Annotated in this window: 48 protein-coding genes; 21 read left to right on the forward strand and 27 right to left on the reverse strand. The window is 72.8% G+C overall.

Annotation, left to right across the window (positions count from 1 at the left end; genetic code table 11):
- Positions 1 to 152: 152 nt before the first annotated feature.
- From ACIQFU_RS32040 to ACIQFU_RS32050, 3 genes are all read right to left on the reverse strand, one after another.
- Entirely contained in the window at positions 153 to 1,100 is a 948-nt protein-coding gene (locus tag ACIQFU_RS32040) for an SCO1860 family LAETG-anchored protein (protein ID WP_402556230.1), read from the reverse strand.
- A gap of 197 nt (positions 1,101 to 1,297) precedes the next feature.
- Positions 1,298 to 2,389, reverse strand: a complete 1,092-nt coding sequence (locus ACIQFU_RS32045; RefSeq protein ID WP_402556232.1) for an amidohydrolase family protein — start codon at positions 2,387 to 2,389, stop codon at positions 1,298 to 1,300.
- A gap of 43 nt (positions 2,390 to 2,432) precedes the next feature.
- Positions 2,433 to 2,936, reverse strand: coding sequence for a hypothetical protein (locus tag ACIQFU_RS32050; RefSeq protein WP_402556233.1), 504 nt, complete (start codon positions 2,934 to 2,936; stop codon positions 2,433 to 2,435).
- Positions 2,937 to 3,148: 212 nt separating this feature from the next.
- Here ACIQFU_RS32050 and ACIQFU_RS32055 point away from each other — a divergent pair, with 212 nt between their 5' ends.
- The 5 genes from ACIQFU_RS32055 to thpD all read left to right on the forward strand — a co-directional run bounded on the left by ACIQFU_RS32055 (position 3,149) and on the right by thpD (position 7,921).
- Positions 3,149 to 4,276 carry a pyridoxal-phosphate-dependent aminotransferase family protein gene (locus tag ACIQFU_RS32055; RefSeq protein ID WP_402556235.1) on the forward strand — a complete coding sequence of 376 codons (1,128 nt, stop codon included), beginning with the start codon at positions 3,149 to 3,151 and terminating at the stop codon, positions 4,274 to 4,276.
- Between the two features lie 329 nt (positions 4,277 to 4,605).
- On the forward strand, positions 4,606 to 5,118 hold the full coding sequence (ectA, locus tag ACIQFU_RS32060; protein ID WP_402556237.1) for a diaminobutyrate acetyltransferase: 513 nt from the start codon (positions 4,606 to 4,608) through the stop codon (positions 5,116 to 5,118).
- 130 nt (positions 5,119 to 5,248) lie between these two features.
- On the forward strand, positions 5,249 to 6,520 hold the full coding sequence (gene ectB, locus ACIQFU_RS32065; protein ID WP_402556239.1) for a diaminobutyrate--2-oxoglutarate transaminase: 1,272 nt from the start codon (positions 5,249 to 5,251) through the stop codon (positions 6,518 to 6,520).
- Between the two features lie 99 nt (positions 6,521 to 6,619).
- Positions 6,620 to 7,018, forward strand: coding sequence for an ectoine synthase (locus ACIQFU_RS32070; protein WP_003976954.1), 399 nt, complete (start codon positions 6,620 to 6,622; stop codon positions 7,016 to 7,018).
- A 6-nt stretch (positions 7,019 to 7,024) separates the two neighbouring features.
- The gene (thpD, locus tag ACIQFU_RS32075; protein ID WP_402556241.1) at positions 7,025 to 7,921 is read left to right on the forward strand and encodes an ectoine hydroxylase; all 897 of its coding nucleotides are present in this window, start codon (positions 7,025 to 7,027) and stop codon (positions 7,919 to 7,921) included.
- A gap of 109 nt (positions 7,922 to 8,030) precedes the next feature.
- Here thpD and ACIQFU_RS32080 read toward each other — a convergent pair whose 3' ends face one another.
- The 4 genes from ACIQFU_RS32080 to ACIQFU_RS32095 all read right to left on the reverse strand — a co-directional run bounded on the left by ACIQFU_RS32080 (position 8,031) and on the right by ACIQFU_RS32095 (position 12,241).
- Positions 8,031 to 9,125, reverse strand: a complete 1,095-nt coding sequence (locus tag ACIQFU_RS32080) for an aminotransferase class V-fold PLP-dependent enzyme (RefSeq protein WP_402556243.1) — start codon at positions 9,123 to 9,125, stop codon at positions 8,031 to 8,033.
- A gap of 71 nt (positions 9,126 to 9,196) precedes the next feature.
- Positions 9,197 to 9,910 carry a DsbA family oxidoreductase gene (locus ACIQFU_RS32085; RefSeq protein WP_402556245.1) on the reverse strand — a complete coding sequence of 238 codons (714 nt, stop codon included), beginning with the start codon at positions 9,908 to 9,910 and terminating at the stop codon, positions 9,197 to 9,199.
- A gap of 87 nt (positions 9,911 to 9,997) precedes the next feature.
- Entirely contained in the window at positions 9,998 to 10,606 is a 609-nt protein-coding gene (locus ACIQFU_RS32090) for a DUF1349 domain-containing protein (RefSeq protein WP_402556246.1), read from the reverse strand.
- A 105-nt stretch (positions 10,607 to 10,711) separates the two neighbouring features.
- Positions 10,712 to 12,241 (reverse strand): aldehyde dehydrogenase (NADP(+)), encoded by a 1,530-nt coding sequence (locus ACIQFU_RS32095; protein WP_402556248.1) that lies wholly within the window; start codon positions 12,239 to 12,241, stop codon positions 10,712 to 10,714.
- Positions 12,242 to 12,354: 113 nt separating this feature from the next.
- On the opposite strand from ACIQFU_RS32095, the gene ACIQFU_RS32100 reads away from it, so the two are divergent.
- The 8 genes from ACIQFU_RS32100 (at position 12,355) to ACIQFU_RS32135 (ending at position 19,548) form a co-directional block, all read left to right on the forward strand.
- The gene (locus tag ACIQFU_RS32100) at positions 12,355 to 13,128 is read left to right on the forward strand and encodes an IclR family transcriptional regulator (protein ID WP_007448162.1); all 774 of its coding nucleotides are present in this window, start codon (positions 12,355 to 12,357) and stop codon (positions 13,126 to 13,128) included.
- 3 nt (positions 13,129 to 13,131) lie between these two features.
- Positions 13,132 to 13,602: a GNAT family N-acetyltransferase gene (locus ACIQFU_RS32105; RefSeq protein ID WP_402556250.1), complete on the forward strand. Its 471-nt coding sequence runs from the start codon at positions 13,132 to 13,134 to the stop codon at positions 13,600 to 13,602.
- 89 nt (positions 13,603 to 13,691) lie between these two features.
- Entirely contained in the window at positions 13,692 to 14,738 is a 1,047-nt protein-coding gene (locus ACIQFU_RS32110) for a hypothetical protein (protein ID WP_402556251.1), read from the forward strand.
- Entirely contained in the window at positions 14,735 to 16,009 is a 1,275-nt protein-coding gene (locus ACIQFU_RS32115) for a sensor histidine kinase (RefSeq protein ID WP_402556252.1), read from the forward strand. Before ACIQFU_RS32110 ends, ACIQFU_RS32115 begins: the two co-directional genes overlap by 4 nt.
- Positions 16,006 to 16,665: a response regulator gene (locus ACIQFU_RS32120; protein WP_402556254.1), complete on the forward strand. Its 660-nt coding sequence runs from the start codon at positions 16,006 to 16,008 to the stop codon at positions 16,663 to 16,665. The genes ACIQFU_RS32115 and ACIQFU_RS32120 overlap by 4 nt, the downstream gene beginning before the upstream one ends.
- Before the next feature lie 81 nt (positions 16,666 to 16,746).
- Complete coding sequence (locus ACIQFU_RS32125; RefSeq protein WP_402556255.1) at positions 16,747 to 18,201, forward strand: peptidoglycan D,D-transpeptidase FtsI family protein; 1,455 nt, start codon at positions 16,747 to 16,749, stop codon at positions 18,199 to 18,201.
- A 76-nt stretch (positions 18,202 to 18,277) separates the two neighbouring features.
- The gene (locus ACIQFU_RS32130; RefSeq protein ID WP_402556257.1) at positions 18,278 to 18,853 is read left to right on the forward strand and encodes a SigE family RNA polymerase sigma factor; all 576 of its coding nucleotides are present in this window, start codon (positions 18,278 to 18,280) and stop codon (positions 18,851 to 18,853) included.
- On the forward strand, positions 18,850 to 19,548 hold the full coding sequence (locus ACIQFU_RS32135) for a hypothetical protein (protein ID WP_402556258.1): 699 nt from the start codon (positions 18,850 to 18,852) through the stop codon (positions 19,546 to 19,548). The genes ACIQFU_RS32130 and ACIQFU_RS32135 overlap by 4 nt, the downstream gene beginning before the upstream one ends.
- 12 nt (positions 19,549 to 19,560) lie before the next feature.
- On the opposite strand, the gene ACIQFU_RS32140 is transcribed toward ACIQFU_RS32135, so the two are convergent.
- The 18 genes from ACIQFU_RS32140 to ACIQFU_RS32225 form a co-directional block, all read right to left on the reverse strand.
- Entirely contained in the window at positions 19,561 to 20,358 is a 798-nt protein-coding gene (locus ACIQFU_RS32140) for an HAD family acid phosphatase (RefSeq protein ID WP_402556260.1), read from the reverse strand.
- 116 nt (positions 20,359 to 20,474) lie between these two features.
- Entirely contained in the window at positions 20,475 to 21,608 is a 1,134-nt protein-coding gene (locus ACIQFU_RS32145) for a pectinesterase family protein (protein ID WP_402556261.1), read from the reverse strand.
- A gap of 72 nt (positions 21,609 to 21,680) precedes the next feature.
- The gene (locus ACIQFU_RS32150) at positions 21,681 to 23,015 is read right to left on the reverse strand and encodes a polysaccharide lyase family 1 protein (protein ID WP_402556263.1); all 1,335 of its coding nucleotides are present in this window, start codon (positions 23,013 to 23,015) and stop codon (positions 21,681 to 21,683) included.
- 37 nt (positions 23,016 to 23,052) lie between these two features.
- Positions 23,053 to 23,859, reverse strand: coding sequence for a rhamnogalacturonan acetylesterase (locus tag ACIQFU_RS32155; RefSeq protein ID WP_402556264.1), 807 nt, complete (start codon positions 23,857 to 23,859; stop codon positions 23,053 to 23,055).
- A 129-nt stretch (positions 23,860 to 23,988) separates the two neighbouring features.
- Positions 23,989 to 25,359 (reverse strand): ABC transporter substrate-binding protein, encoded by a 1,371-nt coding sequence (locus tag ACIQFU_RS32160; RefSeq protein WP_402556266.1) that lies wholly within the window; start codon positions 25,357 to 25,359, stop codon positions 23,989 to 23,991.
- A 63-nt stretch (positions 25,360 to 25,422) separates the two neighbouring features.
- Positions 25,423 to 26,982: a family 43 glycosylhydrolase gene (locus tag ACIQFU_RS32165; RefSeq protein WP_402556268.1), complete on the reverse strand. Its 1,560-nt coding sequence runs from the start codon at positions 26,980 to 26,982 to the stop codon at positions 25,423 to 25,425.
- Positions 26,979 to 27,824: a PmoA family protein gene (locus ACIQFU_RS32170; RefSeq protein WP_402556269.1), complete on the reverse strand. Its 846-nt coding sequence runs from the start codon at positions 27,822 to 27,824 to the stop codon at positions 26,979 to 26,981. Before ACIQFU_RS32170 ends, ACIQFU_RS32165 begins: the two co-directional genes overlap by 4 nt.
- Positions 27,821 to 28,978 carry a Gfo/Idh/MocA family protein gene (locus ACIQFU_RS32175; protein WP_402556271.1) on the reverse strand — a complete coding sequence of 386 codons (1,158 nt, stop codon included), beginning with the start codon at positions 28,976 to 28,978 and terminating at the stop codon, positions 27,821 to 27,823. The genes ACIQFU_RS32170 and ACIQFU_RS32175 overlap by 4 nt, the downstream gene beginning before the upstream one ends.
- Positions 28,975 to 29,871 (reverse strand): carbohydrate ABC transporter permease, encoded by an 897-nt coding sequence (locus tag ACIQFU_RS32180; protein ID WP_402556273.1) that lies wholly within the window; start codon positions 29,869 to 29,871, stop codon positions 28,975 to 28,977. Before ACIQFU_RS32180 ends, ACIQFU_RS32175 begins: the two co-directional genes overlap by 4 nt.
- Positions 29,868 to 30,803, reverse strand: coding sequence for a carbohydrate ABC transporter permease (locus ACIQFU_RS32185; RefSeq protein ID WP_402556275.1), 936 nt, complete (start codon positions 30,801 to 30,803; stop codon positions 29,868 to 29,870). The genes ACIQFU_RS32180 and ACIQFU_RS32185 overlap by 4 nt, the downstream gene beginning before the upstream one ends.
- A 113-nt stretch (positions 30,804 to 30,916) precedes the next feature.
- A complete protein-coding gene (gene araD, locus ACIQFU_RS32190) occupies positions 30,917 to 32,647 on the reverse strand; it encodes an L-arabinonate dehydratase (RefSeq protein ID WP_402556277.1) in 1,731 nt (576 codons plus the stop codon).
- Entirely contained in the window at positions 32,644 to 33,552 is a 909-nt protein-coding gene (locus tag ACIQFU_RS32195; RefSeq protein ID WP_402556278.1) for a dihydrodipicolinate synthase family protein, read from the reverse strand. Before ACIQFU_RS32195 ends, araD begins: the two co-directional genes overlap by 4 nt.
- Positions 33,549 to 34,217 carry a GntR family transcriptional regulator gene (locus ACIQFU_RS32200; RefSeq protein ID WP_402556280.1) on the reverse strand — a complete coding sequence of 223 codons (669 nt, stop codon included), beginning with the start codon at positions 34,215 to 34,217 and terminating at the stop codon, positions 33,549 to 33,551. Before ACIQFU_RS32200 ends, ACIQFU_RS32195 begins: the two co-directional genes overlap by 4 nt.
- 241 nt (positions 34,218 to 34,458) lie before the next feature.
- Entirely contained in the window at positions 34,459 to 35,280 is an 822-nt protein-coding gene (locus ACIQFU_RS32205; RefSeq protein WP_402556282.1) for a class I SAM-dependent methyltransferase, read from the reverse strand.
- Between the two features lie 44 nt (positions 35,281 to 35,324).
- Positions 35,325 to 37,202 (reverse strand): ABC transporter ATP-binding protein, encoded by a 1,878-nt coding sequence (locus tag ACIQFU_RS32210; protein ID WP_402556284.1) that lies wholly within the window; start codon positions 37,200 to 37,202, stop codon positions 35,325 to 35,327.
- Positions 37,199 to 38,077 (reverse strand): ABC transporter permease, encoded by an 879-nt coding sequence (locus ACIQFU_RS32215; protein ID WP_402556286.1) that lies wholly within the window; start codon positions 38,075 to 38,077, stop codon positions 37,199 to 37,201. Before ACIQFU_RS32215 ends, ACIQFU_RS32210 begins: the two co-directional genes overlap by 4 nt.
- Positions 38,074 to 39,024: an ABC transporter permease gene (locus ACIQFU_RS32220; protein ID WP_402556288.1), complete on the reverse strand. Its 951-nt coding sequence runs from the start codon at positions 39,022 to 39,024 to the stop codon at positions 38,074 to 38,076. Before ACIQFU_RS32220 ends, ACIQFU_RS32215 begins: the two co-directional genes overlap by 4 nt.
- A 1-nt stretch (position 39,025) precedes the next feature.
- Positions 39,026 to 40,570 (reverse strand): ABC transporter substrate-binding protein, encoded by a 1,545-nt coding sequence (locus tag ACIQFU_RS32225; protein WP_402556290.1) that lies wholly within the window; start codon positions 40,568 to 40,570, stop codon positions 39,026 to 39,028.
- 167 nt (positions 40,571 to 40,737) lie between these two features.
- On the opposite strand from ACIQFU_RS32225, the gene ACIQFU_RS32230 reads away from it, so the two are divergent.
- Together ACIQFU_RS32230 and ACIQFU_RS32235 are read left to right on the forward strand one after the other, a co-directional pair.
- Positions 40,738 to 41,967 (forward strand): MFS transporter, encoded by a 1,230-nt coding sequence (locus ACIQFU_RS32230; protein WP_402556291.1) that lies wholly within the window; start codon positions 40,738 to 40,740, stop codon positions 41,965 to 41,967.
- Positions 41,964 to 42,548, forward strand: a complete 585-nt coding sequence (locus tag ACIQFU_RS32235) for a hypothetical protein (protein ID WP_402556293.1) — start codon at positions 41,964 to 41,966, stop codon at positions 42,546 to 42,548. The genes ACIQFU_RS32230 and ACIQFU_RS32235 overlap by 4 nt, the downstream gene beginning before the upstream one ends.
- A gap of 73 nt (positions 42,549 to 42,621) precedes the next feature.
- Here the strand turns inward: ACIQFU_RS32235 and ACIQFU_RS32240 are convergent, their stop codons facing one another.
- Positions 42,622 to 43,791, reverse strand: a complete 1,170-nt coding sequence (locus ACIQFU_RS32240) for a hypothetical protein (RefSeq protein WP_402556295.1) — start codon at positions 43,789 to 43,791, stop codon at positions 42,622 to 42,624.
- Positions 43,788 to 44,738, reverse strand: a complete 951-nt coding sequence (locus tag ACIQFU_RS32245) for a 5-dehydro-4-deoxyglucarate dehydratase (protein ID WP_402556297.1) — start codon at positions 44,736 to 44,738, stop codon at positions 43,788 to 43,790. The genes ACIQFU_RS32240 and ACIQFU_RS32245 overlap by 4 nt, the downstream gene beginning before the upstream one ends.
- Positions 44,739 to 44,963: 225 nt before the next feature.
- Between ACIQFU_RS32245 and ACIQFU_RS32250 the strand changes: the two genes are divergently transcribed.
- From ACIQFU_RS32250 to ACIQFU_RS32275, 6 genes are all read left to right on the forward strand, one after another.
- The gene (locus ACIQFU_RS32250) at positions 44,964 to 45,773 is read left to right on the forward strand and encodes an NAD-dependent epimerase/dehydratase family protein (RefSeq protein WP_402556298.1); all 810 of its coding nucleotides are present in this window, start codon (positions 44,964 to 44,966) and stop codon (positions 45,771 to 45,773) included.
- Positions 45,774 to 46,045: 272 nt separating this feature from the next.
- On the forward strand, positions 46,046 to 46,816 hold the full coding sequence (locus ACIQFU_RS32255; protein WP_402556299.1) for a DeoR/GlpR family DNA-binding transcription regulator: 771 nt from the start codon (positions 46,046 to 46,048) through the stop codon (positions 46,814 to 46,816).
- A gap of 105 nt (positions 46,817 to 46,921) precedes the next feature.
- Positions 46,922 to 48,292 (forward strand): ABC transporter substrate-binding protein, encoded by a 1,371-nt coding sequence (locus ACIQFU_RS32260; protein ID WP_402556301.1) that lies wholly within the window; start codon positions 46,922 to 46,924, stop codon positions 48,290 to 48,292.
- Positions 48,289 to 49,233 (forward strand): carbohydrate ABC transporter permease, encoded by a 945-nt coding sequence (locus tag ACIQFU_RS32265; protein ID WP_402556303.1) that lies wholly within the window; start codon positions 48,289 to 48,291, stop codon positions 49,231 to 49,233. Before ACIQFU_RS32260 ends, ACIQFU_RS32265 begins: the two co-directional genes overlap by 4 nt.
- Positions 49,230 to 50,105, forward strand: coding sequence for a carbohydrate ABC transporter permease (locus tag ACIQFU_RS32270; protein ID WP_402556305.1), 876 nt, complete (start codon positions 49,230 to 49,232; stop codon positions 50,103 to 50,105). Before ACIQFU_RS32265 ends, ACIQFU_RS32270 begins: the two co-directional genes overlap by 4 nt.
- On the forward strand, positions 50,102 to 51,091 hold the full coding sequence (locus ACIQFU_RS32275; RefSeq protein ID WP_402556306.1) for a zinc-dependent alcohol dehydrogenase family protein: 990 nt from the start codon (positions 50,102 to 50,104) through the stop codon (positions 51,089 to 51,091). The genes ACIQFU_RS32270 and ACIQFU_RS32275 overlap by 4 nt, the downstream gene beginning before the upstream one ends.
- Positions 51,092 to 51,488 lie beyond the last annotated feature (397 nt).

Consider the following 51,488-nt stretch of genomic DNA (forward strand, 5'->3'; position numbering starts at 1 on the left):
CGCCGCCAGAGCAGCGGCCCCGACCGCGACACACGGCGTCGCCGAACCACCGCCGGCCCCAGCCGCGCCGCCTCCCCGCAGCGCGCCCTCACGCAGCCCCCGCCGGAACCGGCCCGAGCCCGACCCGACCCCGGCCGGCCCCCGGCCGCGCGTCAGCCGCGCCTGCGCCTGGCCAGAACCAGGGCGCCACCGCCCGCCAGCACCAGAGCGGCGGCGCCGGCCGCGACGTACGGGGTCGCGGAGCTGCCGCCGGTCTCGGCCAGGTCGGTCTCGGTGCGGGCGCCCTGGGCCTTCACCTCGGCCGCCGGTTCGGCGGCGGGGTCGGCCTCCTGTGCCGCCTCCTGCTCGGCCGGGGGCTGTTCGGCCTCGTCCGCCGGGGCGGCCGGGGACTCGCAGGTCGCCTTCGCCAGGGTGACGGTGCCGTCGACCTCCGCGACGTTCAGGTTGAGGGGGTTGACGGAGACCTTGAGTTCGAGCGCGGTGGCGGCGGCAGTGCGGGAGGTGGTCTCCTCCTTGGAGAGGTCGAGCCGTACCTCACCGACACCGGGCACCTTCACCTCGGTCGGACCGGCGGTGCTGAGTGTGACCTTCTTGCCGAGGACGGTCACCGGGCCCAGCAGGTTGGCGTCGGCCACCGGAGACTTCCCGGCCTCGCAGGTCGCCGTGGAGGTGACCTCCCGCACCTCGATCACCGACAGCCGCGGCAGGCCGGGGACGTGGAGCCGGGCGTGGGCCAGCGTCGTGGAGCCCTCGCTCTTCTCGGCGGTGGCCGTCGCCCTGGCCTCGGCGACGTCGGCGCGCAGGACGCTGAAGGGCTTTCCGCCGTCGACGCCGTCCAGCCGGGCGGTGAGCGCGGTCCTCTCGGCACTCTCGGGTGCCTGCACCTCGTTGAGGGTGACCGCGAGCGGGACGTTCACGGTCTTGTTGAGCAGGGAGACGTCGAGCCCGGTGCGCAGCACGGTGGCGCTCGCGCGGCCGTGGTCGCCGGTCGCGTGGGCGGATCCCGCGCCGGCCAGGGCCGCGGGACCGGCGGCCAGGGCGGTGGCCGCCGCGACGGTGGCGAGACGGCGTGCGGGCATGCGGAAGGTGTTGCCGTTCAAGGTGGTGGGACCCCCAGTGAGACATGCGTGCGGGGCACGCATGAGCGACGTGCTTGGGACCCGGACAGAATGTCCCCGCATCCGCCGAACGGTCAGCGAACTCGGGGCACTTCACCCCTTCGTGGGGTTTTGGTGAAGCTTTTCGAATCCACTTCGCATCACCCCGCACAGGCGTTCCCCGCCTTCACTCCTGGCGGCTAACCGACGACCCGCCCGTTGAGCACCACCCGGCGCGGAGCGGTGAGCACGCGCACGTCCGCGCGCGGGTCCTGTTCGTACACCACCAGGTCCGCCGGTGCGCCCTCGTCCAGCCCCGGACGGCCGAGCCAGCGCCGGGCGGCCCAGGTCGTCGCGGCGAGGGCCTCGACGGGCGGGATGCCTGCGGCGACCAGCTCCGCGACCTCGGCCCCGGCCAGTCCGTGGGCGAGGGCACCGCCGGCGTCGGTGCCGACGAAGACCGGGATCCCGGCGTCGTAGGCGCTCCGCACGGTGTCGTAGCGGCGTTCGTGGAGCCGGCGCATGTGGGCCGACCAGCGCGGGAAGCGGGACTCGCCGCCGTCGGCCAGCGCGGGGAAGGTGGCGATGTTGACGAGGGTCGGCACGATGGCGACGCCCCGCTCGGCGAAGAGCGGGATCGTGTCGTCCGTCAGTCCCGTGGCGTGCTCGACGCAGTCGATGCCGACCTCGACCAGGTCGCGCAGGGAGTCCTCGGCGAAGCAGTGCGCGGTGACACGGGCGCCCAGGCGGTGGGCCTCCGCGATGGCCGCCTCCACGGCGCCGCGCGGCCAGCAGGCCGACAGGTCGCCGAGGTCGCGGTCGATCCAGTCGCCGACCAGCTTCACCCAGCCGTCACCGCGGCGGGCCTCCTGGGCGACGTAGGCGACGAGGTCCTCGGGCTCGACCTCCCAGGCGTAGTTACGGATGTAGCGGCGGGTGCGGGCGATGTGCCGGCCGGCCCGGATGATCTTCGGGAGGTCCTCGCGGTCGTCGATCCAGCGGGTGTCGGAGGGCGAGCCCGCGTCGCGGATGAGCAGGGTGCCCGCCTCGCGGTCGGTCAGCGCCTGCTTCTCGGCGACGTCCGCGGGGACGGCCCCGTGCTGGTCGAGTCCGACGTGGCAGTGCGCGTCGACCAGGCCGGGCAGCGCCCAGCCCTCGACGGTGCGGATGTCGGCGGCGCCCGCGGGGCGGTCGTAGGAGATCCGCCCGTCGATCACCCACACCTCGTCCCGGACCTCCTCCGGTCCGACGAGCACCCGACCCTTCACGTGCAGCACCGCGCGATCGCTCATGTCCCGCACCCTAGACGGTGCCCGCACGGGTGTCCGGGGCCGGTCACCGGCCACCTCTCCGCACCGTCGCGCGGGCCCGCCGCTCGGTCGCGTACCCGGCCGCCACGGCGCCGCCGACGGCGGTGAGCGCCGAGACGGCGACGCCGGGATTGAGGTAGCCGGGGATGTCGGCGGAGTCGTAGCCGCCGCCGTCGGCGGTCTCGCAGCGCAGGCCGAGGGGCAGGTAGGAGGCGGAGTGGCCGACGACCGTCCCGGACAGCTCCGGGGACACGCCGGTGCGGCAGGGGCGCGGGGGCGAGGAGCCCGCACCGCCGTCCTCCGCCGCCATGACCGCGAGTCCGACGCAGAGCACGCCCCAGAGGTACAGCAGGGCGGCCGCGCCGCCCGCGACTCCGGCGACGACCCGGAAGGGCGCGCCCGGCCGGCGCGGCACGGGCTCCACGGCCACCGCGCCCGGGGCCGGGCGGCGGGGGTGGGCGCCGGCGCCCCGGCGGAGGACGGCGGCCGTGACCACCGCGACGAGGACCAGCAGCACGAGAGCGAGCACGGGGCCAAGTCCACCAGCCGAACGATCACCCGGCTGTGACGGAAGCCATGATTCCGGGCGTGGGGGTGTCGCAACGGAAGCCCTCCGGCGCGAGTGGCGGCGGGTGCCATGGTTACTCTCGACTCCGTGCGCGACGTACCCGCGTCCGTACGCGACGTACCCGCGCGACGTACCCGCGTCGCGCACCTGCCGTTACCGAAGAGAGCACCGCCGTGACCCATCCCTTCCTGGACCTCCCCCCGCTGAGCGCCGGCCGTTTCGCCGCGATCGAGGACCGGGTCGCGCGCCTGCTCGGCACCGGGCAGGACGTGGTGGTCATGCAGGGCGAGGCGCTGCTGCCGCTGGAGGGCGCGATCCGCGCCGCCGCGGGTCCCGGCACCGTCGCGCTGAACGTCGTCACGGGGCCGTACGGGCAGACCTTCGGGAACTGGCTGCGGGACTGCGGCGCGACCGTGCACGATCTCGCCGTGCCGTTCCACACGGCCGTCTCCGCCGGGCAGGTCGGCCGCGCCCTCGCCGAGCACCCGGAGACCGACTTCGTGTCCCTGGTGCACGCCGAGGCGGCGACCGGCAACACCAACCCGGTCGCGGAGATCGGCGAGGTGGTGCGGGCGCACGGCGCGCTGTTCTACCTGGACGCGGTGGCCTCCGTGGGCGCCGAGCCGGTGCTGCCGGACGCGTGGGGCGTGGACCTGTGCGTGATCGGCGCCCAGAAGGCGATGGGCGGCCCGGCCGGGGTGTCGGCGGTGTCGGTGAGCGAGCGGGCCTGGGCGCGGATGGCGGCGAACCCGAACGCGCCGCGGCATTCGTACCTGTCGCTCCTGGACTGGAAGGAGCGCTGGATCGACGGCGGGCGCAAGGCGCTGCTGCACGCCCCGGCGCAGCTGGAGATGCTCGCGCTCGAGGCGTGCGTCGAGCGCATCGAGGCGGAGGGCCCGCGGACGGTGATGGCGCGGCACGCCTCCGCCGCGGCGGCCACCCGGGCCGGGGCGCTCGCGCTGGGCGGCCTGGAGCCGTACGTGTACGAGGCGAAGGACGCGGCGCCGGTCGCGACGACGCTGCGCACGCCGTCGGACGTCGACGCGTCCGCGCTGGTGGCCCGCGCCCTGGAGTCCGACCCGGCGCTGCCGCTGGCCGCGGGCGGGGGCGCGCTGGCGGGCGAGATGATCCGGGTCAACCACTACGGTCCGGACGCGACGCGCGGGGCCGTGCGGGGCTGTCTGACGGCACTGGGTGCCGCGCTGGCCGAGCGGGGACTGAAGGCCGATCCGGAGGCGGCCCGGCGGGCCGTCGAGGAGGCGTGGGAGCGGCCGACCGGAACCGGCCCTTCGGAAGGATGAATTCGAGGGAATTCCCGATGCTCACACAAGCAGAATTAAGGAATTCCACTCAGCGCAGCTTCCCGTATTCTTCTGCCCGCTTTCCCTGGACCTAAACACAACAATTTCACGATCACCGATCTTCACATTTCGGACACGTCTCGCACGGGTTACGTGATTGTGACCCGATACACATGCTGCCCGCTTTGCGGCTTGTATCCCCCACGAATCGCCTCATAACGCCGCCGCCTCGCGCGGAAGCACGCGCCCGCGTGATAACACACGAGGCCTCCATTCGTAACCCCGTCCGGCGATGCAATTTCAATTTTCCCTGGGTAAATTCAATTTGCATGACTGCCGCGCAAGCAGACCTGCAAATCGATCGTCCGAGAGTGGCCGACGGCGCCGCCCTGTGGCGGATAGCAAGGGATTCCAAGGTCCTCGACCTCAACTCCTCCTACAGCTATCTGCTCTGGTGCCGGGACTTCGCCGCCACGTCGGCCGTCGCCCGCGACGAGAGCGGTGAGCCGGTCGGCTTCGTCACCGGATACGTACGACCCGACCGGCCGGACACCCTGCTCGTGTGGCAGGTGGCGGTGGACGAGGCGTACCGCGGGCGCCGGCTCGCCGCCTCCCTGCTCGACGGGCTGGCCGAGCGGACCGTCGCGGAACGTGGGCTGACCGCCCTGGAGACCACCATCTCCCCCGACAACACCGCCTCCCAGCGGCTGTTCACCTCGTTCGCCGAGCGCCGCGGCGCTCGGGTGGAGCGCGAGGTGCTGTTCGACACCGACGTGTTCCCCGACGGACCGCACGAGCCCGAGGTCCTGTACCGCATAGGCCCGCTGTCCGCCGGCGGCTGACCGGCCGGCCGTCCGGACGGCCCGGCACCCCGTGCCAGTCCGGCCCCACAGACTTCCCGGCGGACCGCACCGGTCCCCGGATCCGTACGACCTTCCTCTCCCACCCTCACCCCACGAGGAGCGATTCGTCGTGACCATCACCCAGCCCGACCTCAGCGTCTTCGAGACCGTCGAGTCCGAGGTGCGCAGCTACTGCCGCGGCTGGCCCACCGTCTTCGACCGTGCGGTCGGCAGCCGCATGTACGACGAGGACGGCCACGAGTACCTCGACTTCTTCGCCGGAGCGGGCTCGCTCAACTACGGGCACAACAACGCCGTCCTGAAACGCGCGCTGATCGACTACCTGGAGCGGGACGGCGTCACGCACGGGCTCGACATGTCGACGACCGCCAAGCGCCGCTTCCTGGAGACGTTCCAGAACACCGTCCTGCGTCCCCGCGACCTGCCGTACAAGGTCATGTTCCCGGGCCCGACGGGCACCAACGCCGTGGAGTCCGCGCTGAAGCTCGCGCGCAAGGTGAAGGGGCGCGAGTCGATCGTGTCCTTCACCAACGCCTTCCACGGCATGTCGCTGGGCTCGCTCGCCGTGACCGGCAACGCCTTCAAGCGGGCCGGCGCCGGCATCCCGCTGGTGCACGGCACGCCCATGCCGTTCGACAACTACTTCGACGGGACCGTCGAGGACTTCATCTGGTTCGAGCGGCTGCTCGAGGACCAGGGCTCCGGCCTGAACAAGCCGGCCGCGGTGATCGTCGAGACCGTGCAGGGCGAGGGCGGCATCAACGTCGCCCGTGCCGAGTGGCTGCGCGCCCTGGCCGACCTGTGCGAACGCCAGGACATGCTGCTCATCGTCGACGACATCCAGATGGGCTGCGGCCGTACCGGCGCCTTCTTCTCCTTCGAGGAGGCGGGCATCACGCCGGACATCGTCACCGTCTCCAAGTCGATCAGCGGCTACGGCCTGCCGATGGCGCTGACCCTGTTCAAGCCCGAGCTGGACGTCTGGGAGCCGGGCGAGCACAACGGCACCTTCCGCGGCAACAACCCGGCCTTCGTCACGGCGACCGCCACGCTGGAGGCGTACTGGGCCGACGGGTCGGCGATGGAGAAGCAGACCCGCAAGCGCGGCGAGCAGGTCGAGCAGCACATGATCGCCATCACCGAGGAGAACCTCGCCGACGTCAAGGAGTACCGGGGCCGCGGCCTGGTGTGGGGCCTGGAGTTCCACGACAAGGGCCGCGCGGGGCGCGTCGCCAAGCGCGCCTTCGAGCTCGGGCTGCTCATCGAGACGTCCGGCCCCGAGAGCGAGGTCGTCAAGCTGCTGCCGGCGCTCACCATCACGCCGGACGAGCTGGACGAGGGCATGAAGACCCTCGCCCGCGCCGTGCGCGAAACGGCCTGACCCGCACGGCACCACCCATACTCCCGGCGTCCTCGGCCCGCGAGGCCGAGGACGCCGGGGCACCTTGCACACCCTTCACCTAGGAGGCATCGCAACACCGTGATCGTCCGTTCGTTCAAGGAGTTCGAAGGCACCGACCGGCACGTGAAGAGCGCGTCCGGCACCTGGGAAAGCACCCGGATCGTCCTCGCCAAGGAGAAGGTCGGCTTCTCCGTGCACGAGACGATCCTGTACGCGGGTACGGAGACGTCGATGTGGTATGCGAACCACATCGAGGCCGTCGTCTGCACCAAGGGCGACGCCGAGTTGACCGACCGCGAGACGGGGAAGACGTACCACATCACGCCGGGCACGATGTATCTCCTCGACGGCCACGAGCGGCACACGCTCAAGGTCAAGGAGGACTTCCACTGCATCTGTGTCTTCAACCCGCCCGTCACCGGACGGGAGGATCACGACGAGAACGGCGTCTACCCGCTGCTCACCGAGGAGGTGTGAGTCACCGTGACCACGACCACGAACGTCACCGATCTCTATCCCACCCGCGGCGCCACCGAGGTGGCTACTCCCCGGCAGGACCCGGTGGTCTGGGGCTCCCCGGACACGCCCGGCCCCGTCTCTGCGGGTGACCTCCAGTCCCTGGACCGCGACGGCTTCCTCGCCATCGACCAGCTGATCGCACCGGACGAGGTCGCCGAGTACCAGCGCGAGCTGGAGCGGCTCACCACCGACCCGGCCATCCGCGCGGACGAGCGCTCGATCGTCGAGCCGCAGTCCAAGGAGATCCGGTCGGTCTTCGAGGTGCACAAGATCAGTGAGGTCTTCGCCAGGCTGGTGCGCGACGAGCGCGTGGTCGGCCGGGCCCGGCAGATCCTCGGCTCGGACGTCTACGTCCACCAGTCGCGGATCAACGTCAAGCCCGGCTTCGGGGCCAGCGGCTTCTACTGGCACTCGGACTTCGAGACCTGGCACGCCGAGGACGGCCTGCCCAACATGCGCACGATCTCGGTCTCGATCGCGCTCACCGAGAACTACGACACCAACGGCGGTCTGATGATCATGCCGGGGTCGCACAAGACGTTCCTCGGGTGCGCGGGGGCCACGCCGAAGGACAACTACAAGAAGTCCCTGCAGATGCAGGACGCGGGGACGCCGTCCGACGAGGGGCTGACGAAGATGGCCTCCGAGTACGGCATCAAGCTGTTCACCGGCAAGGCCGGCTCGGCGACCTGGTTCGACTGCAACTGCATGCACGGCTCGGGCGACAACATCACGCCCTTCCCGCGCAGCAACGTGTTCATCGTGTTCAACAGCGTGGAGAACACGGCCGTGGAGCCGTTCGCGGCTCCGATCCGGCGGCCGGACTTCATCGGCGCGCGGGACTTCACCCCGGTGAAGTGACCCGCATCTGATCTCGGGCAGGGGCCTTTTCCTGTGGGACGGGAGGCCCCTGCCCGATGCTGTTCCGGACCCGGACCCGGACCCCGTAGCCGGTGCCGGTGGGGCCGGTTCAGCCCGCCAGCACGTTCAGCAGCCGGTCCACGTCGGCCTCGGTGTTGTACACGTGGAAGGCGGCCCGCAGGTTCCCCGCCCGGTCGGACACCTGGACGCCGGCCCCGCCCAGCCCGCCCTGCCGGTGGCCGAGCCCCGGCACGGACACGATCGCGGAGCCCGGCGCGGGCACCGGCTCGTGCCCCAGCGAACCCACCCCCGCGCGGAACCGGTCGGCGAGCGCGGTGTCGTGGGCGTACACGGCGTCGACGCCCAGCTCCTCGATCAGGGCCAGGGAGTGCCGGGCACCGGTGTACGAGAACAGAGCGGGAGACTCGTCGAACCGCCGGGCGGAGTGCGCGTACTCCTCGACGGGTCCGTAGCAGCTGTCCCAGGGGTGCTCGCCGGTCGCCCACCCGGCGAACAGCGGTGTCAGCCCGGCCGCCGCGCCCAGGTCCTCCGGTACGACGAGGAAGGCGACACCGCGCGGGCAGAGCACCCACTTGTAGCCGACGGCGGTCACGAAGTCGAAGTCGTCCGCGGCCGTCGGCAGCCAGCCGTTCGCCTGGGAGGCGTCGATCAGTGTCCGTGCCCCGTGCGCCCGGGCGGCCCCCCGCAGCGCGGCGAGGTCAGCGATCCGCCCGTCGGCGGACTGCACGGAGCTGACCGCCACGAGCGCGGTGTCCGGGCCCACCGACTCGGCGATCCGCTCCAGCGGCACACTGCGCACCTTGAGATCGCCGCGCGCGTACAGGGGGTTCACCAGGGAGCTGAAGTCGGCCTCGGCGGTGAGGACTTCGGCTCCCGGGGGCAGCGACGCGGCGACGAGCCCGCTGAACGTGGCGACCGACGCACCGATCGCGACCCGGGTCACGGGCACCCCCGCGAGGCGGGCGTACGCGGCCCGGGCCGCCTCGACGTCGGCGAACATGTCGAGCGGCTGCCCGTCCGCCGCGGTGGCGGCCGCGTCACGCATCGCGACGAGGGTCCGGACGGGGAGCAGGCCGGTGCTGGCGGTGTTCAGATACGTGGTCTTCGGGGCGAACTCGGTACGGACGAGGTTCTCGAAGCTCTCCATGGCACCACTGTGCGGCCCCGTGACCTCCCCGTCCATCGCGTATTTCTACGCGGTTTCTCCAAGCATCGCTTATGAACAGGCCCTCACCTGCGGTTTCCGTCGGCCCTTCAGCCCTGGGGCACCGCGCACCCGTCCGGGCCGCAGGCCTCGCCGCCCCCGTCGACGATCGGCTTCAGCGGCGTGCGCTCGCCCCAGGCCTGGGTCAGCGCCTGGGCGAAGACCTCGGCGGGCTGGGCGCCCGAGACGCCGTAGGCCCGGTCGAGCACGAAGAACGGCACCCCGGTGGCCCCGAGCCGGTCGGCCTCGCGCTCGTCGGCGCGCACCTCGTCGGCGTAGGCGCCGGGATCGGCGAGCACCGCGCGGGCCTCCCCGGCGTCGAGTCCGGCACCGACGGCCAGCTCCACCAGGCGCTCGTCGTCGTTGAACACGGAGCGCTCGTCGGCGAAGTTCCCCCGGTAGAAGGCGTCGAGCAGTGCCTCGTGCCGTCCGCGCTCCCTGGCGAGGTGCAGCAGCCGGTGCATGTCGAAGGTGCTGCCGTGGTCGCGGTCCCGGGTGCGGTAGTCCAGGCCCTCGGCGGCGGCCTGCGCGCCGAGGTTGTCCTCACCGGCCTGTGCCTGGGCCTCGCTCATGCCGTACTTGGCGGTGAGCATGGTCAGCACCGGCTGTACGTCGTCCTTGGCCCGCCCGGGGTCCAGCTCGAACGAACGGTGGACCACCTCGACCCCGTCCCGGTGCGGGAAGGCCGCGAGCGCCTTCTCGAAGCGGGCCTTGCCCACGTAGCACCAGGGGCAGGCGATGTCGCTCCAGATCTCGACGCGCATGTCTCGGCTCTTCTCCAGGTCGTACGAAGGCGGAGACCCTCTCCGCTCTATACGTGAACCTTCAACCAGCCGGTCCCATTCCCGCCCTCAGCCGCCGTCCCGCAGATCCGCGGGCCAGCCCGGCCGGAACTCCAGGCGGTCGTACGTCACCGTGCACCCCTCACCGGTCGGCGCCTGCGCCAGGAAGCCGACCAGGGCCGCGCCGGTCTCCTCCTCGTCGCCCAGCGTGAAGAGCCGCACGAAGGTCCAGCGCTCGCCGTCGGGGGAGGCGTGGAAGGCGAAGGCCCGTCCGCTGCGGCTGACCCGGAACCAGACGGAGTTCCCCTGCACCGTGAAGGAGTTGCAGTCGTCGGAGTGCCCCCGGGTGACCACCGTGCAGACGGTGGGCACGTCCGGGGAGTACTCCAGGCACAGCTTGGCCCAGGCCCGCTCCCCCACGTGCACGTAGAGCACCCCGGCGTCGAAGGCACCGCGGAACCCGACGGACACACGGGCGATCAGCTGGAAGTCCCCGTCGGGCACCCCCAGCAACCGCGGCGCGTCGGACACGGACGCCAGCGACTCCCCGGTCGGCGGCACGAACCGGTCCTGCCGGGACCCGGCCACACCGGTGAGCACGCCGTCCGCGTAGGACCAGTCGCCGTCGGGGCCGTAGGGGCGGAGAGTGAAGGGCAGTTCGGGGAGGTCGAGATTCATGGACCGATCATCCCAGGCGCAGGGAAACACCTTGAGGGGCGCGGGGAACTGCGCGACCGGCCACGACGGCGCAGCACTCCGCACACGACCCCACGCCCCGCGGCGCTACCGCTCAAGAACCCCGTTGAACCGCCTCGGCAGCCCGAGTGCGTTCTCGTCCCGCAACTCCACCGGCAGCAACGCCTCGGGCACCCCCTGATAAGCCACCGGCCGCAGCCACCGCTCGATGGCCGTGCCCCCCACCGACGTGGACGTCGAAGTGGTCGCCGGGTAAGGCCCCCCGTGCTGCTGAGCCGCCGCCACGGCGACCCCCGTCGGCCAGCCGTTGACCAGCACCCGCCCCGCCAACGGCGTCACCTCGGCGAGGAGCGCCGCGCCGGCGCCCTCCCCCGCCACCTCCTCGGCGGAGAGCTGCACGGTCGCCGTGAGGTTCCCCGGCAGCCGCGACAGCACCCCCCTCACCTCGCCCTCGTCCTGATAGCGGGCCACCACGGTGACCGGCCCGAAGCACTCCTCAAGGAGGAGGTCGTGTGCGCCCTCCGCCGCCAGCCGCGCCGCCGGCACCGTGAGGAACCCGGCGCTGACGGTGTGCTCGCCGCCCGCGCCCGGCGTCACCGGGGAGTCGACGTCGGGCAGCGCGGCGCGCTCGGCGACGCCCGCGACGAAGTTGTCCCGCATGCGGTGGTCGAGGAGGACACCGGCGTCGGTGGCGCTGACCGCGTCGGTGAGGGACTTGACCAGGCCGTCACCGGCGTCGCCCGCCGGCACGAGCACCAGGCCGGGCTTGACGCAGAACTGCCCGACGCCCAGCGTCATGGAACCGGCCAGCCCCGCGCCGATCGCCTCCGCCCGCTCCACGGCCGCCGCCTCGGTGACGACGACCGGGTTCAGCGAGCCCAGTTCGCCGTGGAAGGGGATCGGCACCGGACGGGCCGCCGCCGCGTCGAACAGCGCCCGGCCACCGCGCACGGAGCCCGTGAAGCCTGCCGCGGCGACCAGCGGGTGCCCGATCAGCTCGACGCCCGCCTCGAAGCCGTGCACGAGGCCGAGGACCCCGTCCGGGATGTCGTGGCGGGCCGCGGCCCGGCGCAGCACCTTGGCGACCAGCTCGGACAGGGCCGGGTGGTCGGGGTGGGCCTTGACGACGACCGGGCAGCCGGCCGCGAGGGCGCTCGCGGTGTCGCCGCCGGGGACGGAGAAGGCGAAGGGGAAGTTGGAGGCCGAGTAGACGGCGACGACGCCGAGCGGCACCTTGTAGCGGCGCAGGTCCGGGATGGGCGGGGTGGCGGTGTCGTCGGGGTGGTTGACGACCACCCCGAGGAACTCGCCCTCGTCGACGATGTCGGCGAAGGCCCGCAGCTGGTAGCAGGTGCGGGCGAGTTCGCCGGTGAGCCGGACCGGGCCCAGCGCGGTCTCCGCGTCGGCGACCTCGACGAGGGTGCTCTCGGCCGCCTTCAGCTCGTCGGCGGCGCTCCGCAGGAAGGCCGCGCGGACGGTGCGGTCGACGAGGGCCTGACGGGCGGCGTGCGCGGCGCGGACGGTGGCGTCCACCTCCTGGGCCGTGGCTTCCACGGCGACCTGTTCACGCTGCTTCCCGGTACGGGGGTCGACACTCCAGACTGGTGCTGCTGCCACCGCGGGTCCCTCCACGTGCTCTGCACAGAAGTCGTTCGATATACTGAACGCTGTCTCTACTGATGAATATGCTGTTCGAGACTATTTCCCGTCGAACGAAGGGGTCAAGGGCGATGTCGGCTGTCGAGACGGGGGGCGGAGCGCAGGTCAAGTCCGCGGTGCGGACGGTTGAACTGCTCGAGTACTTCGCCGGACGCCCCGGTATGCACTCCCTCGCGTCGGTCCAGGAGGCCGTCGGCTACCCCAAGTCCAGCCTGTACATGCTGCTGCGCACACTGGTGGAGCTCGGCTGGGTGGAGACGGACGCCACGGGCACGCGGTACGGCATCGGCGTACGGGCTCTGCTGGTCGGCACCTCGTACATCGACGGCGACGAGGTGGTGGCGGCGGCCCGGCCGACACTGGACCGGCTCTCGGACGACACGACGGAGACCATCCACCTCGCCCGCCTGGACGGCACGAACGTCGTCTACCTGGCCACCCGCCAGTCCCAGCACTACCTGCGGCCGTTCACCCGGGTCGGCCGCCGGCTGCCCGCGCACTCGACCTCGCTGGGCAAGGCCCTGCTGAGCACGTACAGCGACGAGCAGGTGCGCAAGATGCTCCCCGAGACGCTGCCCGCGCTCACCGAGCACACCATCACCGACCGGGAGAAGCTCATCGAGGAGCTGCGCCAGGTGCGGGAGCAGGGCTTCGCCGTGGACCGCGAGGAGAACACCCTGGGGCTGCGCTGCTTCGGCGTGGCGGTGCCCTACCGCACCCCCGCGCGGGACGCGATCAGCTGCTCGGTGCCGGTGGCCCGGCTGACGCCCGCGCACGAACAGATGGTGAAGGACGCGTTGTTCGACGCCCGGGACCGGCTGACACTGGCCACGCGTAGGCTCTGATCCATGCACATCGCACTGCGCGAGGTTCACGACAGCGATCTGCCCGTCTTCTTCCGGCAGATGAACGATCCGGAAGCCCTCCGGATGGCGGCCTTCACCCCGAAGGACCCCGCGGACTGGGACCGGTTCGCGGCGCACTGGCGAAAGATCCGGGCCTCCCGGGACGTCGTGCGGACCATCCTCGGGGACGGTGACGTCATCGGCAGCACCGCGGTGTACGGGGAGCCTGGCGAACGCGAGGTGACGTACTGGGTCGACCGGGCGTACTGGGGGCAGGGTGTGGCCACGGCCGCGCTGCGGGCCCTGCTCGCCGAGGTCGAGGACCGCCCGCTGTACGCGCGCGCGGCGGCCGACAACGCGGGGTCGCGGCGCGTGCTGGAGAAGTGCGGCTTCGTGACCAGCGCGCGGGCGCGGGGGTTCGCGGCGGCCCGCGGCGAGGAGATCGACGAGGTCGTCCTGCACCTCGCGGGATGAGGCACTGAGGTTCCGCCTCCGCCGCGCGGCGGAGGCGGATCGTCGGTGCGCAGGACGTGCCGGGGGCGGGCGCGCGGGAGCGTGGACGCATGACACCGACGCCGACGCCGACGCCCACCACCACCGCCGCCCGGTCGGCCCCGTTCTCCCCGGTCCCGGCCACGGGCCCCGGGCCCGCCCGTGGCCGCCGGCTGCTGCGGGCGGTCGCCGTCGTGGCCTGTCTCCCGTACCTCGTGCTCAAGGCCGCCTGGATCGGCGGGAGTCACGTCGGCATTCCGCGGGGCAGCACGCTGCTCGACCACCGGGTGACGATGGTCGTCGCCAACGGCGTCTCCGTACTGCTGGACAGCTGTGTCGTCGTGCTAGCCCTGGTGCTGACCCGGCCCCGGGGGCGCCGGGTGCCCGCGTGGTCGCTGGCGTTCCCGGTGTGGGTCGCCACCGGGCTGCTCGCGCCGATCATGGCCGGGTTCCCGCTGCAGCTCCTCGCGCGGGCGTTCACCGGCGGGGGCGCCACGGCCTCCGACCCGCGCCCGGACCCCTTCCTGCACGAGTGGGTCTTCGGGGTCGTGTACGGCGGGTTCATCGTGCAGGGTCTCGCCCTGGGCGCCCTGTTCGTGCTGTACGCCCGGGACCGCTGGGGGCACCTGTGGCGCGGGCGGACGGGGGACCTGCCGTCCGCCGTCTCCGGGAGGATCCCGAGGGCCGCCGTCGCCGTGGCCGCCGTGCTCGCGCTGTTCCCGTTCGCCGTCCGGCTGCTGTGGGCCTGCGGCGCCACCGCCGGGCTCGACGCGGACCGGGCGGCGGACCGCACCAGCGACTTCCACGTTATCGAGGGGCTGTACGTCGTCCTCCTCGTCCTGGCCGTCACCGCCGGTGTGCTGCTCGCGTTCCGCCGCGCGCGTGCCCTGCCGGTCGCCGTGCCCCTCGCCACGGCCTGGGTCTGCTCCGGTGCCGTGGCCTGCTGGGGCGGCTGGATGCTCCTCGCCTCGCTGCTCGGGCCGGGCGAACGGGCCGAGGGCTCTTCGCGGTTGTCGATCCTCACCTACGCTGCCCAGATGACCGTCGGCCTCCTCCTCGCCGCAGTCGGCGCCCACTTCCTCACCCGGCGGTCGGCCGCCGCCCGCACCCGGCCGTGACCGCGCTCGCACGGTTGCTGTTCGGGCGGCGGGCGCGCCTGAGGTGGATCCACCTGATCCTCGGCGGCGCGCTCGCCATGCCGTACGTCCTCGTCGGCTCCGTCGTCGTCGGCCCGGTCGCCGGGGACGCGAACGTCTTCGGCTCGCTCCCGCTGCAACTGGCTTCGTTCGCGCTCGGGTTGCCGCTCGCCGCCGTGACCTCGCTGTTCCCGCTGACCCGCCCGCTGGAGTCCGGGGTGGTGCGGTCGCTGTGCGGCGTCGAGGCGGACCGGCTCGCGTACGGCCCCGCCCGCTCGAAGGGCGAGAAGGGGCGCACGGCGGCCTGGTTCACCCTGCACCTGGGTGCCGGAGGGATCGTGGCGGGGATGTCGCTGGCGGTGCCGCCGTTCGCGGGCACGCTGATCGTCCTGCCCTTCGTGCCCGCCCTGCGCGACGACCGGATGGGGTTGCCCGGCTTCTTCCACCACGCCTGGGCACTCGTCCTGTCGCCGCTCGCGGGCGGCGCCATGCTGGCCGCGCTCGCCGGATGCGCCGCCGGCTGCGGGGCCCTGCTGGCCCGCTGGGCGCCGGCCCTGCTCGGCCCGTCCGCCGAGGACCGGGTGGCGGCGGCCGAGGCGCGCGCCGCCGACCTCGCCGTCCGCAACCGGCTCGCGCGTGAGCTGCACGACTCCGTCGGCCACGCGCTGAGCGCGGTCACCCTCCAGGCGAGCGCCGCCCGCCGGCTCCTGGACACCGACCCGGAGTTCGTCCGCGAGGCGCTGGCCGCGATCGAGGAGACCACCCGCCGCACGGTCGGCGAACTCGACGCCGTGCTGGGCGTCCTGCGCGACGGCGACGCGACCGGTGACGCCTGGGGTACCGCGCCCGCCCCGACGCTCGCCGCCGACCTCGACGGCCTGCTGCGCCGCACCCGCGCCGCCGGACTGCGCGTGGACGCCACCGTCGCCGACGTCGCCGCCGACCCGCGGGCGCTGCCGGCGCCGGTCTCCCGCGAGGCGTACCGCATCGTGCAGGAGGGGCTGAGCAACGCGCTCAGGCACGCGGGCGGGAAGGTCACCGTGGCGCTGCGCGTCGAGGCGCTGGACGGCCACCTGCGGATCACCGTCGAGAATCCGCTCGGTACGGCGGCCCCAGCACCGCGCCCCGGCGGCGGCCACGGCCTGCGCGGTGTCGCCGACCGGGCCCGGCTGCTGGGCGGCGCGACCGAGGCGGGCCCCGAGGGGCCGGTGTGGCGCCTCCACGTCAGACTGCCGTTGAAGGGAACCGCGTGACCCACCCGCCGATCCGGATCGTCCTCGCCGACGACGAGCGCATGGTCCGTACCGCCCTGCGCGCCATCCTGTCCGCCGAACCGGACCTGGAGGTCGTCGGCGAGGCCGCCACCGGTGCCGAGGCCGTCTCCGTGGTGCGCGAGGTCCGGCCGGACGTGGTGCTGATGGACGTCCGCATGCCCGAGGCCGACGGCATCCGCGCCACGGAGCAGATCCTGGCCACGCTCGCCGATCCGCCGCGCGTCGTCGTCGTGACCACCTTCGAGAACGACGCGTACGTCTACGACGCCCTGCGCGCCGGCGCCGCGGGTTTCCTGCTCAAGCGGGCCGACGCGGACACCCTGGTCCGGGCGGTGCGGCTGGTGGCGCACAGCGACACGCTGCTGTTCCCGTCGGCGGTGCGGACGCTGGCGGCCGAGCACGCGCGCGCGAACCCCGCGCCGCCCGCCTGGGCGGCGCGGCTCACCGAACGCGAGGGCGAGGTGCTGCGCCTGATGGCGACCGGACTGACCAACGCGGAGATCGCGGCCCGGCTGGGGGTGGGCCCTGCCACGGCGAAGACCCACGTGGCGGCGGTGCTGGCGAAGACCGGTGCCCGGGACCGCACCCAGGCGGTGATCCTGGCCTACGAGGCGGGCTTCATGAACGGCCGCTGAGAAGGATGAGAAAGATGAGAAAACGGGGCACACGGGAACGATCGCCTCCGGCCCGTTCGTCCTGTCAGCGGGATGAACGGGATGAACAAGACGATCAGGCGCGCGTCGGTCTTCACACTGCTCCTGGTGTTCGCTCTGCTGGTCAGGGCGACCTGGGTGCAGTTCTACGAGGGCCAGGCGCTCGCGGACGGCAAGGACAACCGGCGGGGCTCGATCGAGACGTACGCGGAGCCGCTCGGGAACATCGTCGTGGCCGGCCGGTCGGTCACCGGATCGGCGCCGACGGAGGGCGGCGACCTCGCCTACAAACGCACGTACGAGAACGGGAAGCTGTACGCGGCGGTGACGGGCTACGCCTCGCAGGCGTACGCGCCCACCCAGTTGGAGGGCATCTACCAGGACGTGCTCAACGGCACCGATCCGCGGCTGAAGACGGTGGTGGACACGGTCACCGGCACCCGGGCCGAGCCGGGCAACGTGGTGACGACGGTCGACCCGGACGTGCAGAAGGCCGGGTTCGAGGCGCTGGGCGACAAGAAGGGCGCCGCCGTCGCGATCGACCCGGAGACGGGCAGGATCCTCTCGGTCGTGTCGACCCCCTCGTACGACCCGACGTCGCTGACCGACGCCAACACCGCGGGTGAGGCCTGGAAGGAGCTCACCGGCGACCCGGACAAGCCGCTGACCAACCGCGCGCTGCGCCAGCCGCTGCCGCCGGGCTCGACGTTCAAGCTGGTGGTGGCGGCCGCCGCGCTGGAGAACGGGCTGTACGGCTCGGTGGACGAGAGGACCGACAGCCCGGACCCGTACACGCTGCCGGACACCTCGACGGACCTCAGCAACGAGAACCCGGACGCCCCCTGCGAGAACGCCACGATCCGCACCGCGTTGCAGTACTCGTGCAACAACGTCTTCGCCAAGATGGCCGTCGACCTCGGCCAGGACGAGCTGCGCGCCATGGCGGAGAAGTTCGGCTTCAACGACGAGACGCAGGACGTGCCGGTACGCGCCTGGACCAGCGTCTACCCGAAGGACATGGACCGTTCGTCGACGGCTCTGACGGGCATCGGCCAGTTCGACGTCACGGCGACCCCGCTGCAGATGGCGATGGTCTCCGCGGCCCTGGCCAACGGCGGCGAGCTGGTCTCCCCGCACATGGTGTCGCAGGTCACCGACAGCGGCGGCGACGTCCTGGAGGACCATACCGACGCGGACTCCAAGCGGATCGTCAGTTCCTCCACCGCCGACCAGCTGCGGTCGGCCATGGAGACCGTCGTCGAGGACGGCACGGGGTCCAACGCGCAGATCTCCGGCGCGACGGTGGGCGGCAAGACGGGCACGGCCCAGCACGGCGAGAACAACAGCAAGACGCCGTACGCCTGGTTCACGTCGTACGCCAGGTCCGGCTCCTCGGACAAGGAGGTCGCGGTGGCGGTCATCGTCGAGCAGTCCGACGCGGCGCGCGGCGAGGTCAGCGGCAACGGCCTGGCGGCCCCGGTCGCCAAGGCGATGATGGAGGCGGCGCTCAAGGGCTGACTTTCCGGGGGCCAAGCGGGTTCGGTCTGCCGTACGGTGTTCGGCATCCGGGAAGCCGCTGCGAGGAGAGTCCGCCGTGGGGACAGTCGTCGACGACGCCGCCGCCGCGGAGTTCCACGCCTTCTTCGAGCGCCACTACGCCGAACTGGCCCGGCTCGCACACCTGTTGACGGGCGAGCCGGACGCCGCCGACGACCTCGCGGCGGACGCCCTGCTGGCCCTGTGGCACCGCTGGGACCGGGTCCGCGCGGCCGACCACCCGGTGGCGTACGCGCGCGGGGTCGTCGCCAACCTCGCCCGCACCCGCGTCCGGGCCGCCGTGCGCGAGCGCCGACGCGTGGCCCTGTTCTGGTCGCAGCGCGCGGACCGGACGGAGGACCCCGACGTCGCGGGTGTGGTGGACGTCCAGGAGGCGCTGCGCCGGCTGCCGTTCCGCAAGCGGGCGTGCGTGGTGCTGCGGCACGCCTTCGACCTCTCGGAGAAGGACACCGCGCTCGCCCTGGGCGTCTCGGTGGGTACGGTCAAGAGCCAGACGTCGAAGGCGGTGGCCGAGCTCCAGCGGCTGCTCGGCACCCGGGCCGCTCCCCGCGCTCCCCGGCAGGTGCGCGCGGCGATCGCGCGCAGCGGTGAGGCGGCGGGAGGAACGCGATGACCGGACCGCGGCGGGACGGCGACGTGGACGGCGAACTGCGCGCCCGGCTGCACGAGGCGGCCGGGGCACACCGGCCCGACCGGGCCCGGATGCTGGCCCGGATCGAACACGGCAAGGCGGTCGGGGACCGCCGGCCGGCCCGCCGGCCGCTGCCGGGCTGGGTACGGGTGGCCGGTGCGACGGCGGCCGTGGCGGCCGTCCTGGTGGCCGGGGGCTACACGGTCGCCTCGGCGGTGCGGGACGACGCCGGCGTGCGGCGCCCGGTCGCCACCTCGCCCGGGTCGCGGGAGCCCGGAGCGCGGGAGCCCGGTCCGCTGCGGTCGAGCGGCGTGGTGGACCCGCACAGCAACGAGTTCTGGGCGCAGAGCAACGTCACGCTGCGCGTGGGCGCGCCCCTCACCGCGCTCACCGTCGAACTGCGGGTGGCGCAGACGGGATCGGTGACCTCGACCGGGGCGTGGCGGTCGCTGCCGGAGGGGGACTTCACGTTCACGGCCGACGAGCGGGACGGCTTCCTCGTCTACCGGTGGACGCTCAGGGAGGGCCGTACGGTCCCAGCGGGCGAGTGGGTCTTCGCCGGGCAGTACAACCACGAGCGCGGCGGCCGGGACGCGGGCGGCGACCGCTACTCGGCGACGGCCACCGCCGGGTCCGGCCGCCTCTCGGTGGCCGGCGGCTTCACGGCCGGCGGCTGAGCGGGCGACCGGCTACTCGACGAAGTACGTCGGGTTGGGCAGCTTGTACGTGCGGTCCGCGTAGCCGCCCTGGAGGTCGGAGTACTGGTCGCCGAAGTTGGCGACGATGTCGTACCCGAGGTCGCGTTCGATGTGCCGTCGGGTGCCCGCCTTGTACTGCACGGTGGTGCACTTCCAGGTGCCCGGGACGGCGCACTGGGCCAGGTAGGAGGGCGGGTTGGCCTTGTCCTTCAGGAAGATGTGGCCGGTGTCGAGGTTGACGTCGGAGCCGGCCTTCTTCAGGTTCTCGACGGCGGCGGTGCGCTGCTCCTCGCCGAGCCCCGAGTTGTAGAAGACCTCGACGCCCTTCTTCTCGGCGTACCGGGCCAGCTCGGGGCTGCCGGGGACGGCCGGGCGGTCGGCCCGGTCGACGTAGGCGGCCCAGGTGGCGCTGTCGTAGCCGTAGTTGTTCTTCTTCTCGTAGTCGAGGCTGAGGAGCAGCGTGTCGTCGATGTCGAAGACGACCGCTGGCCTGGTGTGATTGTGGTGCGCCGCGCGGGCCGCCCGGTCGATCTGCTTCTTCGCAGCGGCGTCGACGCGGGCCAGGTCGTGGGCGTACGGGCTGTCCGGGGAGGCCTGGTAGACGCCGTCGTCGTCGAGCGTGGTGCCGTAGTAGGCGTCGATGTCCTTGGCCAGCACCCCGATGTTGTACGGCTCGTGGGTGGAGTTCGCGGTCGACTGGCCGGCGGTGGCGGCGCCCGTGCCGTACAGGACGGTACCGGCGACGGCACAGGCGGCGGTGACGGTCGCGATGCGCAGTGGTTTATGCATGACACAGGTTTCTACGCGCGTCACCCGGGTGAGCGCGAGACCCGTGGCCGGATTCGCACCCCCGTATCTGGCAAAGATCGCGTCAAGCAGGTCAAGTGCCGGCCGCGCGGGGCCGGTCAGCGCCGTCCGCGGTTCGGCCGGTCGTAGGGTCGCCAGTCGCCGAGGTACGCCTCCCGGGTGTGCGCGGCCGCCTCGGCGCGGGTGAGCTGCGGCCGGTTCTCCGGGACGGTGGTCACGGCGCCGGGTCCGGTGTTGCGGTACTCGGCGAACCGCTGCTCCTGCCAGGGGTACTCGTCCCGCATGTCGGCGTACGGCGCCGCCGCGTCGATGCCCGCGCCGAGGTGGGTCTCGCGCACGGTGAGCATCGGGCGGGCATCGGGGTCGGAGCTGGGCACCCAGGGGCGGGCCAGCTTGTAGTAGCCGTCGGGGGCCTCGCTGCTGACGCGGCCGCGGGTCACCAGGTGGCCGCGCGGGTTGGCGCCCGCCGTGGACGGCGCGAACACGAAGCCGTACGGGGCCGCGTCGAGGTCGGGGCGGACCAGGGTGCGGAAGTGGCAGTGCTCGTACACCGCGGTCGCCCGGCCGAAGACGAAGTCGACGTCGCCCTCGACGTAGCAGCGCTCGTAGTACTGGCGGGCGAAGAGGCCGAGGTCGCGGGTGTCGGCGTAGAGGGTGTCCTGGTGGCCGAGGAAGCGGCAGTCGTGGAAGGCGGACCGGTCGCCCATGACCTTGATCGCGACCGCCTGGGTGCCGGTCCAGTCGGGCCGGTCGGCGCGCAGCCAGTCGTTGGCGAAGGTGATCGCGCGGGCGGTGAAGCCGTCGGCGCGCACGGTGGTGGTGGCCGACCCGCTGGTGCCGTAGGTGCCGGAGCCGTCCGGCTTGGGGGTGCCGGCCGCGTTGTCGTACACGAGGACGACGTCGCGCGGATCGCCGGAGGCGCCGATCCAGGTCGTCCCGGTGCGTCCGGTGTCGACGGAGACCGTCTCGCGGTAGGTGCCTGGGCCGAGGACGAGCGTCCAGCCGTCGCCCTCGGCGGCGTCGACGGCGGACTGGACGGAGGTGAAGTCGCCGCGCCCGTGCGGGTCGACGTACAGGGTCTGCGCCGTGCGGCGGTCGGCGGGTGAGCCGTACCGGCCGAAGGGGCGCGGGCGGGTGCCGGCGACGGCGGGGCCGGCGGCGAGGCCGAGGGCGGCGCCCGCCCCGGCGGTGGTCAGGAGGAAGCCTCTGCGGGAGGGGCCGGGTCGGTGCATACGGTGCTCCTTCGGGGCGGACGGGGTGGGCCGGGGCGGTGCGGGCGCCCCGGCCCGGATCGTGGCCGGCTGTCAGCGCAGGCGGCCGGCGCCCGCGCCGTGGTCGACGACGGAGGGGACCGCCTGGGCCGGGAGGACCTTGGTGCGCAGCGTCGGCTTCCAGCCCGCGCCTGAGCGGAGGGTGGCGTCCGGGTTCTCGGCGTTGTGGGCGGCGATCAGGTCGACGGTGCGGCCGTTGACGCGGTTGTGGGCGGCGGTGAGCGGCGAGTCGTTCCACCGCTTGAGCACCTTCGCGGAGCCGACGCCGGCCGGCAGGGTGAAGGCGTTGTGCTCGGCGACCAGGGCGGACTCCTTGCCGACGCCGAAGCTGTAGCCGTAGTCGTCGCCGGCCACGAAGTGGTTGTTGTAGACGTCGACCTGCCCGAACCGCACCCGGGGCGCGCGCTCGACGAGGCCCGCGAACAGGTTGTGGTGGAAGGTCGCCTTCAGATGGCCGCGGTCGACGGCGGCGGTGGACTCGCTGTCGCTGTTGCCGATCAGGATGGTCTTGTCGTGCTCGGTGAAGACGTTCCAGGACGCGGTGACGTGGTCGGCGCCCTTGACGATGTCCAGCTGGCCGTCGTGCTGCTGGTAGAGCATGCCGAAGTAGGTGGGCGCCGCGCTGTCGGGGTGCTCGCCGTCGGTGAAGGTGTTGTGGTCCAGCCAGACGTGCGTCGACCCGTACACGACGGCGCTGTCGTACTCGGAGTTCCAGTTGCCCTGGTCCCCGTCGGTGGGGTCCCACTGCGGGAAGCAGTCGACGGGGCTCTCGAAGGCCAGGTTGCGGACGATGACGTTGTCCACGTCCTTGATCTGGAGGCTGGCGCCCTTGAGCGCGGCGCCACGGCCGACGCCGATGATGGTGGTGTTGGACGGGACGTTCGCCTTGATGGACCGGTCCTGCTGTGCGGCGGAGGCGCGGCGCAGGCCCTCGGGGCTGTCGTCGGGCTCGGCGCTCAGGTCGGTCTCCCTGCCCCAGTTCTCGGGCGAGTACTTCTCCAGGTAGGCGTCGAAGTCGTAGCCGGGCGCGGCGAAGGCGTCGCAGCCCTCCGACACGGCGTCGACGGTGCCCTCGACCTTGACGATCCGCGGCGCGGTGCCGTCGGCGGCGAGGGCGGCCCGGAACTCGTCCCAGGTGGAGACGGTGTACACGTGCTCGGCGTCGGCGGCGGCCCCGCCGGTGGTGCCGGTCCCCTGCGAGGCCCAGCCGTCGTTCGCGGGCAGCGTCTGCCGGGCGGTGTCGCGGGGGTGGTGGTGACCCGGGCGGGCCTCGGCCGTGGCGGCGGTCAGGCTCAGCACGAGGGCGGTGCAGCCGACGAGCGCGGCGACTCTGCTGGTGGCATGCCCATGCCATTCATAGGTGCTCATGGTGCGGTTCTCCCTGGTTCTCGGGGTCGGTGGGGTGTTACACGGTGGCCGGAGGTTCCGGCCATCTGATCCAGGACTCGGGGATCTCCTCGTCCAGCCGGCGCACGTCCCGGTGCGCCGACACCCGCCCGCGCAGCAGTTCCCGGGCGACGAGCCGGGCGACCGCGATCGCGCCCGGCGGGTTGAAGTGGGTGTTGTCCTGCTCGGTGGCGGTCCAGTTGAAGTACGCCTTGGTCGCCTCGACGCCGAGCCGCTGCCACAGCGCGAGCGACAGCGCCTGTACGTCGAGCAGCGCCACGCCCTCCCGCCGCGCGAGCGCCCGCATCGCCGCCGGGTACTCCCCGTGGCTCGGCACGGCGTTCCCCTCCACGTCGAACCGCCGCCGCTCCACGGGCGTGGCCAGCACCGGCCGCGCCCCGCGGGCCCGCGCGCCGTCGACATACAGCCGCAGGCAGTCCTGGTACGTCGTCCAGGGCTCGGTGTAACGGGCGGGATCCTCGCTCTTCTCGTCGTTGTGCGCGAACTGGATCAGCAGCAGGTCGCCGGGCCGGACCGCGCCGAGGACGACGTCGAGCCGTCCCTCGTCGACGAAGCTCTTGGAACTCCGCCCGTTCACCGCGTGGTTGGCGACGCGAAGGCCCTCGCGGAGGAAGAAGGGCAACGCCATGCCCCACCCCGTCTCGGGAGCGGCGTCGGAGTACTTCTGCGCGGCGGTGGAGTCCCCGGCGACGAAGAGGGTGCGGGGACGGTGGCGGCCGCCGGCCTGGGCGATGCCGGTGGCCGCGAACGCCAGGGGAATGGAGGCAACGGCGGCTGAGGTGACTTGCCTTCGGCTGAGTGACACGCCGGTCTGCCTTTCAGAAGGGATGGGACAGTCCCCCAGGGGCGCGGGGAACTGCACGATCAACCACAGGCGGCCCGCAGCCCGCGACGAACCACGGACCACCCACGGCGAAACCCGGGAACCGAACGACTAGCCCATCTGCTCCGTCCACTCGGCCTGCGCCTCGTTCAGCTTCTCGGCCAGCCCGTCCAGGAAGTCCTTCGCGCTCATGTCGCCCAGCAGCACCTTCTGGAACCCCGGCTCGCTCTCCGACTTGGACACCGTGTTCCAGTCCGGCAGGTAGTACGGCAGCTGGACGATGGTCGTCGACCCGTCGTTCAGCGCCTGCGCCGCGAGCTTCGTCGGCTCGGCCTTCCGGATCCACGCGTCGTTCGCCGCCTCGGTGCTGGACGGCACCTGTCCGGCCGACTCGTTGAACTTCGAGTTCTGCTCCTTGGACGTGGCGAACTCGATGAACTTCCAGGCGGCCTCCTTGTTCTTCGAGCTCTTGAACATGCCGAGCCCGTCGACCGGGTTGGACACCTGGACCCGCTTGCCGGAGGCGCCGACCGGCTGCGGAATGCCGCGGAACTTGTCGACGCCGAGCGCCTTCACGTGGTCCTGGTAGGAGCCGAGGTTGTGGTTGACCATGCCGATGGTGCCGGTGTCCCACTGGGCGACCATCTTGGCGAAGTCGTTGTTGACGTCGGCGGCCGGCGTGACCTTCTTGTAGAGGGCGGCGTACTTCTCCAACGCCTCGACGTTCTTGGGGTCGTTGACGGTGGTCTTCTTCTTGTCGGCGTCCCAGAACGAGGTGATGCCGGACTGCCCGTACATCGCGTCGAACGCCTGGGCGATGGAGCCGGAGCCGCCGCGGATGGTGTAGCCGAACTCGTTCTTGCCCGCGTCGGTCAGCTTCTCGGCGGCGGCGTAGAACTTGTCCCACGTCGTCGGCGCGTCCAGCCCGGCCTTCTCGAACAGGTCGGTGCGGTAGTAGAGGACGCCGTTGTTGGCGGAGGTCGGCATCGAGTACAGGGTGCCGTCACCGCCGCCCGCGGCCTTCAGGGACTCGACCATGTCCTTGTTGAGCTTGTCGCTCAGGGAGGACTTGGCGAGCCGGTCGTCCAGCGGCTCCAGGGCACCCTGGGCGGAGAAGCCCGCGAGCATCGACGCCGTCACGCCGCCGACGTCCGGCAGGCCGCCGCCCTGGATGGCGGTGTCGACCTTGGACTGGTACTCGGTGGCGGCGATCCCGACGTACTCCACGTCGATGTCCGGGTTCGCCTTCTCGAAGTCGGCGATGATCTCCTTCCAGACGGCCGTACGGATACCGCCGTTGTTGTCCCAGAAGGTGATCTTCCCCTTGCCGCTGCCCTCGGCACCCTTGCCGCCGCCCGCCCCGCTGCCGTCGTCACCGCAGGCGGTGGCGGTCAGCGCGAGCACGGCCCCCAGGGCGACGGCGGCGGACGTGCGGCGCCTGGCTGTGCCTTTGTCTCTGCTGCTGAGCATGCTGATCCTCATGGTCGGCTCTCTTCTTCCGGGTCTTCTGGATCGAACAAAGCGGTGGAACGACAACGTGGGGGTTCAGTGGGTCCGGTGGGGCCCGACGCGGAACCGGGTGAAGGTGGCGGTGCCGGCCCGGCCCTGGCCGGCGGGAGCGAGGGCGAACAGGCCGAGCAGCGCCCCGACCCAGCGCCAGGGGGTGGCGGCGAACTCCCGGCCGACGGGGACGGGATACGGGCCGTCGCCCCGGTCGCCGTCGCCGAGGTCGTACGAGAAGCGGCAGCGCGCCCCCGGCACCGTCTCGATCCGCAGCCGGGCCCGTCCCCGGGGTGCGGGCCGGGGCCGGTCGGCGTCCCGCTCGGCGTCGGCCACCGACTCGGCGAACCGGTGGACCAGGTGCACGGTCCCGTCGGTGTCCCGCTGGAGCCCGATCCAGCGGTAGGCGTCGCCGAGGACCGCGAGCCCGGCCCGCGCGCCGGGTTCCTCGCCGTCCAGCCGCAGCTCGACCTCGATCACCGAGGGCTCGCCGGGGAAGCGCTGGGTGAGGACGCTCGGCAGCAGGCGCAGGTCGTGCGCGTCGGCCGAGCGGACGCAGGTCAGGCGCAGCCCGTCCCCGGCGTGCTGGGTGGCCCAGCCGGCGCGGGGGTTGGCCGTCCACGACCACTGACGGCCGAACCGTCCGCCGGGGAAGTCGTCGTCGGTCGCGGGCGCGGCGGGCGGCTGGGGCGGCAGGGCGGGACGCGGGTGCTCGGTGACCGGGGCGCCGTCGTCGCCGAGGACCGGCCAGCCCCGGCGGTCCCACCGCATCGGCTGGAGGTGGACCACCCTGCCGTACGCGCCGCGCTGCTGGAAGTGCAGGAACCAGTCCTCGCCGGACGCCGTGCGCACCCAGCCGCCCTGGTGGGGGCCGTTGACGTCGGTGTCCTTCTGCTCCAGGACGACCTTCTCCTCGTACGGTCCGAAGAAGTCGCGGGAGCGGAAGGCGCCCTGCCAGCCGGTCTCCACCGAACCGGCGGGGGCGAGGATCCAGTACCAGCCCTCGTGCAGGTGGAGCTTGGGGCCCTCCAGGGTGAACCAGCCGGGGAGCCGGTCGGCGTCGACGATCACCTTGCCGTCGTCGAGGAGTCCGGTGCCGTCGGGCTGCATGCGGTGGCCGGTGAGACGGTTCTTGATGCCGGAGCGGGAGCGGGCCCAGGCGTGCACGAGGAAGGCCTCGCCGGTCTCCTCGTCCCACAGGGGGCAGGGGTCGATCAGGCCCTTGCCTGACTTGACCAGGTGGGGTGCGGTCCACGGGCCCCGGATGTCGGGGGCGTTGACCTGGAAGACGCCCTGGTCGGGGTCGCCCCAGAAGATCCAGAAGCGGCCCGCGTGGTGGCGCAGGGCCGGCGCCCAGACGCCGCAGTCGTGGCGGGGCCGGGCGAACTCCCGCTCGGGCTCCAGGCGCTCCAGGGCGTGCCCGACCAGGGTCCAGTCGACCAGGTTGCGGGAGTGCAGCAGCGGCAGGCCGGGGACACGGCCGAAGCTGGAGGCGGTCAGGTAGAAGTCGTCGCCGACGCGGACGACGTCCGGGTCGGACCAGTCGGCGTTCAGGACGGGGTTGGTGTAGGTCCCCGGGTTTTCGGCGGCGGTCTCGGGGCTCACGGGCTCACCGCCTTGCGTACGAGGGCGGCGGCACCGTCGGCGTCGAGGCGGCCGTCGGCGACGACGGTGACGATGCGGCGGACCAGGGTGTCGCCCGCGGCGACGGTCAGCCGGTCGTCGTGGGCCAGCGAGGACCCGACGCCCGGATACTCCTCGGTGCGCACGAACCACGGGTCGCGCCGGGTGCGTTCCGTGGCGCCGGCGAACACCAGCGACCAGTTCTCCCCGGCCAGCGCGAGCCAGTCGGCGCGGCTGCCGTGCACCTCGCGCTCGCCGTCCCGGTCGGCGGTGAAGGCCCTGGGCGCCGCGCTCTCCTTGCGGGCGCGCCAGAAGAAGCCGCCGTAGGCCGCGCCGGGGCGCCCGTTGGTGGCGGGGCTGCCGATGGTGAGCGGGTCCGGGGTGGTGTTGGTGAGGGAGAAGGTGAAGTCCAGCGCCCAGGCGGTGGCGGTGAGTTCGGTGGCCGCGACCGTCCGGCGTTCGCGCAGCAGCTCGGCGCCGCCGGCGGCCCAGCGCAGTTCCTCGACGAAGCCGTCGGGGTCGCGGAGCTGGAAGGCGGTGTGCCGCTGGGTGCCGTGGTTGTCCAGCTCGGTGGGTCCTCGGTCGCGGACGTAGGTGCGCCCGCCCCAGAAGTTGTGCCCCTCGACGTCGGGAACGGCGACACCGACGCCGAGGTGATGGAGGTGGTCGGCGGGGCCGAACTCGGTCACGGCCGTGCCGGCCAGGGTGGTGACGGGGTGCAGGCAGGGGCGCGGGGAGAGCCGGTACGGCAGTTCGGGCCTGGTCACGTACCGGGCGACGGGGCGGCCCGCCACGCGCAGCACCGGGGAGTCGTTGCCGGTCATCGGGTGCTCACCTCGTATGGCGAATGCTCGGTGCGCGGCGCCCAGGGCGCGCCCAGTTCGGAGTAGAGGGAGAGGGTGTCGGCGGCGGCGGCCACGAGGGCGTCGATGCCGGGGACGACACGGCGGTCCTCGTCGGGGGCGCGGCGCCAGGCGGCGGCGGGCAGCGGCTCGGGGTCGGGTGCCCGGCGGATCGCCTCGACGACCCGCATGAAGGCGCCCGTCTCGTCCGGGGCCACCAGCAGGGGGGCGCCGGTGGTGAGGTGGTCGACCAGGTTCTCCAGCAGGTCGGTGCGGCCGTGGTGGAATTCCTCGGGGCCGTGCCCGCCGCGCTGGAGCAGCACGCGGTCCTGCTTGTACCAGAAGGTGACGCGGCCGCTGGAGCCGTGCACCAGGACGTACGGCTCGTCGGCCCGCTCCGCGCACAGGGTCGCGGCGACGGTGACGCGGTGCCCTCGCACGGTGCCGATCCGTACGCAGGAGGTGTCGTCGGCCTCGATGTCGTTGGCGTGGCTCAGCTCGGTCTCGATGCCGGTGACGTCCTCGGCGCGGGTGGTGCCGCCGAGCGCGAGCGCGGTGGCGACGGCGTGGGCCAGCGGGTTGGTCAGCGCGCCGTCGATGACGTCGGCGCCGTTCAGCCGCCGCCTGCCCGACCAGGGCGCCCGGCGGAAGTAGGCCTCGTCGCGCACCCAGGCGCCGGCCCCGCCGATGCCCACGACCTCGCCGATCGCGCCCTGGGCGACCAGCTCGCGGACGGCCGGCACGGCGTGCGAGCCCAGCGACTGGAACCCGATCTGGCAGGCGACGCCGGCCTCGGCGACCCCGTCGGCCATGCGGCGGAACTCGGCGTACGACGGCGCGGGGGGCTTTTCGAGGAGCAGGTGCACGCCTCGGCGGGCGGCGGTCAGCGCGAGGTCGGTGTGGGTGGGGATCGGCGTGCAGATCACGGCGATCCGGGCGCCGGTGGAGTCGAGCAGGGCGCCGAAGTCGGTGGACTGCTCGGGGAGTTCTCCCCCGGCCTCCTCCTCGGTCAGCGGGGTCAGCTCGCAGATGCCGGCCAGCCGGACCAGTCCCGCCCGCTCCAGGCGGCGGATGTTGGCGAGGTGTTGGCGGCCGTGGCCGCGGGCGCCGGCGAGGACGACGGGAACCGGGCTCATCCCTTCACCGCCCCGGCGCTGAATCCGGTGATCAGCCACTTCTGGATGAAGGCGAAGACGATCACGACGGGGACTGCGGCGACGATGCCGCCGGCGGCGAGCGCGCCGAGGTCGACGCTGTCCGCGCTCATCAGGGAGTTGAGGCCGACCGGGATGGTCTGCTTGTGCTGGTTGTTGAGGAACATCAGGGCGAACAGGAAGTGGTTCCAGGAGTGCACGAAGGCGAAGGAACCCACCGCGATCAGGCCCGGCCGCAGCAGCGGCAGTACGACGATCCGGAAGGCCCGGAACCGTCCGCAGCCGTCGACCCAGGCGGCCTCCTCCAGGGAGTACGGCACGTTCTTGATGAAGTTGCTGATCAGGATGATCGACAGCGGCAGCTGGAAGACCGTCTCGGCGATGATGACGCTGCCCAGCGAGTTGATCATCTGAAGCTTGGCGAAGATCTCGAACAGCGGCACCAGGAGCAGCGCTCCGGGCACGAACTGGGAGCAGAGCAGGGCGAGCATGAAGCCCCGCTTGATCCCGAAGTCGAACCTGGCGAGGGCGTAGCCGCCGGCCAGGGCGACGAGCGTGGTCATCACCAGGGTCGCGAGGCCGACGTACACGCTGTTGGTGAAGTAGGTGCCGAAGCCACGGTCGGTCCACACCTTCTCGAAGTGGTCGGTGGTCATCGGCCAGGGCACGAGCGAGGTCGAGCCGGCCGGTCGCACCGCGAAGAGCAGGATCCAGTAGAACGGGATCAGCGTGAAGACCAGGTAGATCCCGAGCGGCAGATAGATCTGCCAGCGGGGCACCTCGTCCCAGGCCGGGCGCTTCCTGCCCGGCCGCGGCGGTGCGGGGGCGACCCGCGCGGGGGCGGGGGCGGCCGCGGGGGCCTCCTTGGTGATCACTTGTTCTCGCCTCCGAACTTGCTCAGCCGCAGGTAGACGATCGAGCAGAAGAGCAGGATCACGAACGCGACCGTGGTGAGGGCCGACGCGTAGCCGAAGTCGTGGGCGTCGACGCTGGTGTTGGCGATGTACAGGGGCAGCGTCGTGGTCTCGCCCGCGGGTCCGCCGCCGGTCAGGGTGTAGAGCAGGTCGACGTTGTTGAACTCCCACACCGCGCGCAGCAGCGTGGACAGGATGATGGCGTCCTTCAGGTGCGGCAGCGTGATGTGCCAGAACTGCTTGAGCCGGCTGGCCCCGTCGACCTCGGCGGCCTCGTACAGGTCCTTCGAGACGGACTGGAGGTCGGCGAGGATGAGGATCGCGAAGAAGGGCACGCCGCGCCAGAGGTCGGCGACCACCGCCGCGGAGAACACGGTCGAGGTGTCGGAGAGCCAGCTGGTGCCGTACGAGCCGATGCCCATGTCGGCGAGGTAACGGGTGACGCCGGTCTGGGAGTTGTAGAGCAGCACCCAGATCGCCGAGGTGAGGACGCCGGAGACCGCCCACGGGGAGAAGACCAGCGCCCGTCCGATGCCGCGGCCCACGAACGTCTGGTTGACGATGAGCGCCAGCGCCAGTCCGAACAGCAGCTGCAGTCCGACCTCGACGAAGACCCACTTGGCGCTGAAGGCGAGGGTGTCCCAGAAGACCGCGTCGTCGGTGAAGATCCTGACGAAGTTGTCGAAGCCCGCGAAGCCGTTGCGCCACGGCTTGGTGGGGTTGTAGTCCTGCAGGCTGTAGTAGAAGACGCTGATGACCGGGTAGGCGATGAAGCCCAGCATCAGCAGGGCGGCCGGTCCGATCAGCAGGTACGGGAGCCTGCGCGGTGTGGCCGAGGCACGGCGCCGCCGGGGTGGCGCGGGCGGTTTCGCCACGGCTGCGGCTTGGGCCATGACAGTTCTCCGTTCTGGTACGTCATCTCTGGTACGTCGTGCGGGCGTTCACGGAGCCGGGGGAAGCGCTTTCTGCACGGGCAGGGGTGTGCCGGGTCCCGCCGTCGGCGGGCTCAGCCGGCGTAGGGGTCCTGCACCTTGCCGGGGCGGGCCAGGAACTCGAAGTCGCAGCCGGTGTCGGCCTGGGTGATCTGTTCGTTGTAGAGCGCGCCGTAGCCGCGCTCGTAGCGGGCGGGCGGCGGCGACCAGGCGGCCCTGCGGCGCTCCAGCTCCTCGTCGTCCACGTCGAGCCGGAGGGTGCGGGCCTCGACGTCGAGGGTGACGGAGTCGCCGGTGCGCACCAGGGCGAGCGGTCCGCCGACGTACGACTCGGGGGCCACGTGCAGCACGCAGGTGCCGTAGCTGGTGCCGCTCATCCGGGCGTCCGAGATCCGGACCATGTCCCGCACGCCCTGCTTGAGCAGGTGGTCGGGGATGGGCAGCATGCCGTACTCGGGCATGCCCGGGCCGCCCTTGGGCCCGGCGTTGCGGAGCACCAGCACGCTGTCGGCGGTGATGCCCAGTTCCGGGTCGTTGATGGTGCGCTGCATGGTCCGGTAGTCGTCGAAGACGACGGCGGGACCGGTGTGCTTGAGCAGGCGCGGCTCGGCGGCGATGTGCTTGATGACGGCACCGTCCGGGCAGAGGTTGCCGCGCAGCACGGCCACCCCGCCCTCGCTCGCGACCGGGTTGTCGCGGGTCCTGATGACGTCGTCGTGGTGGACGAGGGCGCCGGCCAGCTGCTCGCGCAGGGTGTCGTGGGAGACGGTGGGCCGGTCCAGGTGGAGCAGGTCGGTGATGCGGGAGAGGAAGCCGGGCAGGCCCCCGGCGAAGTGGAAGTCCTCCATCAGGTGGGTCTGTCCGCCGGGGCGGACGTTGGCCAGCACCGGGACGGTGCGGGCGATGCGGTCGAAGTCGTCGAGCGTGAGGGTGACGCCCGCGCGGCCCGCCATGGCGATCAGGTGGATCACGGCGTTGGTGGAGCCGCCGAGGCCGAGCACGGTGGTGACGGCGTCCTCGAAGGCGTCGGCGGTGAGGATGTCGCTCAGTTTCCGGTCCCGGTGGACCAGTTCGACGATGCGCAGCCCGGCCGCGGCGGCCATCCGGTCGTGCCCGGAGTCGACGGCCGGGATGCTGGAGGCGCCGGGGACCGTGACGCCGAGGGCCTCGGCGGCGGCGGTCAGCGTGGAGGCGGTGCCCATCGTCATGCAGTGGCCGGGCGAACGGGCCAGGCCGCTCTCCAGCTCCTGCATCTCGCAGTCGCCGATGAGGCCGGCCCGCTTGTCGTCCCAGTACTTCCACATGTCGGTGCCGGAGCCGAGGGTCTGGCCGCGCCAGTGCCCGGGGAGCATGGGACCTGCGGGCACGAAGACGGCGGGCAGGTCGACGCTGGCGGCGCCCATCAGCAGGGCGGGCGTGGACTTGTCGCAGCCGCCCATCAGCACGGCGCCGTCGACCGGGTAGGAGCGCAGCAGCTCCTCGGTCTCCATGGCGAGGAGGTTGCGGTAGAGCATCGGGGTCGGCTTCTGGAAGGTCTCGCTGAGCGTGGAGACCGGGAATTCGAGGGGGAAGCCGCCCGCCTGCCAGACTCCCCTCTTGACCGCCTGGGCGCGGTCGCGCAGGTGGACGTGGCAGGGGTTGATGTCGGACCAGGTGTTGAGGATCGCGATGACGGGCTTGCCCAGGTGCTCCTCGGGCAGGTAGCCGAGCTGGCGGGTGCGGGCGCGGTGGCTGAAGGAGCGCAGGCCGTCCGTGCCGTACCACTGGTGGCTGCGCAGCTCTTCCGGGGACTTCCTGGGGGTCATATGGACCACCCCGCGGCGATGGCGGCGACCTCGGCGCGCTCGCTCTCGGGCAGCGGTTTGCTCGGCGGACGGACCTCGCGTCGGCACAGGCCCAGCGAGGCGAGGGCCTCCTTGACCACCGTGACGTTGTTGGCGGAGCCGTTGGCGGCGCGCAGTTCCTCGAAGCGGCGGATCTGCTCCCAGACCTTCATGGCGGCCGGATAATCACCCGATCGAAGCGCTTCGATCATGTTCAGCGAAACGGCCGGGGCGACGTTCACCAGCCCCGAGGTGAAGCCGGTGGCGCCCGCGCTGAAGTACGAGGGGGCGTACGGCTCGGCGAGCCCGGCGACCCAGACGAAGCGGTCGAGGCCGGCGTCGCGGGCGAACGCGGCGAACCTGGCGGCGTCCGGGACGGCGTACTTCACGCCGATCACGTTGGGGCAGGCGTCGGCGAGTTCGGCGAGGCGTGCGCCGGGCAGCTGGGGGTTGCGCAGGTAGGGCACGACGCCCAGTTCGGGCACGGCCCCGGCGATGGCGCGGTGGTAGTCGACCCAGCCGCCCTGGGAGACGTAGGGGTGGACGGGCTGGTGGACCATCACCATGGAGGCGCCCAGGTCGCGGGCGTGCCGGGCGGAGGCGACCGCGGTCGGCACGTCGTGGCCGACGCCGACCAGGATCTCCGCGCGCTCCCCCGCCTCCTCGATCGTCAGCTCGGTGACGAGGCGGCGCTCAGCCGGATCGAGGGCGTAGAACTCGCCGGTGTTGCCGTTGGGGGTGAGCGTCGTGATGCCACCGTCGAGGAGACGACGCAGCAGGGCCCGGTAGGTGGCGGGGTCGACGGTGCCGTCCTCGGCGAACGGGGTCACCGGGATCGCCACCACGTCGGCCAGGGCCGCCCGCTGGGTCTCGAACGTCGCTGTCATGCCTGACCGTCCTCTTCCTGGGCCGCGCTCCCCGCTTCGGGGAAGGCCCGCTCGACGAACGACGCGATGTGCGCGTGCAGGGCGCCGGCCGCGCCGTCCGCGTCACCGGCGAGGGCGAGGCGCAGGATCTCCTGGTGCTCGCCGGCCTCCCGTTCCCAGGAGGGGTCGGCGGCCCAGGCGACCGCGGAGACGAGCGCCGCCTGGTCGCGGACCTCGTCGAGCATCCGGCCGAGCAGCGGGTTGCCGCACGGCACGTACAGGGCGCGGTGGAACTCGCGGTTGGCGAGCGACCGTTCGGCCGTGTCCGTGGCCCGGTCGGCGCGGGTGAGCGCGTCCCGGGCGGCGTCCAGGGAGGCTTCGCGGAGCACGGCGCGCCGGAGCGCCTCGGGCTCCAGGAGCAGGCGGACGTCGTAGACCTCGCGCGCCATGTCCGCGTCCACCATGCGCACGGTGACGCCCTTGTACTGGCTCATCACGACCAGCCCGGTACCGGCCAGCGTCTTGAGCGCCTCGCGCACCGGTGTCTTGGACACCCCGAACTGTGCGGCGAGGTCGGTCTCGACCAGGGCCTGGCCGGGCGTCAGCCGGCCGGTGAGGATGCGGCGTTTGATCTCCTCCAGCACGTACTGCGTGCGGGAGGGGATCGGCGTGGGCACAGAGGTCATGCGCGCCTCTCGGAATCTCGCGTCGGATGCGCGGACCTCGGACGTCCGCTCCCGGCACCGGGCCCTGACATCAGATCTCGCGTATCGCGTCTCATATATGACGTACGAAGTACGACGCGTTGAAGGTAAGAGGGGCGTGGGGGCGCGTCAATGCTTCTGACGAAGAAAGTTGCGGGGGCGGGGGGAACGCGACTGCCGTTCCCCCCGCCCCCACCGGAGTTGTTCGCGGGCCGCGCCCGGGTCAGCGCAGGGCGACCACCAGGGCGTCGCTGGGCGAGCACCAGGCCTGGCGGGCCTCGGCGAAGCCGACGGCGCGGAGGGTGTCCGTGTGCCACACGGTGGTGGTGGGCCGGTCGCGCACGACCGCGGCGGCGTCGGAGGTGCGGCGCGGGTCGCCGAGCCGGGCGAAGCGCTCGGCTGCCGCTTCGGCGAGGGCGGGGGACTCGGCGGCCTCGGTCCACCAGCTCGCCCAGTCCTGGGCCCCGGCCGCCTGCTCGCGCTCCTTGCGGGCGACGTGGAAGGCGTGCGCCGCGGCGTTGATGCGGGGCGCGGACTCGTCGGTCATGTGGTCGGCGTTGAGGAAGACGCCGCCCTCGCGGACCACCCCGGCCAGGTCGCCGTACAGCTTGCGCAGCGGATCGGTGTCCAGCCAGTGCAGCGCCGTCGCGGTCACCACGGCGTCGTAGGAGCGGTGCGGGAGCGCCTCGGTCCACGCCGGGTCCGTCAGGTCCGCCGTGACGAACGCCGCGCGGTCCTCCCCGGCGAAGTGGCCGCGGGCGATCGTCAGCAGCACCGGGTCGATGTCCACGCCGGTGGTCCGGGCTCCGGGGAAGCGCCTCAGCACGCGGTCGCTGATGCTTCCGGTGCCGCACGCGAGGTCCAGGACGACCGGCTCGGGGCCCGCGACGGCCTCCACCATGTCCAGCATCACCCGGAAGCGCTCCTCGCGGTCGGGCATGTACCACTCCTGCTGGCGGTCCCAGCTGGTCTGCCAGGCCCGCCAGTCGATGGTGGGGTCGGGGGCGTTCGTGGTGGTCGGGGTGGTCGTGCTGGTCTCCGGCATGGGTGCCTCTCGTGACGCTGGTCGGTTCGCTGGTGTCGGTCGGATCAGGGACGTACGGCGGGTCGTACGGCGGGGGCGGGCGTGGCGGGGGCGAGGTGTTCGGCGCGCAGGAGCAGGCGGGTGGCCTCGGCGCGCGGCGCGGTGAGTACGCCGGCGCAGGCGCCCTCCTCCACGACCCGGCCGCCGTCCAACACCAGCAGCCGGTCGGCGACCGTCCGCAGCAGGCCCAGGTCGTGGCCGATCCACACCACCGCGGTGCCCGACTCGCGGCGCAGCCGGCCCACTTCGGCCACCACCAACTGCGTGGCGGTGGCGTCCAGGGCGGTGGTGATCTCGTCGCAGACCAGGACGTCGGGTCCGGCCAGTACGGCGCGGGCGAAGGCGGCGCGCTGCAGTTCGCCCCCGGACAGTGCCTCGGGGCGCCGGCGTGCGGTCTCCTCGCCGACGCCGAGCCGCGCGAGCAGTTCGGCCGCGCCGGTGGCCGCCTCGGCGGGGGCCAGGGCGCGCAGGCGTACGGCGGTGCGGGCGACCTGGTCGAGCACGGTGCGGCGCTCGTCGAAGGAGCCGCGCACCTCCTGCCACACGTACTGCACGCGGCGCTTGGCCGTGCGGTCGCGGTGGCGCAGCACCGGCAGGGGTACGCCGTCCAGGAGCAGCCGCCCGTCGTGGCGCTCGTGGAGCCCGGCCAGGCACCTGGCCAGCGTCGTCTTGCCGCTGCCGGAACGCCCGGCGACGGCCAGGCAGTCGCCCGGACCGACGGCCAGCGACACGCCGCTCAGCACCTCGCCGCGCCGCCCCGGCCGCAGCCAGGCGGACAGTTCCTCGGCGACCAGGAGACCGGGCCGGCCGGACGGGGCGACGGACACTTCGGGCCACCCGGGGGCAGTTGACCGGGCAGGCGCCGCACCCTCGGCGCCCGGCCCCGCGACACCCGCTCCCGCGGCAGCCGCGCCGGAAGCGGCGCCCGCCGCGGGAGTGCCGGAGCCGACGCGCACGGCGGACCGAGCCGTCACCGGGCCTTCGGCACCCGCTCGGGGAGCACCGGGGTCCACGGACGGCGGCGTCCCCGCGGCGTCCGCGAGCCCCGCGAGGCCGGGCACCGGCCCGGATCCCGGTGCCCTCGGCGCGGGACCCGGCAGGACCTCGTCGGCGGGCCCGGCGGCCGTGACGCGGCCCGACTCCAGCACGACCACGTGGTCGGCCAGGGCGCGCACCATGGCGTGGTCGTGGCTGAGGAGGAGGATCGCGATGCCGGTGCGGGCGAGGTCGGCGAGTTCGCGGGTGAGGCCCATCCGGGTCACCGTGTCCAGGCCGGTGCCGGGCTCGTCGAGCACCAGGGCACGCGGGCCGCAGGCCAGCACCTGTGCGAGGGCGACCCGTTGCCGCTGTCCGCCGGAGAACTGGTGCGGGAAGCGCCGCAGTACGTCCCGGGTGTCCGGGAGCTGCGCCAGCCGCAGTGCCTCGGCGGCGCCGTCCCGTGCCCGCGCCCGCCGGCTCGGGCCACCCGGCGTCCCACCCCCACCGCCCGGCGCCCGGCGGCCGCCGTCGGTCCCCTCCCGTCCCTCCCTGCCGTGCAGCCGGGACAGCTCGCGGAGCACCGCGCCCGTCCGGCGGGCCGGGTTCAGGGCGCTGCCCGGGTGCTGCGGCATGTAGGCGACGGTCGAGCCGCGTACCGCCGCCGCCCCCGCGGTGACACCTCCGTCGTCCACCACGGCGCTGCCCGCGACCCGTACCGAGCCCCGCAGCCGTACGCCCGGCTGGGCCTCGCCGAGCAGGGCCAGCGCGGTGGTGGTCTTGCCGCTCCCGGAGGGCCCGACCAGCGCGGTGACGCGGCCCGGGAGCACCTCCAGGTCCACGCCGTGCAGCAGGACGGCGGAGTCCGTGACCGCCGTCAGCCCCGCCACCTCGATCACGGGCCTCACCGCACGGCCTCCGTTTCCCTGCCCGCGCGCACGACGGCGGCCGGCTTCCGCGCCGGGGCGCTCCGCGTACTGCCGTACCCCCGGCGTTTGATCAGACTGTCCGACAGCAGGTTCAGGCCGACGGTGAACATCACCAGCATGGCGGCGGGCGCGCACACCGCCCACGGCTGGACCAGCAGCGCCTCGCGGCTGCCCGCGATGGTCACACCCCAGTCCGGCGAGGTCGGTTCGAGGCCGAGGCCGAGGAAGTTCGCGGCGGCGACGGTGAAGACCGCGGTGCCGACCCGGGTGCCGGCGTCCGCGGCGGCGACCGGCAGGACGGCGCGGCCGACGTAGCCGAAGACGATCCGGGGCCAGGACTCGCCCTGGAGCCGCATCGCCTCGACGACCGGACCGCTGGCGGCGTCGAGGGCGGCGGCGCGGACGAGGCGGGCGACGGCCGGGACGCCGATCGCGGCCACCGCGAGGGCGATCGCGACCGCGCTGCCGTGCCTGACCAGGCCCACCACGCTGATGACCAGCAGCGAGGGCACGGGCAGGACGACCTCGACCGGCCGCAGCAGCAGTTCGTCGACCCAGCGGTGCCGGGTGACGGCGGCGGCGAGGCCGAGGGTGCCGCCGGCGACGTAGGCGAGCGCCACCGCGCAGCAGGCGACGCCGAGCGCGCTGGGTCCGCCGCGCAGCAGCAGGGCGAGCACGTCGCGGCCCATGCCGTCGGTGCCGAGCGGGTGCCCGTCGCCGAGGACGTAGGGCGCGCCGTCGGGCGTGGCGATCGCGGGTGCGAACAGCGGCCCGGCGACGGCCACGGTCACCGGGACGGCGAGCAACAGGACCGAGAGGGCCGTCAGGAGCGAGGGGCGGCGGCGGGCCGTCATCGCAGCACCTCCGTGCGGGGCGCGAGCCGGTGGGAGACGAGGTCGGCGGCGAGGTTGAGCGCCAGGCCGATGGTGGCGAGCAGCAGGGTCAGGGCCTGCACGGTGGGGATGTCGCGGCTCTGCACGGCGTCGATCAGCGCGGTGGCGGTGCCGGGCACGGCGAAGACGGCCTCCACGACCAGGACGCCGCCGAGCAACTGGTCTCCGGTTCTGGCCAGTTCCTGGGCGCCGGGGACGGCGGCGCCCGGCAGCACGTGGCGCAGCACGAGCCGGCCGCGCGGCACGCCCAGCCGTCTGGCCTGCACGGTGTACCCGGCGTGCAGGGCGGTGACGGTGCCGGCGCGTATCTGCCGGGAGAGCAGGCACACGGTGCGGGCCAGCAGCACGGCCACCGGCAGCACCAGGAGCGTGGGCCGCGCCAGCAGGTCCCCGGCGTCCGCGCCCAGCCAGGTGGAGGGCAGCCAGCCGAGCCGCAGTGAGACCACGGCGACGAGGGTGAGCGCGAGGACGAAGTCCGGTACGGAGTTCAGGGCGAGGGTGAGTCCGGACAGCGTCCTGTCCGTGCGGCTGCCTTCCCTGAGCCCCATGAGCAGTCCGAGGCCGACCGCGAGCGGCACGAGGATCACGAGGGTGACCGCGGCGAGCGTCAGCGTGGCGCCCAGCGAGCCCGACACGATGGAGCCGACCGGCTCGCCCCCGACGAGCGAGGTGCCCGGGTCGCCGGTGAGCATGGCCCCGGCCCAGGTGGCGAAGCGCTCGGCGAGCGGCCGGTCGAGGCCCATCTGGTGGCGCAGCTCCGTCACCTGCGCCGGGTCGATGGCGAGTTCGTTGAACTGGACCTCGGCCGCGTCGCCGGGCAGGACGGCGGTCAGGAGGAAGACGAGGACGGCGAGCACCGCGAGCTGGCACAGGGCGAGCAGCAGCCGCCGGGTGGCGTATCGGAGCATGTCAGGCCAGCCAGACGGTGTCGAAGCGGGCCCAGTCGACGGTGTTGGGCGGCGCGGAGGCCACCCCGTGCAGCCGCCCGGACACGGCGTTCAGCCAGTCGGGGTGCCCCCACAGCAGCAGTCCGCCCCTGTCGTGGATCGTGCGCTGGAGTTCTCCGTACCGGCGGGTGCGTTCGGCGGTGTCGACGACGGCCTGCGCGCGGTGGAACTCCGCGTCGAACTCGGGGCGTTTCCAGGCGCTGGCGTTCTTGGGCCCGGTGGCGGTCAGCCGGTCGCCGATGTAGCTGGGGATGGGCATGGCGCCGCACCGGTGGCTACCGAGCAGGCCGGTGGTGAGCTGGTCGGTGTAGTAGCTCTCGGGCGGCCCGGTGCCGACGTCGATCCGCAGTCCCGCCTCGGCGGCCTGCTCGGCGAACAGGTGCGCGGCGTCGGTGAATCCGTCGGCGGCGGTGGACGTGTAGAAGGAGATCCGCTGGTTGAGGGTGCCGGTGGCGCGCAGCAGGCGGCGGGCCTCGTCGACGTCGCGTTCGCGCTGCGGGACGTGCTCGGGGTAGTACGTGTAGCCCTTGCCGTACATGTCGTTGCCGAGGGTGCCGCGGGCGCCGAGGACGACCTCGACGAGCCGTTCGCGGTCGGCGAGGAGTTTCAGGGCGAGCGCGGCCCGCGGGTCGTCGAAGGGCGGCCGGTCGGTCTTCATGGCGAAGCCCTCGGCGCCGCTGCGGGGCGTGGAGACGATCCTCACGCGCGGGTTGGCCTCCACGACGCGCGCGAAGGTGGGCGACATCTCGTGCGCGTAGTCCACCTCGCCCGCCTGTACGGCGCTGGCCCGCGCCTCGGTCTCCGCGGAGAGGATCCGTATCTCGTCCGGGTAGGGAGCGCCGTCCCAGTGGTCGTCGAACCGGCGGGCGGTGAAGGAGCGGCCGGCCCGGAAGGAGACGAACCGGAACGGTCCGGTGCCCACCGCCCTGGACGGGTCCCGGTAGCCGTGCCGGACGACGGAGGTGCCGCTCGTCGCGAGCAGCGTGGGCAGTTCGGCGTGCGGCCGCTTCAGCGCCAGCTCCACGGTGTCCGAGCCGACGCCGCGCGAGTTCTTCAGGTCGACGACGGAGAGCGAGCCGCGTGCCACCCGGTCCGCCGCGCCCGGGTCGAGGATGCGGGCCAGGGTGTACAGCACGTCGTCGGCGTCGAGCCGGTGCCCGTCGTGGAAGACGGCGCGGCGCAGCCGGAACCGCCACACCGTGCCGTCCCGGTCGGACTCCCAGCTCCGCGCCAGCCTGGGCACGGGGCGCAGCGTGGCGTCCAGGTCGAGGAGCCGGTCGAAGACCTGCTTGTGCCGGGCGATGTCCACGAACTGCCGCTGTGCGTGCGGGTCCATGGTCTCCTTCGCCCCCGCCCCGGGGAACACGGCCCGTACGGTGCCGCCGCGCCGTGGCGGAGCGTCGTCGTCCCCGGCGGACGCGGCGGCCCGGCACGAGGTCAGCAGCGCCGCGCCGGCGGCCCCGCCCAGACCCAGGACGGCCCGCCGGGAGAGGGGGGCGGGCAGCACGGAGGACACCTCGGGGACTCCTCTTCGCCTTCGTCTCGGATATTGCACCGATCATGCTATTGCAAACGATGTGCGAAAGGGAGACGGGGCCGCCTGCCGGACCGAACGGGGAAATGAGGCACCTGCCCGATGCCTAGCCCCACCCCTTAGATCCACGATGACCAGGCATGACGAAGCCTCCGACGAAACGAACCCGGCCCGTTCCCCCGATCCTGCGGGACCGTGACGCGACTCTCTACCTCGCCGGGGTCGTGGTCTCCGGCTTCGGCACCTCGGCCCTGTGGCTGGCGTCCGGCGTGTGGGTGAAGGACCTCACCGGCTCGGACGGACTCGCGGCACTGTGCATGCTCGCGATGTGGGCGCCGACACTCACGGGCCCGGCCCTGGGCACCCTGGCGGACCGCGTCCGCCGCAAGCCCCTGCTGCTCGCCACCAGCCTGCTGATGGCCTGCCTGCTGCTCACACTCTTCGCCGTCGACTCACGGGGCACGCTGTGGCTGCTCTTCGCGGTGCTCTTCGTGTACGGCGCGGCGGGCGTCGTCCACGACGCGGCCGAGTCGGCGCTCGTCGCCGCCGCCGTCGACCCGAGGCTGCTCGGCGACTTCAACGGCCTGCGGATGACGGCGAACGAGGGCATGAAGCTGGTGGCGCCGCTGGCCGGGGCGGGCCTGTACGCGGCGTACGGCGGTCCGGGCGTGGCCCTGCTGGACGCGGCGACGTTCGTGCTGGCCGCCGCCGTCTACGCCGCCTTGCGCACACGGGAGGCGCCGCTGGAGCGCCCTGCGACGAACTGGCGACGGCAGACGGCCGAGGGGGCCCGGTACCTGTGGGGCCACCCCGGGCTGCGCCCGCTCGTCCTCGCGGGCGGCGTCACGATGCTGTGCGCGGGCGTGAACGGCGCCACGGCCTACGCCGTCGTCGACGCCCTCGGCCACTCCCCCGCGTACGCCGGTGTGCTGTACGCCGTCCAGGGCGCCGGTTCGGTGGTCGTGGGCCTGCTCGCCGGGCCGGCCCTCCGCCGCCTGGGCGCACGCCGCTTCGCGGCCGGCGGAATCGCGCTGCTCGCGCCGGCGCTGGCGGTGCGCGCGGCACCGTACGACGCCGTGGCCCTGGCCACCAGCGCGGCGATCGGCGTGGGGCTGCCCGCGGTGCTGATCGCCACCCTGACCGCCGTCCAGCACGAGACACCGGGCCCTCTCCTCGGCCGCGTCACGGCGACGGCCAACTCCCTGGTCTTCACCCCGAACGTGCTGGGCCTGGCCGCGGGCGCGGCGCTGGTGGAACTGGCCGACCTGCGCCTGCTGCTCCCGGCCGTGGCAGCGGTGTTGCTGACCACGGCCCTCGCGCTGACGACCGGTCGGACTCGAGCGGCCGGGGCGGATAACGTGCGGGCATGACAACGACGGGGAAGCGAAGGGTCCTGTACCGACAGGGCACCGGATTCTGGCGGATGACGGCACAGTGGGTTCTGGTCTTCGGGACGCCGTACCTGGTGGACGGCGGGCTGCTCCGCTCGTGGGGCGACGCTCTGGTCTGGCCGATGATCGGCGTCCTGCTGTGGGTGCCGTTCGGGATCGGCGTCGCCTGGTACCCCAAGAAGGACCACCTGGTCACGCTGACGACGCGGGAACTGCGCGTGCGCCGCAAGCGGCTGCCGATGGAGAAGGTGAACCTCCTCCACGTGGCCCGGCTGTGGCTGGAGGGCCGGTCGACCGCGGACGACCGGCCGGTGTCGGAATGGATCCGGCGCGACCGGGTGGTGTGGGTGCCGCTGCAGGACGGCCGGGCGTTCGGCGTGGAGTTCCGCGACCCGGCCGCGTTCGCCAAGGTCTTCGGCGCCTTCGCGGTCGCCGCGTGCGGCGGGCCGGACCTCGTCCGTGCGAGGGCCGCGAGCGCGACCTACCCCGACCCGCGGCCCATACGCCCCCGCCCCGCCGACAACGGTTCCTGGCCGGACCTCCTGGACGTCTTCGGCTGAGCTCCGGGCAGGGCGGACGACGGCAGTCACCGCCGCCCGGCGGGACGGCTGGTCGGTACACCCTTTCCGGCGCTCACCGCGCCCCGACCCCCGCCCGCACCCCCTCCAGGTCCCCGGCCGAGGCCAACCCCGCGTGGTACAGCCGCAGTTCCGTGGCCCCCAGCTCCCCCGCGCGGGCGGCGTCGGCGGCGAGGGTGGCGGGGCTGCCGCCCATGCCGGAGACCACCGTGAGGTTGGCGGCGAGGACGGCTCCCTCGACGGCCTGCTCGGCGAACGGCGTCAGCAGGCCCGCGCCGCCCGTACAGGGGACGACCACGCCGTCCGCGACGGACAGGATGTGCGCGGGGTCGACGCCGGCGTTGGCTCCGCAGTGGTAGGAGACCGGGTCGGCGTGGAGCAGGACCTGGAAGCCGTCGGGTGCGGCGGTGCGGACCGCCGAGACCGCCGCCTCCTGGAGAGTGCGGGCGCGGTCGTCCCGCCACGCGCGCGTGGCGTCCGCCGTCGCCGCGCCGAGGAGCTTCTCGACGCCTGCCCAGCCCCCGTCCGAGGGCGCCGCACCCCGCCACACCGGCTCCAGCGCGGTGCGCACGGCGGCGGCGAGTCCGTCGGCGTCGAGGCCCTGACCGCCGTACCCCGCCCGGCAGTCGGGGCAGAAGCACAGCGACATCAGGTACTGCCCGGCGTCCCCGAGGGGCAACCCGGCGGTCTTGTCGTGGGCGTGCAGGTGGGCGAGCCCGTACCAGCCGAGCGACTCCAGTTCGGTGCCGCGCGCCGCGGGCCGCACCGCCGCCTCGGCGGCCAGGTCGGTGAGGTACGCGCGCGTGGCGGGCTGCGCGATGCAGGGCGCCCAGGGGTAGCGGTCGCCGTAGGCGTTGACGACGGAGGTGTGCGGGTGCTCGGCGCCCAGGCGGGAGTTGTGGGCGAGGACGACCCAGGTGTGCACTTCGAGGCCCGCGTCCGCGAGGGCGGTGGCGGCCTCGCCGAACGCGTCGCCGGGCGCCCAGTCGCCGGACTCGTAGGGGCGCAGGTCCCGGCCCTCCCAGCGGGCGGTGTCCGGTGGGTAGAGGACGGCGGCGTGCTCGGCGGTGACGACCCGGTGGCGCGGGTGGCGGGGGGTGAGGGCGCGGGTGGAGTGGTAGGCGGCGGCGAGTGTCACCTGCGCCACGCCGAGGTCCGCGATGCGCGCGGGGGCCTCCGGGTCGCCGTTGACGTCCCAGGGGTAGACGAACGCCGACGCCTTCACCGGTCCCCCTCCGCGTCGAGCAGCGCCTGGCCCCGCTCGATGATCTGCGCGAGCTGCTTCACGTGGTCCTCGGCCGGTTCCTGCAGCGGCGTGCGGACCTCCCCCACGTCCAGGCCGCGCAGCCGTACCCCCGCCTTGACCAGGGAGACGGCGTATCCGCGGCCCTGGGCGCGCAGTTCGACGAACGGCCGGTAGAAGCCGTCCAGGAGACGGTGCGCCGTGGCCTGGTCGCCCTCGCGCAGCGCCCGGTGGAAGGCGAGGGCGATCTCGGGGGCGAAGCAGAACACGGCGGAGGAGTACAGGGGGACGCCCACCGCGCGGTAGGCGAGCTGGGTCTGTTCGGCGGTCGGGAGGCCGTTGAAGTACAGGAAGTCCGCGCCGGGCAGCTCCGTGCGCACCGCGCTGACGATCCGCTGCATGAGATCGAGGTCGCCGAGGCCGTCCTTGAGGCCGACGATGCCGTCCGTGCGGGCCAGTTCGACGACGCCGCCGGGGGTGAACACGGCGTTGTCGCGCTGGTAGACGATCACGGGCAGCGGGGTCGCGGCCGCCACCTCCCGGTAGTGCCGCACCAGCCCCTCCTGTCCGGCGTGCACCAGGTAGGGCGGCATGGCGAGCAGGCCGTCGGCCCCGGCGTCCTCGGCGAGGCGGGCGTAGCGCACGGCGAGGGCGGTGCCGTAGCCCGCGCCCGCGAGCACGGGCACCCGGCCCGCGCTCTCCTCGACGGCCGCGCGGACGCAGGCGGCGAACTCCTCGGGCGTCAGGGCGTGGAACTCGCCGGTGCCGCAGCAGGCGAACACGGCCGCGGCGCCGGCCTCGATCCCGCGGCGCACATGCGTGCGGTAGACGTCGAGGTCGATTCCGCCGTCGGGTCCGTACGCCGTGACGGGGAAGAACAGCGGCCCGCTGGGCGCGGTGAGCCGGGCGGCGAGAGGGGCTGAGGTCACGGGAGCTCCCCATTCCATATTTATGACCTGCGTCTACATTTCTGAACATGACCACGCTAAGCCGCCCCGCGAACACCGTCAAGCAGACGCCCTCTTGACGCGTGACCACCCGTTCCTTAGCGTGTCCACGCATATGAACACCAGGCACGCACTCGTACGCCCACTCGCCGCGCACCCGCCCGGCGTACGACTGCCGTCGCTCCAGGAGACCTAGGAGTCCCGAGGATGCCCGCTCCCCGCACCGTCCTGCTCACCGGCGCCGCCGGCGGCCTCGGCACCCTGATGCGGGAACTGCTCCCCGACCACGGCTACGAACTCCGCCTGCTCGACCTGCGCCCGGTCGAGGGCGAACCGGACGCGATCGTCGCCGACCTCGCCGACCGGGACGCCCTGCGCGAGGCGGTCCGGGGCGTCGACGCGATCATCCACCTCGCGGGCATCTCCCTGGAAGCCTCCTTCGAGAAGATCCTCGCCGCGAACATCGAGGGCACCTACAACCTGTACGAGGCCGCCCGCGAGGAGGACGTCGGCCGCATCGTCTTCGCCTCCTCCAACCACGCCGTCGGGTACACCCCCCGCCCGCGGGGCGACGACCCCCTCATCCCAATCGACACGCCGCGCCGACCGGACACCTTCTACGGACTGTCCAAGTGCTTCGGCGAGGACCTGGCCCAGCTGTACTGGGACAAGCACGGCATCGAGACCGTCTCCGTCCGCATCGGCTCCTGCTTCCCCGAGCCGACCAGCGTGCGGATGCTCTCGGTGTGGATGAGCCCAGCGGACGGCGCCCGCCTCTTCCACGCGGCCCTCACCGCCGAGAACGTCGGACACACCGTCGTCCACGGCTCCTCCGCCAACACCCGCCTGTGGTGGGACCTGACCTCCGCGCGGGCGCTCGGTTACGAGCCCCTGGACGACTCCGAGCCGTACGCCGACAAGCTCCTCGCCGAGCAGGGCGACCTCGACCCCGGCAACCCCGCGCACGCGCGCCTGGGCGGCCACTTCGTGACCGACCCCCCGATCTGGCCGTACTGACCGGAAGACGACCCCGCACGAGGCGGACGGGCACCGAACGGGCCCGTCCGCCTCGGCATGCGGGCATCCGCGCTGCCCGTTCTCACCCCGCCCCGCGCTGCGCCCCAGGTCCGAGACGGGCGCCCGGCACGGCAAACGGGCACACCCGGGCAGTATCGGATCCGCAACAGGCCTGGTCAGTGCCGCACGGCCGCTGTAGAACTTCCCCCAAGGGCCACACGGGCCCGAACGGGCAACCACACGGCGACGAGGCGGTGAGGCAGGTGTTCGGCATGAACACGAGGACGACGGAAGAGCGTCGGCACGAGATCGTGCGGGTCGCCCGCGCCACCGGTTCGGTCGACGTCACCGCGCTCGCCGCCGAACTGGGCGTCGCCAAGGAGACCGTACGACGGGACCTGCGCGCCCTGGAGGACCACGGCCTGGTCCGCCGCACCCACGGCGGCGCCTACCCGGTGGAGAGCGCCGGGTTCGAGACCACGCTCGCCTTCCGGGCCACCAGCCACGTGCCCGAGAAGCGCCGGATCGCGTCCGCCGCCGCCGAACTGCTCGGCGACGCGGAGACGGTCTTCATCGACGAGGGCTTCACCCCCCAGCTCATCGCCGAGGCCCTGCCCCGCGACCGGCCGCTGACCGTGGTCACCGCGTCCCTGCCGGTGGCCGGCGCGCTGGCCGAGGCCGGCGACACCTCAGTCCTGCTGCTCGGCGGCCGGGTCCGCTCGGGCACCCTGGCCACCGTCGACCACTGGACGACGAAGATGCTGGCCGGCTTCGTCGTCGACCTGGCGTACATCGGCGCCAACGGCATCTCCCGCGAGCACGGCCTCACCACCCCCGACCCCGCCGTCAGCGAGGTCAAGGCGCAGGCCGTCCGGGCGGCCCGCCGCACGGTTTTCGCCGGCGCGCACACCAAGTTCGGGGCGGTGAGCTTCTGCCGGTTCGCGGAGATCGGCACCCTGGAGGCCATCGTCACCAGCACCCTGCTGCCCTCCGCCGAGGCACACCGCTACTCCCTGCTCGGACCGCAGGTCATCCGCGTCTGAGCAGCCGTCACCTCCACCCCCCCGTCCCCGTGCCCCGTACGGCACACCCACACCTTCCACTGCCCCTTACTTCCCCATACCTCCCCATACGTTCAGGAGCGATCCATGCGAACCCAGAGCCGACGGAGGCCGCGAGCCACGCTCGCCATGGCCGCCGCAGGGACGCTGCTCGCCCCGCTGCTCACCGGCTGCTGGGTCGGGGCGGGCGGCGCCGGATCCGGCGGCAACGCCATCAACGTCCTCATGGTCAACAACCCGCAGATGGTCGAGCTGCAGAAGCTCACCGCCGACCACTTCACCAAAGAGACCGGCATCAAGGTGAACTTCACCGTCCTGCCGGAGAACGACGTCCGCGACAAGATCAGCCAGGACTTCGCCAACCAGGCCGGCCAGTACGACGTCGCCACCCTCTCCAACTACGAGATACCGATCTACGCCCGCAACGACTGGCTGCACGAGATGAACGGCTACGTCGCGAAGGACCCGGCCTACGACGAGGAGGACGTCCTCGGCCCGATGCGCGAGTCCCTCACCGGCGACGACGGCAAGCTCTACGGCCAGCCCTTCTACGGCGAGTCGTCCTTCCTGATGTACCGCAAGGACCTGTTCGCCAAGGCGGGCCTGACCATGCCCGAGCACCCCACCTGGACCCAGGTGGCGGACTTCGCCGAGAAACTCGACGGGGCCGAGCCCGGCATGAAGGGCATCTGCCTGCGCGGACTGCCCGGCTGGGGCGAGATCATGGCACCCCTGACGACGGTGGTGAACACCTTCGGCGGCACCTGGTTCGACAAGGACTGGCAGGCCCGGCTCGACTCCCCCGAGTGGAAGAAGGCCACCGAGTTCTACGTCGGCCTCGTCCGCGAACACGGCGAGTCCGGCGCCGCCCAGTCCGGCTTCGCCGAGTGCCTGAACAACGTCACCCAGGGCAAGGTCGCCATGTGGTACGACGCCACCTCCGCGGCCGGCTCCCTGGACGCCGCCAAGTCCCCGGTCAAGGGCAAGATCGGTTACGCGCCCGCCCCCGTGGAGAAGACGGACTCCTCCGGCTGGCTCTACACCTGGGCCTGGGGCATCCAGAAGGCCTCCCGCAACTCCGACAAGGCCTGGAAGTTCGTCTCCTGGGCGTCCAGCAAGGAGTACGAGCAGCTGGTCGGCGACGAGATCGGCTGGTCCAACGTCCCGGCCGGCAAGCGAGCCTCGACGTACGAGAACCCGGCCTACGTCAAGGAGGCCGCCGCCTTCCAGGAGATGACCAGGAAGGCCATCGAGGGTGCCAAGCCCAAGAACCCCGGCCTGCAGCCCCGCCCGGCACCCGGCATCCAGTTCGTCGGCATCCCCGAGTTCACCGACCTCGGCACCAAGGTCTCCCAGGAGATCAGCGCGGCCATCGCCGGACGCCAGTCCGTCGACGAGGCCCTGAAGAAGTCCCAGCAGCTCGCCGAGCAGATCTCCGAGGAGTACGAGGGACGATGACCGCCACGACCACGGCCCCCTCGGCCGCACCCGACCACACACGCCCCACCGTCCGCCCGCCGTCCGGCCGGCTGCGCGCCTGGGCCACCCGGGCCCCTCTGCTCCCCGCCCTGATCTTCATGATCGTGGTCACCCAACTGCCCTTCGTGGCGACGCTGGTGATCTCCTTCTTCGACTGGAACGCCCTCTACCCGGACGCCCGCAGCTTCACCGGATTCGCTAACTACGGCGACGTCCTCAGCGACCCGGCCCTGCGCAAGTCGGTGTGGACGACGATCCTGCTGACCGTGGCGGTCGTCCTGGCCAGCCTGGTCCTGGGCCTGGCCCTCGCCCTGCTGCTCGATCGCAGGTTCAAGGGCCGGGGCGTGGTCCGCACCCTGCTGATCGCCCCGTTCCTCGTGGTACCGGTGGCGGCGGCCCTGCTCTGGAAGCACGTCCTCTACAACCCCGAGTACGGCCTGCTCAACGGCCTGTTGCACTACGTCGGCGGACCACAGCCGGACTGGATCTCGAACACCCCGCTGCTCGCGGTCGAGCTGTCCCTGGTGTGGCAGTGGACACCGTTCATGATGCTCATCCTGCTGGCCGGCCTGCAGAGCCGGGACCAGCAGCAGATCGAGGCCGCCCGGGTGGACGGCGCGGGCGACTGGCAGATCTTCGTCCACCTCACCCTGCCCCACCTGCGCCGCTACCTCGAACTCGGCGCCCTGCTCGGCTCGATCTACATCGTCCAGAACTTCGACGCCGTCTTCACCATCACGTCCGGCGGCCTGGGCACGGCCAACCTGCCCTACACCGTCTACCAGAGCTTCTACCAGGCCCACGAGAACGGCCTCGCCTCGGCCGCGGGCGTCCTGGTCGTCATCGGCTCGATCATCATCGCGACCTTCGCACTGCGCGTGGTGTCGTCCCTGTTCCGCGAGGAGGTCGGCCGGGCATGACCGCCACCGCCGTACGACCCGTCGTCACCGACGCCAAGCCCGCACGCACCCGCCGCAAGGCCGGTGCCGGCCTGGGCCTGGTGGCCTGGCTGGCCGGCATCGTGTTCTTCCTGCCCATCGCGTGGATGGCGCTGACCTCCTTCCACTCGGAGTCGGACGCCGCCACCAACCCGCCCTCCTTCGCCGCCTCCCTCACCCTGGACGGCTACCGCGAGTTCTTCGGCGCGGGCGGCGGCGCCAGCCCCTGGCCGGCCCTCGCCAACTCGGCGGTGGCGTCGATCGCCTCGACCCTCTTCGTGCTGGTCCTGGCCCTGCCGGCCGCCTACGCCCTGTCCATCCGCCCGGTGAAGAAGTGGACGGACGTCCTGTTCTTCTTCCTGTCCACCAAGATGCTGCCGGTGGTGGCGGGCCTGCTGCCGATCTACCTGTTCGCCAAGAACACGGACATGCTGGACAACATCTGGCTGCTGGTCATCCTCTACACGTCGATGAACCTGCCGATCGCGGTCTGGATGATGCAGTCCTTCCTGGCCGAGGTCCCCGTCGCGATCATCGAGGCGGCCCGGGTGGACGGCGCGAAACTGCCCACGATCCTGGTCCGCGTGGTCGCCCCCATCGCCCTCCCGGGCATCGCAGCGACCTCCCTGATCTGTTTCATCTTCAGCTGGAACGAACTGCTCTTCGCCCGGGTCCTGACGGGCGTGGTCGCCGAGACCGCCCCCGTCTTCCTGACCGGATTCATCACCAGCCAGGGCCTCTTCCTGGCCAAGGTGTGCGCCGCGTCGCTCGTCATCTCCCTGCCGGTGCTCGCCGCGGGGTTCGCCGCCCAGGACAAACTGGTCCAGGGCCTGTCGTTGGGAGCCGTGAAATGAAGGCCGCCGTCATCGAGTCCGTGGGCCGCGCCGTCGTCACCGAGGTCCCCGACCCGACGCCAGGTCCGCGCGAGGTCGTCGTCGAGGTCGCCGCCTGCGGCCTGTGCGGCACCGACCTGCACATCCTCCAGGGCGAGTTCGCGCCCAAGCTCCCCATCGTGCCGGGCCACGAGTTCGCCGGCGAGGTGGTCGGCGTCGGCGCCCAGGTCACGGAGGTGGCGGTGGGCGACCAGGTGGCCGTCGACCCCTCCCTCTACTGCTATGAGTGCCGCTACTGCCGCACCGGCCACAACAACCTCTGCGAACGCTGGGCGGCCATCGGCGTGACGACGGCGGGCGGCGCGGCCCAGTTCGCGGTGGCGCCGGTCGCGAACTGCGTGAAGCTCCCCGAGCACGTCCGCACCCAGGACGCGGCCCTGATCGAGCCGCTCTCCTGCGCCGTCCGCGGTTACGACGTCCTCCAGTCCCGCCTGGGCGCCCACGTCCTCATCTACGGCTCGGGCACGATGGGCCTGATGATGCTGGAGCTGGCCAAGCGCACCGGCGCGGCCAGCGTCGACATGGTCGACCTCAACCCGGCCCGCCTGGAAACGGCCCGCGGCCTCGGCGTCTCGGCCTCGGCCGCCACCCCCGACGAGCTGGACCGCCCCCAGGGCTGGGACCTGGTCATCGACGCCACGGGCAACGCGGCGGCGATCCAGGACGGCCTGGACCGGGTCGCCAAGGCCGGCACCTTCCTCCAGTTCGGCGTCGCCGACTACGCGACGCGCGTCCAGATCGACCCGTACCGCATCTACAACCAAGAAATCACCATCACGGGTTCGATGGCGGTCCTCCACAGCTACGAGCGCGCGGCGGAGCTGTTCGCCAACGGGGTCCTGGACCCCGACGTCTTCATCAGCGACCGCATCGAACTGGACCGCTACCCGCAGGCACTGGAGCAGTTCGCGGCGGGCGTGGGCCGCAAGATCGTGGTCGTGCCGTAGCACTGTCCGGCCAACGCCCGGCACCCCCAGCCCGTCCGGCGTTTGAGGACGAGGCCGTCCAGGCCGAAGCGGGGGTCTGGGGGCGCAGCCCCCAGGGACGGGAACGGGAAGGGGCGGCGGGGGCGAAAACCCCCCGGCCCCCCCCCCCCCCCCCCCCCCCCAGCCCCCCCGGCCCCCCCCCCCCCCCGGGCCCCACACCCCCCCCCCCCCCCGCCCCCCCCCCAAAACCCCCCCCACCCCCCCCCCCCCGCGCCCCCCCCCCCCCCCCCCCCCCCCCCCCCCCCCCCCCCCCCCCCCGCGGCCCCCCCCCCCGGCGCGCCCCCCCCCGCCGGGGCACCTTGCACACCCTTCACCTAGGAGGCATCGCAACACCGTGATCGTCCGTTCGTTCAAGGAG

The sequence above is a fragment of the Streptomyces sp. NPDC093065 genome (genome assembly GCF_044754585.1).
Lineage (GTDB): Bacteria > Actinomycetota > Actinomycetes > Streptomycetales > Streptomycetaceae > Streptomyces.

Excerpts from the sequence above, each read along its gene's own strand:
- ACIQFU_RS32045 (WP_402556232.1), bottom strand. The coding sequence starts at position 2,389 with ATGAGCGATCGCGCGGTGCTGCACGTGAAGGGTCGGGTGCTCGTCGGA.
- ectA (WP_402556237.1), top strand. The coding sequence starts at position 4,606 with ATGACTGCCGCGCAAGCAGACCTGCAAATCGATCGTCCGAGAGTGGCC.
- ACIQFU_RS32080 (WP_402556243.1), bottom strand. The coding sequence starts at position 9,125 with ATGGACGGGGAGGTCACGGGGCCGCACAGTGGTGCCATGGAGAGCTTC.
- ACIQFU_RS32085 (WP_402556245.1), bottom strand. The coding sequence starts at position 9,910 with ATGCGCGTCGAGATCTGGAGCGACATCGCCTGCCCCTGGTGCTACGTG.
- ACIQFU_RS32090 (WP_402556246.1), bottom strand. The coding sequence starts at position 10,606 with ATGAATCTCGACCTCCCCGAACTGCCCTTCACTCTCCGCCCCTACGGC.
- ACIQFU_RS32100 (WP_007448162.1), top strand. The coding sequence starts at position 12,355 with ATGTCGGCTGTCGAGACGGGGGGCGGAGCGCAGGTCAAGTCCGCGGTG.
- ACIQFU_RS32105 (WP_402556250.1), top strand. The coding sequence starts at position 13,132 with ATGCACATCGCACTGCGCGAGGTTCACGACAGCGATCTGCCCGTCTTC.
- ACIQFU_RS32110 (WP_402556251.1), top strand. The coding sequence starts at position 13,692 with ATGACACCGACGCCGACGCCGACGCCCACCACCACCGCCGCCCGGTCG.
- ACIQFU_RS32125 (WP_402556255.1), top strand. The coding sequence starts at position 16,747 with ATGAACAAGACGATCAGGCGCGCGTCGGTCTTCACACTGCTCCTGGTG.
- ACIQFU_RS32135 (WP_402556258.1), top strand. The coding sequence starts at position 18,850 with ATGACCGGACCGCGGCGGGACGGCGACGTGGACGGCGAACTGCGCGCC.
- ACIQFU_RS32140 (WP_402556260.1), bottom strand. The coding sequence starts at position 20,358 with ATGCATAAACCACTGCGCATCGCGACCGTCACCGCCGCCTGTGCCGTC.
- ACIQFU_RS32145 (WP_402556261.1), bottom strand. The coding sequence starts at position 21,608 with ATGCACCGACCCGGCCCCTCCCGCAGAGGCTTCCTCCTGACCACCGCC.
- ACIQFU_RS32150 (WP_402556263.1), bottom strand. The coding sequence starts at position 23,015 with ATGAGCACCTATGAATGGCATGGGCATGCCACCAGCAGAGTCGCCGCG.
- ACIQFU_RS32160 (WP_402556266.1), bottom strand. The coding sequence starts at position 25,359 with ATGAGGATCAGCATGCTCAGCAGCAGAGACAAAGGCACAGCCAGGCGC.
- ACIQFU_RS32170 (WP_402556269.1), bottom strand. The coding sequence starts at position 27,824 with ATGACCGGCAACGACTCCCCGGTGCTGCGCGTGGCGGGCCGCCCCGTC.
- ACIQFU_RS32175 (WP_402556271.1), bottom strand. The coding sequence starts at position 28,978 with ATGAGCCCGGTTCCCGTCGTCCTCGCCGGCGCCCGCGGCCACGGCCGC.
- ACIQFU_RS32185 (WP_402556275.1), bottom strand. The coding sequence starts at position 30,803 with ATGGCCCAAGCCGCAGCCGTGGCGAAACCGCCCGCGCCACCCCGGCGG.
- araD (WP_402556277.1), bottom strand. The coding sequence starts at position 32,647 with ATGACCCCCAGGAAGTCCCCGGAAGAGCTGCGCAGCCACCAGTGGTAC.
- ACIQFU_RS32195 (WP_402556278.1), bottom strand. The coding sequence starts at position 33,552 with ATGACAGCGACGTTCGAGACCCAGCGGGCGGCCCTGGCCGACGTGGTG.
- ACIQFU_RS32200 (WP_402556280.1), bottom strand. The coding sequence starts at position 34,217 with ATGACCTCTGTGCCCACGCCGATCCCCTCCCGCACGCAGTACGTGCTG.
- ACIQFU_RS32205 (WP_402556282.1), bottom strand. The coding sequence starts at position 35,280 with ATGCCGGAGACCAGCACGACCACCCCGACCACCACGAACGCCCCCGAC.
- ACIQFU_RS32215 (WP_402556286.1), bottom strand. The coding sequence starts at position 38,077 with ATGACGGCCCGCCGCCGCCCCTCGCTCCTGACGGCCCTCTCGGTCCTG.
- ACIQFU_RS32220 (WP_402556288.1), bottom strand. The coding sequence starts at position 39,024 with ATGCTCCGATACGCCACCCGGCGGCTGCTGCTCGCCCTGTGCCAGCTC.
- ACIQFU_RS32230 (WP_402556291.1), top strand. The coding sequence starts at position 40,738 with ATGACGAAGCCTCCGACGAAACGAACCCGGCCCGTTCCCCCGATCCTG.
- ACIQFU_RS32235 (WP_402556293.1), top strand. The coding sequence starts at position 41,964 with ATGACAACGACGGGGAAGCGAAGGGTCCTGTACCGACAGGGCACCGGA.
- ACIQFU_RS32250 (WP_402556298.1), top strand. The coding sequence starts at position 44,964 with ATGCCCGCTCCCCGCACCGTCCTGCTCACCGGCGCCGCCGGCGGCCTC.
- ACIQFU_RS32255 (WP_402556299.1), top strand. The coding sequence starts at position 46,046 with ATGAACACGAGGACGACGGAAGAGCGTCGGCACGAGATCGTGCGGGTC.
- ACIQFU_RS32260 (WP_402556301.1), top strand. The coding sequence starts at position 46,922 with ATGCGAACCCAGAGCCGACGGAGGCCGCGAGCCACGCTCGCCATGGCC.
- ACIQFU_RS32265 (WP_402556303.1), top strand. The coding sequence starts at position 48,289 with ATGACCGCCACGACCACGGCCCCCTCGGCCGCACCCGACCACACACGC.
- ACIQFU_RS32270 (WP_402556305.1), top strand. The coding sequence starts at position 49,230 with ATGACCGCCACCGCCGTACGACCCGTCGTCACCGACGCCAAGCCCGCA.
- ACIQFU_RS32275 (WP_402556306.1), top strand. The coding sequence starts at position 50,102 with ATGAAGGCCGCCGTCATCGAGTCCGTGGGCCGCGCCGTCGTCACCGAG.